The organism is Paenibacillus suaedae (genome assembly GCF_032337355.1).
Lineage (GTDB): Bacteria > Bacillota > Bacilli > Paenibacillales > Paenibacillaceae > Paenibacillus_B > Paenibacillus_B suaedae.
In genome coordinates this window covers 173,015-230,685 of record NZ_JAVYAA010000005.1, presented here as the reverse complement: position 1 = coordinate 230,685, position 57,671 = coordinate 173,015, and the positions used below count along the sequence as shown (strand labels likewise).

The 57,671-nt window shown below is 47.8% G+C and carries 51 protein-coding genes and 1 riboswitch (2 of these 52 running past the window's edge); of the genes, 36 read left to right on the top strand and 15 right to left on the bottom strand.

Annotation, left to right across the window (positions count from 1 at the left end):
• A protein-coding gene (locus tag RQP50_RS20520; protein ID WP_021257416.1) for an amino acid ABC transporter permease crosses the window boundary here: on the bottom strand, positions 1 to 139 show its 5' end (the start). The gene continues 614 nt to the left of window position 1, outside the view; only the first 139 of its 753 coding nucleotides appear in the window; the start codon lies at positions 137 to 139; its stop codon lies off the left edge, out of view.
• A gap of 43 nt (positions 140 to 182) precedes the next feature.
• Positions 183 to 1,034 carry a transporter substrate-binding domain-containing protein gene (locus tag RQP50_RS20515; RefSeq protein WP_315746557.1) on the bottom strand — a complete coding sequence of 284 codons (852 nt, stop codon included), beginning with the start codon at positions 1,032 to 1,034 and terminating at the stop codon, positions 183 to 185.
• Between the two features lie 255 nt (positions 1,035 to 1,289).
• On the opposite strand from RQP50_RS20515, the gene RQP50_RS20510 reads away from it, so the two are divergent.
• The gene (locus RQP50_RS20510) at positions 1,290 to 2,096 is read left to right on the top strand and encodes a helix-turn-helix domain-containing protein (protein WP_315746556.1); all 807 of its coding nucleotides are present in this window, start codon (positions 1,290 to 1,292) and stop codon (positions 2,094 to 2,096) included.
• Positions 2,097 to 2,243: 147 nt separating this feature from the next.
• Here the strand turns inward: RQP50_RS20510 and RQP50_RS20505 are convergent, their stop codons facing one another.
• From RQP50_RS20505 to RQP50_RS20490, 4 genes are all read right to left on the bottom strand, one after another.
• On the bottom strand, positions 2,244 to 3,251 hold the full coding sequence (locus RQP50_RS20505; RefSeq protein WP_072729229.1) for a FecCD family ABC transporter permease: 1,008 nt from the start codon (positions 3,249 to 3,251) through the stop codon (positions 2,244 to 2,246).
• On the bottom strand, positions 3,248 to 4,258 hold the full coding sequence (locus RQP50_RS20500) for a FecCD family ABC transporter permease (protein WP_315746555.1): 1,011 nt from the start codon (positions 4,256 to 4,258) through the stop codon (positions 3,248 to 3,250). Before RQP50_RS20500 ends, RQP50_RS20505 begins: the two co-directional genes overlap by 4 nt.
• A 79-nt stretch (positions 4,259 to 4,337) precedes the next feature.
• Complete coding sequence (locus tag RQP50_RS20495) at positions 4,338 to 5,267, bottom strand: iron-hydroxamate ABC transporter substrate-binding protein (RefSeq protein WP_315746554.1); 930 nt, start codon at positions 5,265 to 5,267, stop codon at positions 4,338 to 4,340.
• Positions 5,264 to 6,064 carry an ABC transporter ATP-binding protein gene (locus RQP50_RS20490; protein WP_072729227.1) on the bottom strand — a complete coding sequence of 267 codons (801 nt, stop codon included), beginning with the start codon at positions 6,062 to 6,064 and terminating at the stop codon, positions 5,264 to 5,266. The genes RQP50_RS20495 and RQP50_RS20490 overlap by 4 nt, the downstream gene beginning before the upstream one ends.
• Positions 6,065 to 6,264: 200 nt before the next feature.
• Here RQP50_RS20490 and RQP50_RS20485 point away from each other — a divergent pair, with 200 nt between their 5' ends.
• Together RQP50_RS20485 and RQP50_RS20480 are read left to right on the top strand one after the other, a co-directional pair.
• Complete coding sequence (locus RQP50_RS20485; protein ID WP_315746553.1) at positions 6,265 to 7,323, top strand: NAD(P)/FAD-dependent oxidoreductase; 1,059 nt, start codon at positions 6,265 to 6,267, stop codon at positions 7,321 to 7,323.
• Positions 7,324 to 7,569: 246 nt separating this feature from the next.
• Positions 7,570 to 8,385 carry a GNAT family N-acetyltransferase gene (locus tag RQP50_RS20480; RefSeq protein ID WP_315746552.1) on the top strand — a complete coding sequence of 272 codons (816 nt, stop codon included), beginning with the start codon at positions 7,570 to 7,572 and terminating at the stop codon, positions 8,383 to 8,385.
• A gap of 162 nt (positions 8,386 to 8,547) precedes the next feature.
• On the opposite strand, the gene RQP50_RS20475 is transcribed toward RQP50_RS20480, so the two are convergent.
• The gene (locus RQP50_RS20475; protein WP_315746551.1) at positions 8,548 to 9,066 is read right to left on the bottom strand and encodes a DJ-1/PfpI family protein; all 519 of its coding nucleotides are present in this window, start codon (positions 9,064 to 9,066) and stop codon (positions 8,548 to 8,550) included.
• A 224-nt stretch (positions 9,067 to 9,290) separates the two neighbouring features.
• On the opposite strand from RQP50_RS20475, the gene RQP50_RS20470 reads away from it, so the two are divergent.
• The 6 genes from RQP50_RS20470 (at position 9,291) to RQP50_RS20445 (ending at position 14,882) form a co-directional block, all read left to right on the top strand.
• The gene (locus tag RQP50_RS20470) at positions 9,291 to 9,710 is read left to right on the top strand and encodes a winged helix-turn-helix transcriptional regulator (RefSeq protein ID WP_072729224.1); all 420 of its coding nucleotides are present in this window, start codon (positions 9,291 to 9,293) and stop codon (positions 9,708 to 9,710) included.
• 242 nt (positions 9,711 to 9,952) lie between these two features.
• On the top strand, positions 9,953 to 10,690 hold the full coding sequence (gene pyrH / locus RQP50_RS20465; RefSeq protein WP_315746550.1) for a UMP kinase: 738 nt from the start codon (positions 9,953 to 9,955) through the stop codon (positions 10,688 to 10,690).
• A 209-nt stretch (positions 10,691 to 10,899) separates the two neighbouring features.
• Positions 10,900 to 11,427 carry a sigma-70 family RNA polymerase sigma factor gene (locus tag RQP50_RS20460; protein WP_315746549.1) on the top strand — a complete coding sequence of 176 codons (528 nt, stop codon included), beginning with the start codon at positions 10,900 to 10,902 and terminating at the stop codon, positions 11,425 to 11,427.
• Positions 11,424 to 13,820 (top strand): DUF4179 domain-containing protein, encoded by a 2,397-nt coding sequence (locus RQP50_RS20455; RefSeq protein ID WP_315746548.1) that lies wholly within the window; start codon positions 11,424 to 11,426, stop codon positions 13,818 to 13,820. Before RQP50_RS20460 ends, RQP50_RS20455 begins: the two co-directional genes overlap by 4 nt.
• A gap of 28 nt (positions 13,821 to 13,848) precedes the next feature.
• Entirely contained in the window at positions 13,849 to 14,169 is a 321-nt protein-coding gene (locus RQP50_RS20450) for a hypothetical protein (protein WP_315746547.1), read from the top strand.
• Positions 14,170 to 14,405: 236 nt separating this feature from the next.
• Positions 14,406 to 14,882 carry a hypothetical protein gene (locus RQP50_RS20445; RefSeq protein ID WP_315746546.1) on the top strand — a complete coding sequence of 159 codons (477 nt, stop codon included), beginning with the start codon at positions 14,406 to 14,408 and terminating at the stop codon, positions 14,880 to 14,882.
• 211 nt (positions 14,883 to 15,093) lie between these two features.
• On the opposite strand, the gene RQP50_RS20440 is transcribed toward RQP50_RS20445, so the two are convergent.
• Positions 15,094 to 15,354: a GyrI-like domain-containing protein gene (locus tag RQP50_RS20440; RefSeq protein WP_394358419.1), complete on the bottom strand. Its 261-nt coding sequence runs from the start codon at positions 15,352 to 15,354 to the stop codon at positions 15,094 to 15,096.
• Between the two features lie 666 nt (positions 15,355 to 16,020).
• Between RQP50_RS20440 and rlmN the strand changes: the two genes are divergently transcribed.
• The 11 genes from rlmN to RQP50_RS20385 all read left to right on the top strand — a co-directional run bounded on the left by rlmN (position 16,021) and on the right by RQP50_RS20385 (position 30,003).
• Positions 16,021 to 17,118, top strand: a complete 1,098-nt coding sequence (gene rlmN / locus RQP50_RS20435) for a 23S rRNA (adenine(2503)-C(2))-methyltransferase RlmN (protein WP_315746543.1) — start codon at positions 16,021 to 16,023, stop codon at positions 17,116 to 17,118.
• Positions 17,119 to 17,251: 133 nt separating this feature from the next.
• Positions 17,252 to 17,444: riboswitch (cobalamin riboswitch) on the top strand.
• A gap of 159 nt (positions 17,445 to 17,603) precedes the next feature.
• A complete protein-coding gene (locus tag RQP50_RS20430) occupies positions 17,604 to 21,107 on the top strand; it encodes an S-layer homology domain-containing protein (RefSeq protein ID WP_315746675.1) in 3,504 nt (1,167 codons plus the stop codon).
• 109 nt (positions 21,108 to 21,216) lie between these two features.
• On the top strand, positions 21,217 to 22,215 hold the full coding sequence (locus tag RQP50_RS20425; protein ID WP_315746542.1) for a DUF4430 domain-containing protein: 999 nt from the start codon (positions 21,217 to 21,219) through the stop codon (positions 22,213 to 22,215).
• Positions 22,216 to 23,103 (top strand): energy-coupling factor transporter transmembrane component T, encoded by an 888-nt coding sequence (locus RQP50_RS20420; protein WP_315746541.1) that lies wholly within the window; start codon positions 22,216 to 22,218, stop codon positions 23,101 to 23,103. It begins immediately after the preceding gene.
• A complete protein-coding gene (locus RQP50_RS20415) occupies positions 23,076 to 24,749 on the top strand; it encodes an ABC transporter ATP-binding protein (RefSeq protein ID WP_315746540.1) in 1,674 nt (557 codons plus the stop codon). The genes RQP50_RS20420 and RQP50_RS20415 overlap by 28 nt, the downstream gene beginning before the upstream one ends.
• 23 nt (positions 24,750 to 24,772) lie before the next feature.
• A complete protein-coding gene (locus tag RQP50_RS20410; RefSeq protein ID WP_315746674.1) occupies positions 24,773 to 25,432 on the top strand; it encodes an ECF transporter S component in 660 nt (219 codons plus the stop codon).
• 364 nt (positions 25,433 to 25,796) lie between these two features.
• On the top strand, positions 25,797 to 26,471 hold the full coding sequence (locus RQP50_RS20405) for a TerC family protein (protein ID WP_072729218.1): 675 nt from the start codon (positions 25,797 to 25,799) through the stop codon (positions 26,469 to 26,471).
• A gap of 215 nt (positions 26,472 to 26,686) precedes the next feature.
• Entirely contained in the window at positions 26,687 to 27,442 is a 756-nt protein-coding gene (locus tag RQP50_RS20400; protein WP_268624223.1) for a class I SAM-dependent methyltransferase, read from the top strand.
• A gap of 176 nt (positions 27,443 to 27,618) precedes the next feature.
• Positions 27,619 to 28,686, top strand: coding sequence for a YeeE/YedE family protein (locus RQP50_RS20395; protein ID WP_315746673.1), 1,068 nt, complete (start codon positions 27,619 to 27,621; stop codon positions 28,684 to 28,686).
• Between the two features lie 12 nt (positions 28,687 to 28,698).
• Entirely contained in the window at positions 28,699 to 28,923 is a 225-nt protein-coding gene (locus RQP50_RS20390) for a sulfurtransferase TusA family protein (protein ID WP_021257395.1), read from the top strand.
• 339 nt (positions 28,924 to 29,262) lie between these two features.
• Positions 29,263 to 30,003, top strand: coding sequence for a MerR family transcriptional regulator (locus RQP50_RS20385; protein WP_315746672.1), 741 nt, complete (start codon positions 29,263 to 29,265; stop codon positions 30,001 to 30,003).
• A 157-nt stretch (positions 30,004 to 30,160) separates the two neighbouring features.
• On the opposite strand, the gene RQP50_RS20380 is transcribed toward RQP50_RS20385, so the two are convergent.
• Entirely contained in the window at positions 30,161 to 33,091 is a 2,931-nt protein-coding gene (locus tag RQP50_RS20380) for a DEAD/DEAH box helicase (RefSeq protein WP_315746538.1), read from the bottom strand.
• Between the two features lie 462 nt (positions 33,092 to 33,553).
• Between RQP50_RS20380 and wsfD the strand changes: the two genes are divergently transcribed.
• From wsfD to RQP50_RS20355, 5 genes are all read left to right on the top strand, one after another.
• Positions 33,554 to 35,098, top strand: coding sequence for a glycan biosynthesis hexose transferase WsfD (gene wsfD / locus RQP50_RS20375; RefSeq protein WP_315746536.1), 1,545 nt, complete (start codon positions 33,554 to 33,556; stop codon positions 35,096 to 35,098).
• A gap of 1 nt (position 35,099) precedes the next feature.
• Positions 35,100 to 36,641 carry a hypothetical protein gene (locus RQP50_RS20370; RefSeq protein WP_315746535.1) on the top strand — a complete coding sequence of 514 codons (1,542 nt, stop codon included), beginning with the start codon at positions 35,100 to 35,102 and terminating at the stop codon, positions 36,639 to 36,641.
• 10 nt (positions 36,642 to 36,651) lie between these two features.
• The gene (locus RQP50_RS20365) at positions 36,652 to 37,902 is read left to right on the top strand and encodes a glycosyltransferase family 2 protein (RefSeq protein WP_072729212.1); all 1,251 of its coding nucleotides are present in this window, start codon (positions 36,652 to 36,654) and stop codon (positions 37,900 to 37,902) included.
• Positions 37,903 to 38,129: 227 nt separating this feature from the next.
• Complete coding sequence (locus RQP50_RS20360; protein WP_315746533.1) at positions 38,130 to 40,238, top strand: cellulose biosynthesis cyclic di-GMP-binding regulatory protein BcsB; 2,109 nt, start codon at positions 38,130 to 38,132, stop codon at positions 40,236 to 40,238.
• On the top strand, positions 40,219 to 41,073 hold the full coding sequence (locus RQP50_RS20355; RefSeq protein WP_072729211.1) for a diguanylate cyclase domain-containing protein: 855 nt from the start codon (positions 40,219 to 40,221) through the stop codon (positions 41,071 to 41,073). The genes RQP50_RS20360 and RQP50_RS20355 overlap by 20 nt, the downstream gene beginning before the upstream one ends.
• Positions 41,074 to 41,149: 76 nt before the next feature.
• On the opposite strand, the gene RQP50_RS20350 is transcribed toward RQP50_RS20355, so the two are convergent.
• The gene (locus RQP50_RS20350) at positions 41,150 to 42,175 is read right to left on the bottom strand and encodes a phosphotransferase (protein ID WP_315746532.1); all 1,026 of its coding nucleotides are present in this window, start codon (positions 42,173 to 42,175) and stop codon (positions 41,150 to 41,152) included.
• Positions 42,176 to 42,357: 182 nt separating this feature from the next.
• On the opposite strand from RQP50_RS20350, the gene RQP50_RS20345 reads away from it, so the two are divergent.
• Together RQP50_RS20345 and RQP50_RS20340 are read left to right on the top strand one after the other, a co-directional pair.
• Positions 42,358 to 43,080, top strand: a complete 723-nt coding sequence (locus RQP50_RS20345; protein ID WP_315746531.1) for a GGDEF domain-containing protein — start codon at positions 42,358 to 42,360, stop codon at positions 43,078 to 43,080.
• A 66-nt stretch (positions 43,081 to 43,146) separates the two neighbouring features.
• Positions 43,147 to 43,785 carry a class I SAM-dependent methyltransferase gene (locus RQP50_RS20340; RefSeq protein WP_315746529.1) on the top strand — a complete coding sequence of 213 codons (639 nt, stop codon included), beginning with the start codon at positions 43,147 to 43,149 and terminating at the stop codon, positions 43,783 to 43,785.
• Between the two features lie 115 nt (positions 43,786 to 43,900).
• Here RQP50_RS20340 and RQP50_RS20335 read toward each other — a convergent pair whose 3' ends face one another.
• The 3 genes from RQP50_RS20335 to RQP50_RS20325 are packed head-to-tail and all read right to left on the bottom strand — an operon-like array spanning position 43,901 to position 47,212.
• Positions 43,901 to 45,085, bottom strand: a complete 1,185-nt coding sequence (locus RQP50_RS20335; RefSeq protein WP_315746528.1) for an ABC transporter permease — start codon at positions 45,083 to 45,085, stop codon at positions 43,901 to 43,903.
• Complete coding sequence (locus RQP50_RS20330) at positions 45,027 to 45,812, bottom strand: ABC transporter ATP-binding protein (protein ID WP_275936812.1); 786 nt, start codon at positions 45,810 to 45,812, stop codon at positions 45,027 to 45,029. The genes RQP50_RS20335 and RQP50_RS20330 overlap by 59 nt, the downstream gene beginning before the upstream one ends.
• Positions 45,809 to 47,212, bottom strand: a complete 1,404-nt coding sequence (locus RQP50_RS20325) for an efflux RND transporter periplasmic adaptor subunit (RefSeq protein ID WP_315746527.1) — start codon at positions 47,210 to 47,212, stop codon at positions 45,809 to 45,811. Before RQP50_RS20325 ends, RQP50_RS20330 begins: the two co-directional genes overlap by 4 nt.
• A gap of 287 nt (positions 47,213 to 47,499) precedes the next feature.
• Here RQP50_RS20325 and RQP50_RS20320 point away from each other — a divergent pair, with 287 nt between their 5' ends.
• From RQP50_RS20320 to RQP50_RS20295, 6 genes are all read left to right on the top strand, one after another.
• Entirely contained in the window at positions 47,500 to 48,465 is a 966-nt protein-coding gene (locus tag RQP50_RS20320) for a substrate-binding domain-containing protein (RefSeq protein ID WP_072729206.1), read from the top strand.
• Positions 48,462 to 49,937: a sensor histidine kinase gene (locus RQP50_RS20315; protein ID WP_315746526.1), complete on the top strand. Its 1,476-nt coding sequence runs from the start codon at positions 48,462 to 48,464 to the stop codon at positions 49,935 to 49,937. Before RQP50_RS20320 ends, RQP50_RS20315 begins: the two co-directional genes overlap by 4 nt.
• Positions 49,938 to 49,982: 45 nt before the next feature.
• Positions 49,983 to 51,353, top strand: coding sequence for a response regulator transcription factor (locus tag RQP50_RS20310; RefSeq protein ID WP_315746525.1), 1,371 nt, complete (start codon positions 49,983 to 49,985; stop codon positions 51,351 to 51,353).
• Positions 51,354 to 51,564: 211 nt separating this feature from the next.
• Complete coding sequence (locus tag RQP50_RS20305; protein ID WP_072729203.1) at positions 51,565 to 52,944, top strand: sugar porter family MFS transporter; 1,380 nt, start codon at positions 51,565 to 51,567, stop codon at positions 52,942 to 52,944.
• Between the two features lie 163 nt (positions 52,945 to 53,107).
• Positions 53,108 to 53,680 carry a TetR/AcrR family transcriptional regulator gene (locus RQP50_RS20300; RefSeq protein ID WP_072729202.1) on the top strand — a complete coding sequence of 191 codons (573 nt, stop codon included), beginning with the start codon at positions 53,108 to 53,110 and terminating at the stop codon, positions 53,678 to 53,680.
• A 174-nt stretch (positions 53,681 to 53,854) separates the two neighbouring features.
• Positions 53,855 to 54,265, top strand: coding sequence for a DUF4064 domain-containing protein (locus RQP50_RS20295; RefSeq protein WP_072729201.1), 411 nt, complete (start codon positions 53,855 to 53,857; stop codon positions 54,263 to 54,265).
• Positions 54,266 to 54,363: 98 nt separating this feature from the next.
• Here the strand turns inward: RQP50_RS20295 and yedF are convergent, their stop codons facing one another.
• Positions 54,364 to 54,591 carry a sulfurtransferase-like selenium metabolism protein YedF gene (gene yedF, locus RQP50_RS20290; protein WP_021260862.1) on the bottom strand — a complete coding sequence of 76 codons (228 nt, stop codon included), beginning with the start codon at positions 54,589 to 54,591 and terminating at the stop codon, positions 54,364 to 54,366.
• Positions 54,591 to 55,790, bottom strand: a complete 1,200-nt coding sequence (yedE, locus tag RQP50_RS20285) for a selenium metabolism membrane protein YedE/FdhT (protein ID WP_174809079.1) — start codon at positions 55,788 to 55,790, stop codon at positions 54,591 to 54,593. The genes yedF and yedE overlap by 1 nt, the downstream gene beginning before the upstream one ends.
• Positions 55,791 to 56,066: 276 nt before the next feature.
• On the opposite strand from yedE, the gene RQP50_RS20280 reads away from it, so the two are divergent.
• The 3 genes from RQP50_RS20280 to RQP50_RS20270 form a co-directional block, all read left to right on the top strand.
• On the top strand, positions 56,067 to 56,513 hold the full coding sequence (locus RQP50_RS20280) for a carboxymuconolactone decarboxylase family protein (protein ID WP_315746524.1): 447 nt from the start codon (positions 56,067 to 56,069) through the stop codon (positions 56,511 to 56,513).
• Between the two features lie 89 nt (positions 56,514 to 56,602).
• Entirely contained in the window at positions 56,603 to 57,514 is a 912-nt protein-coding gene (locus tag RQP50_RS20275) for an RNA polymerase sigma-70 factor (protein WP_315746522.1), read from the top strand.
• Between the two features lie 21 nt (positions 57,515 to 57,535).
• Positions 57,536 to 57,671: the beginning of a DNA alkylation repair protein gene (locus RQP50_RS20270; protein ID WP_072729197.1), read on the top strand. Its footprint extends 572 nt past the window's final position; 136 of the gene's 708 nt are visible here — the first part of the coding sequence; the start codon lies at positions 57,536 to 57,538; the stop codon falls past the right edge of the window.

Genomic DNA, 57,671 nt, shown 5'->3' with positions numbered 1-57,671 from the left:
TCTTGATTAGTGCCGTCGCAAGGCCGATCAGCAGGCTAAGAAGCATGGATGCAAAGGCAATTCCTAGCGTGATCGGCAAGTACGCAAGCAGTTCAGGAATTTGACTGAACACGAGTTCTACATCAAATAAATTGGGCATGCACATCACTTCTTTATGGATATTTGGAATGGAGCAGGCTTGATTATCTCGTATAGTCGGCTCCTAAATATTGAATGGACAGTTCCTTCAGCTTGCCATTGTCCAGCAGTGTGCGCAGTGCACCATCGAATGCATCGCGAATGGCAGGGCCGTCGCCTGTTTTGCTGAATATGAAATAGGCTTTCGGGTTTTGAATCTTTTCGATTTCTTCCTTAGGGAGCTCTACTGTATCAAGCGCAATGCCGTATTCCTTCTCAATGTCTCTCAGCATGACTTTTTCAGCAAAGGTGAAATCGGCTGCTCCATTGGAAATGTCTTGATAGGTTTTGATCTGATCTTGTTCGGTGTAAGCAGGCTTAATCTCTTTGTCCGGATGCTCCATGTTGAATTGTTCGACAAACAGCTGCTCGAATCCACCACCAGGACTGATTGGGATCGTTTTTCCTGAAAGATCATGAATGGATGCAATGTCCGTACGGCCTTTCTTCACCACTACCACGGTGCGATTGAAGTAGTAGTATTCGTTGCCAAATAGATATTTTTCTTCGCGTTCCGGCTTCTTGGTGATGTTATTGGCGCCAATTTGATATCGTCCAGAGTCGATGCCAGCGAATATGCTTGGGAACTCGGTCTTCTCAAACTGAATGTCATATTGCGGGAGCAGCTTGTCAATTTCCTTCAAGACAGCAATGTCGTAGCCATCGAGGTTGTTGTTCGGATCCACATATACATAAGGCTTCGGTCCGCCGCTCGTGCCGACTAGCAAGGTCTTGACCTTCTGCTCGCCGGTAGATGATGCTTGATCGGCTGCCTTGCTGCATCCTGTGGCGATTACGGTGAGTGCCACTGCAGCTGTTACGGTCAATGCCCAGAGTATCCTTTTCTTCTTGTTCATATTCGGCGTTCCTCCCTCGACTTCTATATCCGAGTAATCCTATACGGTTATTTGTTTGCCATCATACGGGATAACGGGGTGTAAATATAGTAAAAATCGGAACAACGCTAAATTTGTTGATAAGGACAGCTACTTCAGCTATGAGAGATCCAGAGGAAGAGAGGGGCGAAGAGGATTGACAGCGAACAGAAGATTTGATTTTAATATAATTAATCCGATAGGATAAATGCAATTAATGTGGGGGGTGATTATGTCATGAATGCACAGCCTGACAACTTGGGATATTTCCCTCATCAGCCATCTTTTGAACGGAAGCAGATGAACTACTTCGACAATCGGCTGTCGGCTTATCCCAAGCCGATGGGGATTCAGTATTATACGTTTTCCTTAGATGAAGCATGCAGTCATCCGATGATGATACTGCCTGATGGAAGTATTGATATTATGATTTGCTGTGATCAGGATCGCCCAAGCGCTAACGTATGCGGAACGGTGACTTCAGGCAAGCAAGGCGGGTTCCGCCAAGGGAACTGTGATGTGTTTGCGATTCGCTTCTTTCCCGGCTATGGCAGTCATGTGCTTCGCTATCCCGCCCATGAGTTCACTGATCGCGAGATCCCACTAGCTGATGTGATTCGCAATTCCTCCATACTGCTGGAGCAAATTGCAGCAGCGAACAACATGCCGGCAAGAATCGCGATATTCGAATCGTTCTATCGCCAGCTTATCCAAGAAGAGGACGAGACACCGCCCTGGCTGAAGCATGTAACGGAGCAAATCATTAGCAGCAGCGGATCGCGAAGTATGTCCGATTTATCGCAGCATACAGGGTATTCGTCACGATATATTGCGAAGGTATTCCATGAATATGTAGGGATGTCCCCGAAGCTGTTCAGCCGTATCGTGCGCTTTCAACATGTATTGGATGCCCTGCTGCGTTCGGATTATGAGGGGGTAATGGAGGAGATGATGGAGCTGGGATATTACGACCAGAATCATTTCATTAAGGAGTTCAAGGAATTCAGTACGTTTACGCCTAAAAAGTACATGGAACAGCTATGAATTCATCCGCCGCATCAATCACCCGATAGTTCAAGTAGCAATAAGCCAAGACGGAAGATTAGATATTCTGTTCTTCTTGCACGGAAGATGGACATATAAAAAGCCCCTCTAACTCGTTGAAGGAGTAGGAGGGGCATAACATCTATATTACTTTTTCAATAATAAATAGACGAAGTATGGTGCACCAATCAGTGCGACGACGATGCCGACCGGAATGCCATCAGGTTCCAACACGTTGCGTCCAATCGTATCCGCCACCAGCAGCATCCAGCCGCCTAGCAGTATCGCTACCGGAAGGAAGAGCTGGTGCCTTGGGCCGACCAATGCTCTGGCAATATGCGGCGCCATCAATCCAATGAAGGCGATTCCGCCAGTCACGGAGACGGCTGCGGCAGCTAGTGCAACGGCAGCAATCAGCAATGTCAGTCGTTCCTTCTCGATGGATACGCCTACCCCGATTGCGACAGGCTCATTGAGTGCCAGTAGATTCAGACGATTCGCTTTATATAAGGTATAGGGGATCAATACAACCAGCCAAGGCAGTATCGCCCAGATAAATGGCCAATCTGTTCCCCATACATTCCCCGCAAGCCACTTCGAGATGAAATCAACCTTGGCCCTTTCCGAAGAGGAGATAAGCACGATCATCGTTCCTGATAATGCCATGGAGAAACCGACACCAGTCAGCACCAGCCGTACAGGCTGCAGCCCTGATGTCCGTTGATACGAAAATAGATAGATAAGAGCTGCTGTAAGCACAGCCCCGATAAAGGCGACAAGAGGCAGCATATATGCGAATGAGCCCATGTCTATGGGAACGAACAGGAAGAACACCGAAATAGATACACCGGCCCCAGCATTAATACCAAGTATTCCGGGATCGGCGAGATCATTGCGTGTTACGCCCTGCAGGATGGCTCCTGATAAAGCCAGAGCCATGCCGGATAGGAGTGTAATCAGGATGCGCGGCATTCGGATAGAATACAGCACGAAGTCCTCCTTGAACGTCCCCTGCCCAAGCAGGGTAGGGAGCAACCGATCATAGGATAATGATGAGTATCCGAGACCCATTCCGACGATGACAGTTAACAGAATAAGCCCGAGCAGCAATACGAGAATAAGCCGCTGCTTTCTCAACAGAGAGGGTAAGATCATGAGAATGCTTTGCCTCCTTTATGTACAATGAACAGGAAGAAGGGCAGACCCAGCATGGCAACGATGGCTGCTACAGGTGTCTCGTATGGGCTATTGATTGTTCGTCCAAGCGTATCGGCAAGCAGCATGAAAGTAGCGCCCGTAAAGATGGACATTGGCAATATAAATCGATAATCCGTGCCGACCATAGCTCGTACAATATGAGGAATCATGAGTCCGATAAAGGCCATATTGCCAACAAGTGCTACAGATGCGCCGGCAAGCAGAACGATGACGATAAATAGGATGATCTTCACCATGAGTGTTTTCTGACCTAAACCCACAGCGACCTCTTCATTCAGGCTTAGGATGGTCAGCTGCCTGGAGAAGCCAATTGCAATCAAGATACCAACGAGGACCACGGGAACGATAATTTGAAGCTGACTCCAATTGGTACCGATAAGGCCACCTGCAGTCCATAAGGAAATTTCCCGAGATAGCTTAAAATAAAGCCCTGTCCCTTCCGCTACCGCGATGAGGAAAGCGGTGACGGCAGCGCCAGCTAGAACGATACGAAGCGGGGAGAAGCCTCCCCTCTTCATTGCACCGATGCCGAATACGATAAATGCACCAACCGCTGCACCAATGAAGCAAGCAATCGTAATCGCATAATAGTTGGCGCCAGGAATCAATGCCAGTGTAATGGCCAGCGCTGCATTGGCGCCGGCAGTAAGCCCGAGCAGGCCAGGATCAGCAAGCGGGTTGCGTGTCATGCCCTGCATGATCGCACCTGCTACAGCTAGGGCGGCACCGACGACCATCGCGCCTATTTCGCGTGGAAGACGGATATCTCGTAAAACGGAAATGTTGTCACTTGTAGCATTCGACGTAAGGGAAAGCCACACATCGCGCAGCGAAGTGTCAGCGGCGCCGAATACCATTGCCACGACGAACATTCCTGCACATAAGAGGATTCCGACAATTAACTTGCCTATAAACGGAATCGTACGTTGATTCGAGTTCACCATGCATAATGTCCCTTTCTCATAATGGTGCTTAGAATACAGGAAAAGGAATTCTTAAATATAAGAATTCCTTCTCCAGACGTTACTTGCTTGCCGCGAAATCTTTAATGAATGTCTCCAATTGGAAGTCCAATGTGAGCGGGTCATTGAAATAGAATTCATTCATATTAACCTCGAACACGCGATTGTTCTTCACGGCAGGGATATTTTTATACGATTCCGTTTCTTGGAATGAATTGTCGCCAGCTTTGTTTCTACTGAGAATGACATAGTCGCCTGCGAATTGCGGAAGAACCTCAGTAGAGAGTGCGAAGTAGCCAGGTCCCAACGCTTTTTCTTTGACTTTCTCCGGCATGTTCAGCTTCATCTCTTGGTACAGAATCTCCGTTCCACGTCCCCAGTTGTTGCCGTACACATACAATTGCTTATTGAAGTTCTCGATAACCGAGACAGTTGCATTTTCACCGATTTTGGCTTTAATGTCTTTGCCAGCTTTTTCAGCACGCTTCTTGAAGTCGTCGATCCAAGCTTTCGCTTCGGCTTCCTTGTTCAAAAGCTTGCCGATCTCCAGATGCTGTGTTAGATAATCGACCTTGCCGTAAGTGAATGTAACGGTAGGGGCAATTTGGTTCAGCTTGTCAATATTTTTAATGCCCGACAAACCAATGATCAGATCCGGATTCAGTTCAATAATTTTCTCCAGGTTCTCATCAGACACTTCAGCAACATCTTTCAATTTCGATTCAAAGCGAGGGTTCTGCTTCGCCCATGTATCTACACCGACTAGATTCACGTTCAGTGCCATGACATTCCCTGCGAAGGAAGATAATACGACAACACGCTTCGGATCAGCAGGTACCTTCACGGGCCCATTTTCTGACTGATACGTAATCGTGTCAGATTTGTTTTCTTTGTTCTCTGCTGCATCTTTCTTCGGCTCGGCAGCAGGGCTTGTGCAGGCGCTAATTGCGAGCACGAATATGAGCATAAAGGGGATGAACCACTTCTTCATGATGCTGTTGCTCCTTTAATTAAGTTATATGTGATACACATCGGCTTGTTCGTTCGAGGATCCCGTCCGATTTCAGCATCGATTTGAAACACCTTTTTCAGTACATCTGAGGTCATAACCTCTTCGCAGTCACCAGCCTTGACGATCTCGCCGTTCTTCATTGCAATGATGTAGTCGGCGAATCGAGCGGCCTGGTTCAGATCATGGAGAACCATGACAATGGTGCGCTCCTGCTCCTCATTCAGGCGCTGCAGCAGCTCCAATACTTCAAGCTGATGGGCCATGTCCAAATACGTTGTCGGTTCATCGAGGAAGATGATCTCAGTCTCTTGAGCGAGGGCCATTGCGATCCAGACGCGCTGGCGCTGACCGCCAGAGAGGGCGTCTACAGGGCGATATTTGAAATCAATCGTTCCGGTCACTTCCAATGCCCAGTCGATGACTTCGATATCCTTCTTCGTTAAGCGTCCGAAGCCGCGCTGATAAGGGAATCGGCCATAGGAGACAAGCTCGCCAACCGTTAACCCGCTAGCACTTTCCGGGGTTTGAGGCAGAATGGCCATTTTCTTCGCCAGCAGTTTCGTATTTTCTCTGGCAATGTTCTCACCATCGAGGATGACATTACCGGATTGGTGGGGAATAATGCGAGTAATTGCTTTGAGCAGTGTAGATTTACCGCAGCCATTGGAGCCAATGATCGTTGTGATCTTTTTATCGGGAATAGGTACACTTAGATTTTTGACAATTAAGCGTTCACCGTAACCAATGCTTAAATCATCTGTATATAGGCGAGCCATGCTTCAACCTCCATTTATTTATGGAAAAGAACGAGCGTTATCGACATTAATTGATAATGATTATCAAGATCATTTCTTTCCATAATATAAATTCCTGCATATCGGTTGTCAATAGTAATTTTTGTTGTAAAAGGGTGATGAATCGGATATCATTGATAATGATAATCAATACCAACGAGTTTCTGAGGAGTGAAAGGGAAATGGATCAGGAACAATTATTTGATGTGACGGTCATTGGAGGAGGCCCAGCAGGGCTGTACTCTGCTTTTTATAGTGGACTACGTGAAATGAAAACAAAGCTGATCGAGTATCAGCCACAGCTTGGCGGCAAGGTGCATGTATATCCAGAGAAAATGATCTGGGATGTCGGCGGACTAACACCTCTTACAGGAGCACAGTTAATTAAGCAAATGGTGGCGCAGGGTTTGACATTCGACCCAGAGGTTGTACTTAATGAGAAGGTCGAATCGATTGCTCGCAACGAGGATGGCATCTTCGTACTGGAAGCAGCCTCCGGTCAGAAGCATTACTCCAAGACGGTCATCGTGGCAGTCGGGGGCGGGATATTGAACCCAACCAAGCTTGATATTGAGGGTGCGGAGCGCTTCGAAGTAGCGAATTTGAATTATACGGTAAAATCGCTCCGGAAGTTTAAGGATAAGGTCGTGGTCATTTCAGGCGGCGGCAATTCAGCCATTGATTGGGCGAACGAACTGGAACCGGTCGCGAAGAAAGTGTATTTGACTTACCGGAAGGATAAGGAGTCTTTGTCCGGTCACGAGGCAACGATAACGCAGCTGATGAACAGCTCTATTGAGTGCTTCTTCAATACTTCCATTACGAAGCTGATTGCAGCGGACAACCATGAGACGATTGAGCGAGTAGAACTGACGAATCAAGCGACAGGCGAAACTGAGATATTGCCGATTGACGAAGTGATTATTAATCACGGCTATGAGCGGGATTCGAGCCTCATTGGCAACAGTGCATTGAAGATAGAGCAGGTAGAGGACTTCTATGTGGCTGGCAATGCCAGCAGTGAATCTTCGATTCCAGGGCTGTACGCAGCAGGGGATATTTTGTATCATGACGGGAAGCTGCACTTAATAGCAGGCGCCTTCCAGGATGCGGCCAACGCGGTGAATAAGGCGAAGCAATTCATTCAGCCGGATGCAAATGGCTGGGGAATGGTATCTTCCCACAACGATGTGTTCAAGGAACGCAACCGTGAGCTTGTGAAGCAGATGATGAATTCATAATAATAACGAAGGGACGCACCAAGGCTTGTTGCTGCAAGCTAAGGGGCGTCTCTTTTTGTTTGCCTGAATCCATCGAAGTATCACGGGAAAAAGCCGATTGGGTGACTAAGAGCGCGGGATATCTATTGTGCTACGGACCTATTCTAAGGAGTGTGTTTGATGATGCCACCATTGAGCCTATTTGATTGGGATTGACGGATAAATGTCATAGGCGTACAATCAGTTAAAATTTCAGGGGGCGATGGCATGTTGGAATCATGGAGCACAGCGGATGACTTGGTAAATAACCCTTATTTTCAACGGGACGAGGTGCCGTTCAATCTGCTGTACCGCATTTGCGAGTTGGACGGGGCAACTTGTCTCAAGTCGAAGGATGGCACCTTGATATTTGCACAGTCTCCTGGACATAATGGGTGGCTTTGGATGTCGAAGGAGATAACGGATTCGGAACGTGATGAGCGCTTGAGAGAGCTTGCGGAAGTGCTTGAATCGCATGAATTGCCTGGCATTACGGGATTGCCGAACACAGTGGAACGATTCGCCAATCTGTATGCGAATGCAAAACAGCTGCACTATGACACCCACATGGGGATGGAATCGTATTGCTGTCCGAAAGTGCTCAAGCCACAGCATGTAGGCGGAACAATGGAAAAGGCCTTGGTAAATCGTACGGGTATCGTGGCTTCGTTTTTGGCAGGATTCTCGGAAAGTGCTTATGGAGTAACCGTCACGCCTGAGAGCCAATTGGCGGCGGCTGAAGGATTGATTGGTCAAGGGAATCTATATTTCTGGATGGTCGATGGTCGGCCGGCATCGATGGCAAATATTGCGCACCGATCGCCACGCCATGGACGGATTAATGCGGTCTATACGCCGCCTGCATCACGGAAACAGGGCTATGCGAGTGCCCTTGTAGCGGAGGTATGTGAGCTGCTGCATAGAGAGTCCCTGCTGCCGATGTTGTATGCGGACTTGACTAATCCCGACTCCAATAATGTATACCAGCAAATTGGGTTTGTGGACAGCGGCAAAGTGACAGACATTAGATTTAATAGAGGGTAAGCACAACAGGGGCAATCATTAATGCATTTATGATGCACCGAAGAACCGAAGCATTGAAGCTATCAGGCAAGCGTGCCTATAATACATAAGAAGGGAAGCCTTCGGCAGTTCAATCTGATCCGAAGGCTTCTTATTGTTTGCGTAAAGCATATAGTTAGTTGATTAGTCGAGCGCTTGTACCAAGCTTGCACCGAATTGTGCGGCGCCATCCGGGCCGTCGGCGGTAATAATGTCATCATGGACAACCACATGCTTGGCGATATACGTAACATGATTCGCTTTCAATTGATCAATTTGGATATCAAGCGGGTAGCATGTTGCTTCTCTGTCTGCAAGCAGTCCAGTACGGGCAACCGTAACAGCGCCTGCGCAAATGCCAGATACAAGCACGCGATCCTGATGCGCCTGCTTCAAGTATTGCTGGAGCTCCATGTTATCCCATAGATAATCATTTGTTCCAGAGCCACCGATTACAGCTACGACGTCATAGTCGGCAGCAGACACATCGGAGAAGATGACTTCTGCCGTGTCTTTCCCTTGGAAGTCGCCTGTGATCTCACCGGTTGTGGTGCTGGCAATGGTGACGTTCACTCCTGCCTGCTCCAAGGCAGCTTTTGGCTGGAACAGCTCGTCTTCATTAAATCGTTCAGGTGGTATAATAAATAAAGCTTTTTTATTCATAAAATATGGCCTCCTATTCGTGGTACACAGTTAAGTTGGTGCCAGGTACATGCTGCAGCATGTACTGAATCACTTCTGAGTATGAAGTGGATTTGATATTGCGATCATCGCTGTAAGATGTGTCTTATTGTACCGACACCTTTCTATGCTGTGAAGAATGCACTTTTTTGTGCGGAGGTTACCTATAGGTTAACTTATTGAAGAAATGAGGAGTTTTGAAATCGATGTCAGATACATTGCGAGAAGAAATAAAGAAGAAAATCGTGAACGGTGATTTTAACTGTGAGAAGGAGTTGACGTTGTCCATTATCAGTGGAAAGTGGAAGGTCGTCATTCTCTGGCACTTGGGTGTTGAAGGTCCGCATCGCTTCAGTGATCTCCAACGTTTGTTCCCAAAAGTATCCCATAAAATATTGACCAACCAGCTGCGCGAACTGATGGAGGATGGAATTGTGCATCGGGAGGTATATCCAGAGGTGCCGCCCAAGGTTGAGTATTCCATGACGGAGCTTGGCATGACGCTGCTGCCTCTCGTGGAAATGATGTATGAGTGGGGAAAAATGCGAATGGATCAAATCAAGCAGGAACTGGGGATCGAAGGCGAAGGCTGTGCATCTCATCCATGCAAGGAACAACGTGGCTGAGCAGGATAGCGGTCTTGTCGCCGTGAGGCAGTAAGTGTGATCTAGATCACGTTGATTTTTCTACATGGATTCTTTACAATAGGTGGAAATCAAGATGAGAAGGAGTGGGAGTATGAATTGGAAGCCGAAGACGAACCGTTCATTCGATATTTCATTTTCATATTTTTTCATTCCATAAGAACACTAAGGCATTCGCTGCTTTAGTGTTTTTTTATTTTGCCAATTTCTACGGAGGTGTGGGGATGACGAGATACAAGCGAGTCATGATTAAACTTAGCGGCGGTGCTGTTGCAGGAAGCAGTGAATTCGGCTTTGCTACTGACAGACTAGAGCATATTGCTAGTGAAGTGATGTCCGTCGTGGAGCTGGGTGTTGAGGTGTCGATCGTCATTGGGGGAGGAAATATATTTCGTGGAAATATGGCGGAAAGTTGGGGGATTGAGCGCGCAGAGGCCGATAATATCGGGACACTGGCGACCGTCATCAACAGTCTTATGCTGCGAGGCGTTCTGAAGGCGAAGACCGATAAGGAGGTGCGCGTCATGACCGCCGTGCCGGTTACTTCTGTTGCAGAGCCGTATATTCGCTTGCGAGCGATTCACCATTTGGAGAAGGGGTATATCGTCATATTTGCCGGGGGCAACGGCCAGCCTTATGTCACCACCGATTATCCCTCCGTGCAGCGGGCAATTGAGGTGAATTGCGACGCTCTGCTCGTGGCGAAGCAAGGCGTTGACGGTGTGCTTGAGGCGGATCCGAGAACGAACAAGGATGCGAGAAAGTTCGCCTCTCTCCATTACAACGATGTGATCCAGCATAATTTGAGGGTGATGGATCAATCCGCATTTATTTTGGCGAGGGACTTCCGTCTGCCTATCCATGTGTTCAACTTCGATCGGCCGGGGACGATGCGTGACATATGTGAAGGAAAAAATAATGGCACATTAATTAGCGAGGAGTCAATTCTACAGTTTGATTAATACAAAAAAAGTATCCACAAGCGTGGATCCTTTTCAGTTCAGTATTGAAAATAGAGAAATTCATTGTAAAGAGCTTCGTTATAACTGGATTCTCGTCCGTTATAGCTGCTTTAAGTCATCCTATGGGATGGCTTTTTTTATTCATTCAAAGCCAAAATTTCTCTTCCGTGCTCTAATGATATGAGAGGGAAGGGAGATAACGATGCCACATGGATATACATAAGCTCGTGAAGAAAGCGCAGAAGGGAAGCGACAAGGCGTTCCTGGAGCTATTCCAACAGCACGAGGAAGCCATCTACCGGATGGCTTACATGTACGTGAAGAATAAGGAAGATGCGCTCGACATCGTACAAGAAACTGCGTATCAAGCTTTTAAATCGATCGGCAGCCTGCGGGAACCGCAGTATTTTAAGACCTGGATTCTCAAAATCGCGATTAATCGCTCTCTTTATATATTGAAGCAGCGCAATAAAATCATTCCGTTTTCGCCCGAGTATGCCGAGCAGCAAATAGAAAGCTCCTGCGAGGAGGATATTCCCTTGGCTGTAACTTTGCAAGAATTGATCGACGAATTGGATGGCCAAGAGAAGAGCGTCATCCTGCTCAAGTTTTATCAGGGGTATACGTTCCAGGACATTTCGGACATGCTGGAGCTTCCCTTGGGTTCCGCGAAAACAATACTATACCGGGGATTGAGCAAGCTTCGGAAGAGTTTGAAGAGAGGTGAAATCTCATGAGCCAGCGCAATCGAATTATAGAGGAAATAGAGAAAATTGATATACCGGAGGAACTGCGCGAGCGAAGCATCATGGGCGTACGGCAAGCGAAGCGAGAGCTTCGGCAAACGGGCGGCGTCATGAAGATTACGAAGGTGGCGGGAATCACCGCTGCAGGACTTGTTCTGGCCGTCGCACTGGGTGCAGCTGCCTCTCCTACATTCGCTGAAGTCGTGAAATCATGGTTCTCGTTGAACAAAACGGATGAAGGCTTGAAGAAGGCGGCGGACGAGGGGTTTGCGGTGCCGATCAACAAGCAAGTAACCGATCAGGGAATTACGTTGAAGGTGAAAGAAGCAATTCACGATGTATTGCGCATTTCAATCCTGTACGGAATCGAACAGGACGGAAAATCCATGGATTCGGATCGGCTGTTCGATACGTTCATCCCGAACGGATCCGAAGATGATCCGTACGTGAACCGATACGAGATTGTGGACAGCGAGGGGAAGGTGCTTCCGCTTCGGTTGCAGCAGACCCATGCAGGGAACGATCGAATTCTAATCCTGTCGCTAGACGATCTTGTGCCCGGCCAAGAGATTTCAGATATGTCAGATCTGCCAAACCAGATTACGGTGCGCTTCGATATCAATCAGATCGGCAAGACGCGGGGGAAATGGCACTTGGACGTACCTATTGATCTGATGAAGGCGAAGTCTTCTTCAACTATCGTGCCACTTAACAAGCGATATGAATCACAGATGGGATTCAGCGTAGATGTTAACCAGCTTCGTCATGGGCCAAGTAAATCAGAGCTATTGCTGCAAGTCAATGAGACACAGGCATGGAGAAGCGCTCAGAAAACAGATCCAATGTTCCGGTATGAAATTAAAGATGGGAAAGGAGATATAGTGGCTGCATATGATGGTCTGGTGCGCAGAGAATTAGCCATCGGAAATAAGAATGTTCTTCAACAGTCCTTACATGGTCAAGGAACGTTGGGGCATATGAGGTACCGCCATGCGTTCGTTCCTTTTGAGGAGACAAAGGATTTGACCTTGGAAATGAAAGCAATCTATACACAGGAACGATTCTCTAAAGGGGATTCTATAGCACTCGATCCAGCGGCGTTGATGAAGGAGCCGTTAAGGAAGGAGGTGAAGGGGAAGAGCATTGTTTTCAAGGCACGAATGAAGACAGAAGAAGTCCCTGAGCAGTTGAAGGACGGCTACAAAGCCTTTCAAGGCAAGGGGTGGATACTGGAGGCTGATCAGCAGCTTGGTTCTGACACGCTAGATCTGGAATGGCGCATGATGGACAAGCAGGGGAAGGAAATTAGAGCGGAGTCGGCGACAGAACTGGAGCAGAATTCGCAAGGAAAGTATCGCAATCGTACGCTGTTCTTTTTCGAAGGTCAGTCCGAGATCCCCGGCAGCCTGAACGTATCCCTGGAAAGTTGGACGAAGAAGACGCCAATCAGTTGGAGCATTCCGCTCGTGCCGTCGGCTGAACCGCTCCCTCCAGGTTACGATGAACCAATATATGAGAAGACAGTGGCGGAATTAAAGCCCGAAATTGTAAGCAAGGCGGAACAGGCTATGCATGATCTCGCTCCAAACAGGCCAGCCGAACTGTATGGCGTCGCAGATTACAGCGATCGGTGGTTCCTATATGCCAAGGATAACGGCGAGAGCTTTGTCATTATGCTCAAAGAAGCGGCAGAACCCATTACTGTACAACGCGCCGTTCCATACCATGAATTGAATGACAAGCTGCGTCAGACGGTGGAAGATACCTTGCGGCAGATGAAGCCTGAACAACCGGTCGCATTCTCGGATGCTGTCCGTGTGAAATCTAAGGAACTTAATAGCTGGTCGTTCCATAATGACCAAGCTTCAATTACGATTGATGCGGTAACGGGCCAGGTGGAAATGGCAGAACTGCGGTATGAACATGGAAGCTTCAATGAAAAGGCCAAAGCTGCAGCGGAGAAGGCGTATCCACTTTTTACAGAAGGCAAGGCATTGCGATCCACAACCATGATGCAGAGAATGACTCCAACGGAACATGTATGGGAGATTGGACGTGATAGGAATCTCTTTGCCAGAGTGGGGGTACGGACGAACCGAGTCTGGTCGGTTCAGCAAAGCTATAAAGATGATTATCCTGGCGATGAGCAAGCTGTACGGAAGAAATACGCAACTTTGCTTTATACGCCAGAACAGGCTATCAGTAAGGTCGATTCGACCGTTAAGCAAGTATTCGGCATCGATATGGAAGGCTACGATGTGAGCGTCAAGCTCAATGAATATACATTCACGAAAAAAGGTTCGATGACGATGAAAGGAACCGTCAATGCAAAGGGTGAGTTCTGGAAGTTGGAGCTGATTCCGGTAGAGGGAATACAAGATTAAACGGACTTATACGAGGAGGGTATTTTTCATGAAAATGAATACATTATTGGCGCTTACACTCGCATGCAGTTTGTTCGCTGCAACTCCGGCTATGGCGGAACAGGCCGGCGGGAATAACGGAGGGACGGGAATTGTTCAGTATAGCGATGTAGATCAAAAGTTGACAGAGTCGGCTGAGAAGGCGATTGAGCAATACGGAAACGGAAAAGCATTTCAATTGGAGGAAGCGTTCAAGGATAGTTATTTTGTAGATAAAAAGAAAAAAGAGAATTGGATCATCCAATCCAAGGATCGGAGCGCCATTGTATCGGTTGATGCAGTTTCGGGCGAGGTACTTACATATCGCTAAGCTTCAAGCTGGAGGAGGTAACCGGTGAGCAGGCATCGTACCTGAAGGCAGTACAGTCAGCAGCGTTAAGCAAAAACGCAGAGCTTGTCTTTACGGAAGCTCAGTTTTTCCAAAGCAATATCGCAGACAATAAAACGGAATCAATGACTTTCAGAGCGAAAGACAATCAATTCGTTCAAATCGATACGAAGACAAATAAGCCATTAAATCTCCGCTTTACATACAAGGTAGCGGATATGGATCGTAGAATCATAGGCGTAGCAGAGCAGGCTGTAAAAAATATGGGGATCGATAAGGTTCAACCATTTACGAACATTGAATACGAAAAATATGAAGGAAAAGAAGAGTGGAAGCTAGCAAGAAAAATAGAAGTTAAAGGCGATCCCAGAAAAAATGGGGCTGTGATGATAGACGAGAATAACCGGGCGTTCGTGGTCGAGGCTGCTGCCACAATTGAAGCAAAGACGGGTAAGCTTATTTCCATAAATGTTAAGCCTGCAACGGATAATCAGAAGCGCAAATCATTGACGAAAGAGCAAGGTGTTGCGATCGCTAAGCCTGTCGCGAAGAAATTGTGGGGCGTAGACTTATCTTCCTACGAGGTGAAGGTTAATAAGGACTGGGGCGACTACACGTTTAGCAGAAAAGGTAATGCGTCTATCGTAGCCCAGTTCGATAACTTCGGCAGTCTCGTTCGCATGGAGCGTAAATGAAATAAATAATAGAGAGAGCAGAATGGTTTCTATCCATTTCAGGGTTCGAAAAGAAGAAGGGCGCCGCGACTGGCGCCCTTACTTATGCAATCAATACGATGAACGAAAGAGACAGTATGCGCTTGAGAGATAGCTTTATTTTTTTCTCCTTACCGGGATCCACACCTCACAAATCGACTCAGCTCTGTGATCATCCACCCAGTAATATTTTTCAATACACGGCCCCTCTACCTGCTCGAAATTCGTGGAAGGGAACCTCGGAATAGATCCGTCGACATACATTCTGAATTTCCTGACCGGAATCCGGTTCGTCCGTTAACGTTTCTCGACTTTCAAATACGGCGTAAGTGACAGCAGGGATATGCAATAAATCAAATTCAGAAGGAACTTCTTGTCCCTCGGGAATGTCATATCCCATCAGATAGCGCTTCGTTCCATCCTCTTCAAAATCATAAAAATAGCCGTAGAGCATATTGTGCGCGGGTTGACTCCAATATCTCGTTTAATCGATCATGAGTGCTATCATTCCGTATTCGTCGAACGAATTCAGGAATTTCTTTGTAGGGATCGTTATAGATGGTGATGCTTTTCCCAATGACCGTAGATTCGATTTCGTCCATCAAGCGATAGTTCAAAGCAGACTCCCCTTTGATTTGAATGTGAAAGGAGATTGGAGCGAAGGACTTCAGCTTCACATCCATTGAAAGTGATATCGGGATGACAATGCCGATCGGGCAATAGCATCGATATCAAGCTCGGATTGCAGATGCTCCTCCATATAATCAATTGCGTTGAGCAGCATGATGAGTGCCTCCATCTTCCCTCGTATCCTTTCCTGCATTCAGTGTATCGTTGCGGCACATGTATGTCCTGTCTTTGTGTGCGCGGAAATGTCAGGCTTCTCTTAGTAGTACATTTTAGCGCTAATTATACCTGTTGGCATTCGCCATGCTCTATGAAAACAATTGCTTATTGCCTATAACGGGAAAGACTCTTGTTATATTTCAGAAGTTCTGGGACAATAATAATCAGATTATAGAGGAAGTTCAAAAAGTCTGCTGCGACCTTTTGAACTATTTTTAAAAGCACTTATAAGTATGTAAGACAGAATTTTGACGTGTTGAAAAGAGGGCACTAGATGAATAAGCAATCCATCTATGGATTAACATTGGATCAGTTGGCCGCTTGGTTAGAGGAGCGGGGGCATAAGAAGTCACGAGCATCCCAAGTGTGGGATTATCTATATCGTAAGCGGGTCAAGGACTTCGCTGATATGACAGAAGTAAATGAAGCCAGCGTAGCACTGCTGTCCGAACACTTCGTTATTCATACGCTTAACGAGCATGTGAAGCAGCAATCGGCTGACGGCACAATCAAGTTCTTGTTCAAGCTCCAGGACGGCAACTTGATTGAGACCGTGTTGATGAGACACAAATTCGGGCTGTCGGTATGTGTGACGACTCAGGTTGGCTGCAACATCGGCTGCAGCTTCTGTGCGAGTGGACTGCTGGCGAAGAGCCGCGACTTGTCGAGCGGCGAGATTGTGGAGCAGATTATGAAGGTTCAGCACCATTTGGATGCAGTGGGTGAGGGTGATCTCGTCAGCCATATCGTCGTAATGGGTATCGGAGAGCCATTCGATAACTTCGAGAATATCGTAGACTTCTTGCGGGTTGTGACCGACCACAAAGGTCTGGCAATTGGAGCGAGACGAATTACGGTATCGACGAGCGGATTGGCGAATAAGATTAAAGACTTCGCAGATATTAATCTGCGGGTGAACTTGGCCCTATCCTTGCATGCGCCGAATGATGAGCTTCGCACGCGCATTATGAAGATTAACCGCGCCATTCCGATTGCAAAGGTGATGGAGGCGATTCGGTACTTCATCAACACGACAAACCAACGGGTGACGCTGGAATATATTTTGCTGAAGGACGTGAACGATCAGCAGGAGCACGCACTTGAGTTGGTGCAGCTGATTCAAGAGTGGAAGATGCAGGACGAGGTCAATGTGAACCTGATTCCGTACAACCCTGTTGATGAGCACAGCCAGTATCAGCGCAGCGAGCAGGAGTCGATTCGTGGCTTCTATGATGTCATGAAGAAAAATGACATTAGCTGCAGTGTACGGTTGGAGCATGGTACAGACATTGATGCAGCTTGTGGCCAGCTTCGCAGCAAGCAGATTAAGAAAGAAAGCGGTGCTGGTGCCGATCAGGCAGCTATGAGCTAAAAATATTTTGTAGTTTACAAAAAGCGTACCTACCAATGGGTAGGGCGCTTTTTTTCGTGCTGTCTATGAGAAAGTTCTTTGTCCGTCATGCTAAATTTTGCTACAATAAAACCACGTATTCTTATCGCAATTACATAGAAATAGTTTATATGGTGCTGTGCATGCGCAGCTTAATAGGGAAGTCGATGCGAGTTCGACGCGGTCCCGCCACTGTAACGCAGAGCTGACAATCAAGGCTTTTATCCACTGTTAACTGAGTTAACGGGAAGGTAGATTGTCGAGCGATGATGCGAAGCCAGGAGACCTGCCATATAAGTGCTCTATATTTCTCACGAGGATGGGAGGGGGATGTTTATTCGTGCTGCTAGTAGGAGATTACTAGTGTATTTAGCTGCACCGAAGTGGTTACCTAACATCTTTCTAACATGGAAAGGTGTTTTTTTATTGCCTTCATATCGACATATTAAGGAGATCAGACATTGAAGATGATTACGAACAAAATGTTGAAGAAGAGCTTGTCTGCATTACTAAGTATCGTGTTGTTGTTATCTCTTGTACAGCCACAAGTCATAAGAGCGGCTAGTGGGCAGGGTAATACACAACTAAATAACATGATTGAACATACAGTTCAATACTATAAAGATTATTATAATGATGCTTCTAATCAAGACGCTGTAAGTGATTCATGGTGGGAGCTTGTTGCTCTGTGGAGCGCGGGTCAAGATTTGCATGATGGGACTTGGAGATTACCTAAATGGGAAACAAAAGAGCCAAGACTTCGTCCAAATGCAGGAGGCACCGATCATATTCGATATATTTATGGCTTGCTTGCGTTAGGAAAGAATCCGGCTCACGCTTGGGAAACGAACCGGAATCTGTGGGCGGAGCTGGCAGCTCAGCAAGATCCAGCAACGGGTGCTATCGGTGGAGTCAATAAACACATTTGGGCAATGATTGCCTTAAGCGCCGGTGAAAAGCTTGGTCAGGATATGGGATCATGGAATGCCGCATCCAAGCAAAAAGCACTCGATTATCTGCTTAAAGCACAATATGCTGACGGAGGTTATGGACTGTCAGCTACTGGAAGCTCGGGTGATACTGACATTACTGGTATGGCGCTGCTTGCACTTGGTCAATACCAAGGACAGAGCGCGGTAGATGCGGCAATTGAACGAGCTAAGGAATTGTTGAAAAAACGCCAATTGGACAACGGAGGGTTTGATTCCGTTGGTACATGGGGATCCGGAGATAATTCCAATAGCTTATCTACATCCGTATCGGGATTGGTTGCTGCAGGCGACGATGTCTTGTCAGCAAAGTGGAAAGAGCCTAACGGAACAGTTATCGATGCGTATGAACGCTTCCAACAAAATGATGGATCGTTCAAATGGAAATTAACAGATTCTTCTGCAAATAGGATGGCTACCGAGCAGGCTCTTGTCGCATTACTCGATATCAAGCATGGAAAATCGGTATGGAGTCGCCTCGCGGAAGTGAAGCTTCCACCGGATCAATCGCAGACAAATGGCAGGACAGTCTTAGTTGGCGAGCATCAAACGAGCGTCACCGAAGGAACTTATCTAGATCCATTATCCTCAAGTAAAGTAACACTTGAATTTCTTAAGGATGAACTGCCACACGTAATTTCGGTAACGAGCAGTACTTACTTAGAAATAGCACCGAAAACGGTTGTAATTTCGACATGGGACAAGAGACTTGAGCTACCCCATAGTTTGGGGATAAGTAATGATAATTTGCTTACGAAGGTCAACGAGGGTTTGTCCCTTGTAAACAAGGAGACAACGGGAATTGATCTCCGCTTGAAAGTGGGCGGTGATCAGGAGATCCGATTCAATCAACACGTAACCCTCATCTTGAAGGGGCAAGGAGATAAGGAAGCCGGGTTCATTAATGAAAACGGAATATTTACGTCGATTCCAAAATACGATAATTCCTCAGAACGGAATGAAGAAGTCTACTCTTATGCACTTAACGGCGATTTGATCGTTAAGACCAATCATTTCACTGAATTTGTAACTTATATTTCGAAAATAAAGGAGACCGGTAATGGAAACGGTGGAGGCGTAGTCCCTCCGGTCACAAATACGATCACATTGTCGGTCGAAAAGCGTACCATAGGCAAAGGGGATATCATTGCACCAGTTCGCGTCGAACTGCAGGATGGAGATACAGCGTATACAGCGTTTGAACGTATTGCTGAGAAACGAGGAATTTCCATTGAATCCACCGGCTCAGGGGCTAACCTCTATATTCAGGCAATCGATGGGTTGGCAGAGTTCGATAATGGGAGCTTGAGTGGTTGGATGTACTCCGTCAACGGTAAGTTCCCGAACTATAGTGCGGGAATCTACAACTTGAAGAATGGCGATGTCCTTCGTTGGCAGTACACGACAAATTTAGGCGAAGATGTTGGCAATAAATTCGATGGAAACAAGGAGACCCCAGGAAAACCTGGATTGCCAGTTCACCCAGGGGGGGCAGGAACGGGCGGTGGCGCGCTTACACCGAAGCAGGTAGAAGAGTCTGCTAAGCTTAAGAGCCTTATTGACGGTGCTTCAGCATGGATACTAAGCAACCGCAAATTCACCGTTCAAGACAACTTTAATGATTGGGACGTCATGGCGCTGGCTCGTTCAGGTAAGCAAGTTCCTTCTACGTATTACGCGATTCTAGAAAACTATGTAAAAGAGAAAAAAGGAGAATTCCGATTAGTTACTGACTATGAACGCATGGCTTTGGCTGTTACGGCAATCGGCAAGGATCCAAGAAATATAGCAGGCTTCAACCTCTTAGAGAAAATCTATAATAATGGGCGCATGACAAATCAAGGTACGAACGGTCTTGTGTTTGCTTTATTAGCCTTGGATGCGAACAAAACAGTCGTTCCAAACGATGCACTCTGGACAAGGGATAAACTGATTCAGCAATTACTTGCTCAACAAAATTCAGACGGCGGGTTCCCGCTTAGCAAAGAGTCTAATGCTGTGAGCGACATCGATATGACTGCTATGTCACTGCAGGCATTGGCGAAATATCAAGATCGCAAAGAGATTAAAGCAGCCACAGATAAGGCATTGTCTTGGTTGTCTTCGCAACAACTCGCTAACGGCGGATTTAAAGCATGGGGTGTTGAAACGAGTGAGAGCATCTCGCAGGTGATTATTGCGCTGTCCGGTCTTGGAATTGACTTGGAAGACAAGCGATTCGTGAAGAAGGATGGGGATTTGCTGAAAGCACTGCGCACGTATTTCAATACAGACGGCGGATTTGCGCATGCACGAGGCGAAGCGAGCAATTATATGGCAACACAGCAAGCATTGCTTGCGCTGACAGCCTATGATCGCGTGTTGACGAATCGAACAAGCCTGTATGTGATGACGGACGCCGCATCGACGGGCACACAGAAGCCAAAGGATGAGAAAATAACGTACACAGACGATGCCTCCATTTCTGCTTGGGCAAAAGAAGCAGTCCATAAAGCAACGGAGCTCGGGTTTATGCAGGGTACGGGTAAAGATAAGGACGCATCCCAATTTGAACCGAAGCGGGAATTAAGTCGGGCTGAGTTCGCGGCATTGATCGTGAAATATGCTGGTTTACAGCCACAAGGCACAGATTCAGGATTTACCGATGTAAGTGCTTCGTCTTGGTATGCAGGATATGTTGCCACTGCGAAAGAAAAAGGTCTGATTTCGGGTGTTTCGGCAAATAAATTTGCACCGAACCAGGCGATTTCGAGACAAGAGATGGCAGCTATGCTCGTACGAATGAAGGGTCTTCCGAAGGATGCAGATTCATCGGCAGGACCGAAAGATCAACAGCAAGTAGCTGAGTGGGCATTGCCCTACGTCAAATATGCCTATCAAGCAGGTCTGATGTCGGGTGAGGACGGTTACTTTAAACCACAGCTTCATGTGACACGGGAAATGGCTGCTGTTGTCATGGTAAGACTGTACGGCATTCAATAATTTGCACGATCAGAAAGAAGGAGAGCAATCTCCTTCTTTCCGTATGAGCGGAACTACATGATAGCAAGCTTGCATCATCAACGAGTATGCATGGCATAGAGGTGAGGACATGTCCGAATGGTTTGTGTGGATAAAGCGCAACAAACAGAAATGGATAGCTGGACTGGCAGTACTGGCCATTGTAATTGCCACGGTATGGATATATGGCGGAAATGGCAGTCAGCCGAAGGATGAGAGACTGGCTGGTCATACAACGGCACAAGAGCAAGAGCACCCGAGCCAAGCCTCTAAGGATCTGGCAAGTGAGACTGCTAATCTATCCGAACAGAAGCAGGATCAAGGGAATCCAGAATCGTTGCCTCAAGCAACAGCTGATCCCAAGTCTGATACAGTGCAGGGCATAGGAAGCAAAACAGGAGACACGGATAACCCAGATCACAAGGACACACGCTCTGATCCGTCTACTACAAGTAAAGAATCGGCGAAGGAGGAAGGCCAACAGAAAAATCAGGTTACTGAAACAACGCAGGGAAAAAGCATCGTAAGTAAAGCAACGGAGTCTTCTGTGAAATCGGATGTAACTCCAAAGGATAAAAAACCTTCTGGCACGTCTCCTTCTGCAAAAGAGAGCAAGGGGAATGCAGGCGAAAAGGAGAGCAAGGGCAGCAATAAGCAAGATGGACAGTCTACACCGAACAAAGGAGTTGCTTCTCAGCCAGATGCAAAGCCTCCACAGACTACTACTGTGCAGCTTACGATTGTGGGATCCTCGGATGTCGGTACGATCATGGGCACAGAGGAAATCGAAATTGGCGATTCGGAAACCGTAATGGATGTTTTGAAAAAAGCGACGCGTGCTAAGAAGATTCAAATGGACTTCAGCGGTTCCGGTGCAACTGCTTATGTAAAAGGTATTGATAATTTATATGAGTTCGACAAGGGATCAGGGAGCGGCTGGATGTACAGCATTAATAGTAAATTTCCCAACCGCAGCGCAGGCGTATGGCCGATTCATCCTGGAGACCATATTCAATGGCTGTATACGGAGGATCTAGGCAAGGATTTAGGAGCGGGTACTGACGACGGACTATGGGATGGGGAAAGTTAAATGATACACGGCTTCTCCACATTACATCCGCGATTATGTTTCGCCTATTTTGCCGTACTGCTGCTCTCATGCATGATGTTCACGCATCCTGTATACTCAGTTCTCACTTTACTTAGTATCATTTTATTGAATCTATCCTTGGATGGAGGGAGATCGCTCAAGAAGGGAATTAAGGGATACTTGATTATAGCTATTATTATTTTCCTGCTCAATCCCTTCTTCTCTAGTCGTGGAGCTACCATTCTTGGGTATGTGTTCGACCGTCCGATTACATTGGAATCGATTATATATGGTGCTCTATTCGCATTATCACTACTGAATATACTGCTGGCATTTGTTGCTTATAATCTCGTCATCACGCCGGAGAAATTATTGTATCTGTTAACGCCAATCGCCCCGCGAACGGCTTTTATTATTACGGTAACCCTCCGTTTTGTGCCTTTGCTGACGAGACGACTGAAGCAGATTATGACGGTTCAACGTGTTCTTGGTTATTTTCATCCGAAAGCCAGCAAGAAGCACCTTATGCGCGAAGGCATGGAAACCCTGCATACGTTAATTAGCTGGTCACTGGAAGAGGCTCTTCAGACAGCTAGCTCTATGCGTGCAAGAGGATATGGCGTTGGGAAGAGAACGAGTGCAATATCCTACAAGATGGATAAAAGGGATGTCCTTGTATTATGGATCATGGTCGTGACGGGAGCCAATATTGTGATTGGCGGATTGTTCGGCGTTAATCGCTTCCAAGTGTATCCACGGCTGCAGTCGTTGGAGTGGTCGCCACAGCTTTGGCTGCATGCAGCATGTTACTTGGTATTTATCTTCATCCCGATCGTAATGAACGGAAAGGAAGAACTGTTATGGCGCACTATCAGATCGAAGATCTAAGTTTTCAGTATCCCAATTGTTCAGAGAAGACGCTTAATCATATTACCATCACCATTGAAGAGGGAGAGTTCGTGCTGTTGTGTGGCTCATCAGGATCAGGCAAAACTACACTGCTTCGTCAGCTTAAGCGGGAAGTACGGCCGGAAGGCAATCGGGGTGGCAGTATTTATTATAGAGGAGCTGCTCTAGATCAGCTTGATGAGCGACGATCCATTGAAGAAATCGGGATGGTATTTCAAGATCCAGACAATCAGATTGTCATGAATACGGTGTGGCAGGAATTGACCTTTGGCATGGAGAATCTCGGCTATTCCACCGTGCAAATGCAGCGAAGAGTGGGGGAACTCGTACAGTTCTTTGGCATGGAGGAATGGCTCCATCTCCCGATACATGAGTTATCTGGTGGGCAAAAGCAGCTCGTCAATTTGGCGTCCGTAATGACATTAAGACCGAGGGTACTGCTGCTGGATGAGCCTACTGCTCAGCTTGATCCGATCGCAGCCAAAGAGTTCATCCAATTGCTCTCCCGAATAAATGAAGAATTCTCCCTTACGATTATAATTAGCGAGCACCGAATTGAAGAAGTTGTTCCCCATGCGACGCAGCTTGTCATGCTGAATCGGGGGGGGATCGCATATCTTGGCACTCCTGATCAGGTAATGAAGCAAATATGGAAGGATGAAGATGCATTATTTTTGCCGTATCTTCCATCTATCAGTCAGCTTTATTTGGGAATAGAGAAAGTAAGCAATGCCCGAGCTGTACCTATGAGTGTGAAAGAGGGAAGAAGATGGCTTGCTGGCAAGCAAGAACAACGGCAGGCTGTTGGGAAGAGCCTGTCTGAAGCAGTGAAGGTTGATGGACAGCAAGTAGAGCCGCTGTTAACATGCAAAGAGCTTTATTTTACCTATGACAAAAATGCTCCCCTCGTCCTGAAGCGATTATCCCTATCGATTCATGAAGGTGAATTCTTCGCCCTGCTTGGCGCCAACGGATCTGGGAAGTCCACCTTGCTGCAGCAAATTGCGGGCGCACATAAGCCTCAGCGAGGAGACATCTTGTATGCGGGCAAGTCCTTGCTGCGGAAGTCTACAGTAGAGCGGAGTCGGATGATCGGGTATGTCGCGCAGAATCCGATGCTCTATTTCACTAGAGACACGGTGAGGGAGCAATTGCTGGATCGGCTAAGGCGGTTAGGCGAGCATAACAGCATCGAGAAGCTGAATGAGCTCGCTGCACGCTTTGAAGTCGAGTCGATTATGGATAAGCATCCCTTCGATATAAGCGGGGGGCAGCAGCAGAAAATAGCGCTTATGCTTGTCTTGTTGGCCGAACCGAAGCTGCTGCTGCTGGATGAGCCGACGAAGGGACTCGATCCTATTTCCAAGCACCGGTTGGCTGAATTGCTTGAAATGATACGCGCAGCGGGTACCACAATTGTCATGGTCAGTCATGACATCGAGTTCGCGGCCAGCTATGCATCAAGATGCGGCTTGTTATTCAATGGCGCCATGGTCGCAGTAGAAGATACACGCTCCTTCTTGCAGAGCAACTACTTCTATACAACAACGATTCATCGCACAGTGGGGGATGTCCTGCCCGAAGCGATCACGGTGAAGGATGTATGGGAACAATGGGGAAATTAAAACGCACGATCTACGTGGGAAGTATGGCAGCTGCCGTAGTCGTAATGGCAGTTGTGTTATGGATGGACAAGTACTATTTGCCCCTGAGCTTTATGATGATCGGGCTAGCGATGCTGCCCTTCTTCATTCGCTTCGAGCGAAAGACAATGAAGGCGGAAGAGATTCTGCTGATTGCGATGCTTGGTGCGATTGCGGCTGTGAGCCGCGTGCCGTTCGCGCCACTGCCTAGCGTGCAGCCGACATCCTTCGTCATTATGATGTCTGCGCTCGTATTTGGGCCGGAGATAGGGTTCCTCGTAGGCAGTATCGCCGCAGTGGTATCGAACATGTTCCTTGGACAAGGGCCGTGGACGCCTTGGCAGATGTTCTGTTGGGGGATGATTGGATTTACGGCAGGCCTGCTGCGAAATACAAGATTCATGAAGAGCTTGTGGGGCAAGAACATATTCGGGTTCTCATGGGGATTCCTGTTTGGTTGGATTATGAATCTATGGTTTTTGATCGGCATGTATGATCATTTGAACTGGAAGGTATTCGTATCCGCTTATGTCGCTAGCTTTTATTTTGATTTAGCACATGCGCTGTCGAATGTATTTTTCATTACGATTTTCTCAGCGATATGGATCAAGATACTGCTGCGGGTGAAAACGAAATACGGATTATTGCCCTCGAACGACAAGTAAATGGGGAGCGATCAGAGATATCCACATCTTATAGCCTAAATCAATGTTTTGAGAGTCAGTTCGATACATAAATTTAGTAATTTTACACCTTGACCCCTTGCACCTTCTTCGATTAACATATGATCTATAAAGGGGAGTAGCTGTTACAATAAAGTCGTCATTACGAGGATAATCCTCCGGCTTTGTTGGCAACTTCGATTGTTAGCGAGACCTTTACCGACAGGGTAAAGGTCTTTATTTATGGCCTTTACCGTGATCGGTAAAGGCCATTTTTGTTTTTTAGGGGGGTTGTCCAGGGAAATTTCTCATAATTGTGTGCAATTGAAGAAAAGATATACATGACATGATAAGAGGAGAGGGTACTATGGATTTCTTTACACCAGAGTTCTGGTCCGCGTTGATGGCGATTGTGGTTATTGATTTAGTACTGGCCGGGGATAATGCAATTGTTATTGGGTTAACCGCTCGGAACTTGCCGAAGGAACAGCAGAAGAAGGTCATATTCTGGGGTACTTTTGGAGCGATTGCGCTTCGTTCCTTGTTGACGCTTGCTGTAGTATGGCTGTTGAAAATACCAGGTCTGCTCTTAGCCGGCGGCGTGTTGCTCGTCTGGATTGCGTATAAGCTGCTTGTGGAAGAGAAGAGCCATGATGTCGGGTCTGCTGGAAGCTTGTGGGCAGCCATTAAGACGATCATTATTGCAGACACGGTTATGGGACTGGATAACGTGCTCGCAGTAGCGGGTGCTGCGCATGGTGATTTTATTCTCGTGGTACTCGGTTTGCTCATCAGTGTTCCTATTGTGGTATGGGGGAGCACGCTTATTATTAAATGGGTGGAGCGGTTCCCGATCATTATCTATATTGGTGCAGGTGTCTTGGCCTGGACAGCGGCGAAGATGATTGTAGATGAGCCAATGGTAAAGGGATTCTTTACAGAGAACCCCTTTCTGAAATGGGGTCTCATCGTTGTCATCATTGGCGGTGTATTGGCTGCAGGAAGAATGAAGAAGCAGAAGCAAGTGAAGCAGGCCGCTTAATAAGAGCGAACAACTGCTTAGCTGAAAACGACGATCTGAGCACCCTAGCAGGGGTGCTCTTTTTATTACTGGAATCAGATGTAAATGGGTGATGCAGACTGCTACCTTTTACGGTATAATAAAACCACACAATAAAATGGAACTTAATTCCACTAGATGGAACGTAATGGACTTTGCTTATGTTCTTATTTCATATCTACAGGAGTGTGAACGAAATGGATAATAAGGAACGATTTTCAACTCGAGTCGATGCGTATGTGAAGTACCGACCAAGTTATCCGGCGGAGGCTGTGTCGTATTTGTATGATACAGTGGGATTCCAAGCGGGTGACGAGATTGCGGATATTGGGGCAGGAACAGGGAAGTTTTCGAAGCTGCTGCTTGCCCAAGGAAGTCGCGTTGTAGCAGTTGAGCCGAATGAGCCGATGCGGGAGGCAGCTGTGCAGGAGCTTGGCGGCATCGCGAACTATCGTGCAGCCGATGGGGCAGCAGAGGAGACCGGACTGCCCGATCACTCCGTCGATCATATCGTATGTGCGCAGGCATTTCACTGGTTCGATCGCGCCGCAGCCAGGGCTGAATTTCATCGCATCCTGAAGCCTGGCGGTAAGGTTGTCCTGATTTGGAATTCACGATTGCAACAAGGGACTCCATTTCTGGAGGAATACGAGCAGCTGCTGCAGCGGTATGGCACGGATTATGAGAAGGTGCAGCACAAGAACATTTCAGAAGAAGCGCTGTCAGCCTTCTTCGCTCCGAATCAAATGACGGTGGCAAGGTACACGATGAGTCAATTGCTCAACGAAGAGGAGCTCGCCGGTAGACTGCTGTCCTCCTCGTATGCACCAGAGCCTGGCCACCCGAACTATGAACCCATGAGGGCGGAACTGCACCGAATATTTGAACGCAACGAGCAAGATGGCGTGGTATCCTTCGATTATGAGACGGAAATCTTCTGGGGCGAAATGTAGGGAAATAACCAAGAATAGCATATTGCTTCAGATAAGAGAGGAGAAATACCTCTCTTTTTTTGCGTCTGTGTCATATTTGGTATTGACTCTGCCATACATTATGATAGAATCATTATCACTTATAAATCCTATTGTATTACTAGGTATAAATAAGGGGGATATACGATTTGGCACAGATGATCATTACTGGTTTGTTATGCGGGATACTGCTCGGGTTTGTCATGCAGCGCGGCCGATTCTGCCTGACAGGTGGATTTCGTGATATGTATTTAGCGAAGGATAATCGGATGTTCTATGCGCTGCTCATTGCCATCACGGTTCAGAGCATCGGCGTATTTGCGCTCATCCAGTTTGGCTTGGTGGAGTTCAAGGCAGGCTCGTTTCAATGGCTGAGCACGATCGTAGGCTCATTCATATTCGGTATCGGCATTATTTTGGCGGGAGGCTGTGCGACAGGAACATGGTATCGTGCCGGGGAAGGCTTGATCGGGAGTTGGATTGCCTTATTCGGATATATGGCGATGAGCGCCATTATGAAGTCAGGTGCGCTGCTGCCTGTCAACAATGGCCTAAAGGCGTATGCCGCCCCGAATAATTCCATCCCGGATACATTTGGATTGTCCGTATGGCCGTTCATTGTCGTGCTCGCTCTCGTGACATTATGGCTTGTTAGCAAGCAGTTGCGTAAACCTGCTGTTGCGATTCCAACCTTGCCAGCGAAACGGAAAGGAATCAATCATCTATTGTTCGAAAAGCGCTGGCATCCATTTGCTACAGCTGCTCTTGTAGGAATCATTGCGCTGCTCGCATGGCCGCTGAGCGAAGCGACAGGACGGATGTCAGGTCTTGGCATAACGACTCCATCAGCCAATCTGTTGCAATACCTGGTGACGGGCGATAGTTCCAAGTATGTAAACTGGGGTGTTTTCTTGGTGCTTGGCATCTTTGCAGGCTCTTTCCTGGCAGCGAAGGGAAGCCGCGAGTTTCGCTTCCGGGCACCGGATGCAAAGACAGCTATATCCAGCTTCGGTGGGGGACTTCTCATGGGCTTCGGAGCGAGTTGGGCAGGAGGATGTTCAATTGGCAATGGGCTCGTTATGACGGCCATGATGACTTGGCAAGGATGGGTATCGCTCATTTTCATGATTTTGGGTACATGGACGGCTTCGTATTTCGTATATGTGAGGCCGCGTACTAAGGCAAGTCGTAACCTAAGCACTTCTTATCATGCAAAGACCGTATAGGAGGAGAATGACATGAAAACGAAATTAGCCGTACTGGGCATGGTATGTCCATTTCCGTTAATCGAGGCGAAGGAGGCGATCCAATCACTGAACAGTGGCGATGAGCTGGTCATTGATTTCGACTGCACGCAAGCTACGGAGAGCATTCCTCGTTGGGCCGCCGAAGCCGGGCATACGATAACGAACTACGAACAAATTGACGATGCATCATGGACGATTACGGTACGTAAAAAATAACCGGGAACATCGACGAACCGTAGCGGAGAGCTTTACGATGCCGCTTCATGCAGCGAACTAAAGAGAGTTGACATAAAGCAAAAAGGTCGAGTTGGGGACAAAGAGAGTCCTGACTCGACCTTTTTTTGAATCACGTTTTTTGATGGATCTAGGAAAGCTTGTACATATCTTAATCTGGGCATTTTGGGTATGTATCCACTTCAAGCACTCCAAACTTCCAGATCCATGGTTGGAACGAAAAATAGGAGGAAATTAAGCTTGAAAAACAATAAATATAAATTGACTCTCACGTTACGTGATACTTTATAGTAGTTGTTGAAGGGAGGTTACATGGCAATCATGAGAATAAAAGAAGTGGCGGACATCGTCGGCATTAGCGTGCGTACCTTGCACCATTATGACGAAATCGGACTTCTGTCCCCAGCTCAAGTTACGGATGCGGGTTACAGACAGTATTCAGATGAGGAGCTGGCTATGCTTCAGCAAATCTTGTTCTTTCGAGAGCTGGGCTTCCCATTGAAAAAGATTAAAGACATTATTCACAGCCCAACATTCGATCAGACCGAAGCGCTCGAACTGCACCGCAGCATGCTGCTGGAGAAGCGCAAGCAGTTTGATGTCATGCTGGAGACGCTGAATAAGACGATACTACATCGAAAAGGAGAAATTCACATGACGAACAAAGAGAAGTTTCAAGGCTTTGACTTCAGTCATAATCCATATGAGCAAGAAGCGCGCAAGCGGTGGGGAGATAAGGCTGTTGATGCATCCAATGCTAAGGTTGGAAACATGACGAAAGAGGAGCAGACCTCCATGGGAGAGAAGATGAATGCGATATACTTCCATCTGGCAGAACTGCGTGGTACTTCACCAGATTCAGAAGAAGCGCAGGCAGGGATCAAACAATGGTATGACTTCTTGAATACAATGGGCAACTACTCTCCTGAAGCATTCAAGGGGCTTGGGGAAATGTATGTAGATGATGTTCGATTCACCAAAAATATCGACAAGTTCGGTGAAGGCCTTGCTGTGTTCATGCGTGACGCTATGGCAGTCTTCGCAGATCGAATAAACGAATAGGCATTGCAGCTTTGCTTGAAATTCGAGGAAAAGAGCGAGAATGAACGCAAGAGAGCCCCTAGTTGCTTTACGCAGCTAGGGGCTCGTTCGTTTTATATCAGGAGTGGGTGGTTCTATAGAATCGAACTGATGGCTCTGTATAATCAATCAGCTGTCTCTATAGATTCAAGATATCACGGATATCCTGCTCAGTTAGGGCGGATATTGCCTCTTCACCAGGCTGGATGACCTCTTCGATCAAGTTCTTCTTTCGCTGTTGAATCTCATACATCTTGTCCTCAACCGTTCCTTGCGCCACAAGACGAATGACCTGTACAACCTGCTTCTGCCCAATCCGGTGGGCGCGATCGGCTGCTTGCTGCTCCACGGCAGGATTCCACCAGAGATCATACAGAATAACGGTATCTGCCCCGGTCAAATTCAATCCTGTTCCTCCTGCTTTCAAGGAAGCCAAGAATAAGTCGCGCTCACCTGCATTGAATCGGCTGCACAGCTCCACTCGCTCAGCGCTCGGCGTCTGTCCGTCCAAGTAGAAGTAGGATACTCCTTGTTCCGCCAGCTCTCGCTTGATCAGTGCGAGCATCTCTGTGAACTGGGAGAAGATAAGCGGTCTTCTGCCAGCCTCTCTTGCTTCTGCGATAATCTCCAGCAGCTGTTCGAACTTTGCAGAGCTTCCTGTATAGTCTTCCATGAACAAGCCAGGGTGGCAGCATAGCTGGCGAAGCCTTGTAATCCCAGCCAAGATTTTGATGCGACTCTTCTGGAACCCGTCTTCATCCAAATGCTTCAAGGCATCCTTCTGCAGCTTGGCTAAGTAAGCGACATACAACTTCTTCTGCTCGGGCAGCAGCTCTGATGCCTGAAGGGATTCGATCTTCTCCGGCAGTTCCTGCAATACATCTGTTTTCAATCTTCGCAGCAGGAACGGGCGGGAGCGCTTCGCTACGACGTCACGCGGAAGATCGCTGAACTCCTTTCTCCCTGGGAACAATCCAGGAAACACAGCATCGTAAATGGACCATAGCTCCTCTAGCGAATTCTCCACTGGCGTTCCGGTAAGCGCGAAGCAGTACTCGGCTTGGAGAGCCTTCACAGACTGGGCCGTCTGAGTCGTGTAATTTTTGAACGCTTGCGCTTCATCCAGAATGAGCGTGTGGAAAGAGTGCTTGGCGTACCATTCAATATCTCTGCGCAGCAGCGGGTAGGACGTAATGATAACATCGACGCGCTCAAGATGATTCAGCTTGCGGGTGCGTTCCGCCTTGTTCCCGTCAGCAATGATGGTGCGGACCGATGGCGCGAAGCGCATGAATTCGTTGCGCCAATTATACATAAGCGACGCTGGACAGACGACGAGCGCAGGAAGCTGCCGCTTTTGAATGTCCGGTAGAACAGACACCATGAAGGCGATGCTTTGCAAGGTCTTGCCAAGGCCCATATCATCCGCCAGAATACCGCCGAAGTGGTAGTGGGCAAGTGTCTTTAGCCACTGGAACCCATATGCCTGATATTCCCGAAGCACATGAACCAGACTGTCCGGGACGGGGAATTCCAAATGGTCCGGGTTGCGCAAATTCTCCAGCAGCTTGCGGAAGGATCTGCCGAATCGTACGGCTTGCCGCTCTCCTTGGGAGTCGATAAGATGCAGCCCGCGCATAACCGGGATACGGAACTCTGCTCCTGAAGCTTCTCCCTGACGAAGGCCCACCTCATTCATGAAGCGAATAATCTCTTGGAACTGTTCACTTTCAAGCGGCATGAGCGCGCCGTTTGCCATTCGATAGTAGCGCCTTTTTTCCTCGATTGCTTTGAGCAGCTTTCGAATTTCTGATTCTGATATTCCATCCATCTCAAACTTGAATTCAAGCCAATCGATACGTTCGTCCACATTGATTGAGATTTTGGGAGGAGCGTTCGGGATGAACAACCTTTCCTTCACAGCTGAAGTCGCATAGATGTGCAGGATTCGTTGCAGTTGGGGAACGATGTGATACATGAAATTATATTCGGCATCCTCGTCATCCAAGAAGTATCCGCCTTCCGTTTTCACAAAGGGCGACTGCTCCATGATTTCTAGTATTCGCTGCTCTTTGTCCGTATTCCGCATCAGAATCCGATTCTCTGTATGCTTGTGTCGATTCGGATCCAGTGGGTTAATGGAGATATCCCCGTAGTGAAATTCCAACCCCGCAAGCAGTCTATCTCGAATACGATCAAGATACAGCTTCGCCTGTAATTCCGGCTGCACGACGCGATCTGCTATCGCTTGCGCTACGCGTACGTTGCCGAGCTTCTGTAAGCCCGGAACCACCTTGTCCATGATTGGACCAATCTGATTAGGTGATATAAGAATTCGTTGCTGGCGGCGACCGTTGTCCAATGTCTTCTTTAGATCAGAGAGCCGCTTGCATTGCTCAATCGGGGTCGGTATAAAGGCCCCGTTAGCGATGACAGCCCCGTAGCTCTCCAGCACTGTCACTTGTTCTAATCCTTGTACATCAATGCAGTAGGCATCTTTATCCGCCTCATCTAGCCTGAACTGTATTGGGAGAGGCTCATCTACAACAGACAGTCCCTCAAATGTTGATCCGTCATGCGCAAGGAGCACAGAAGGAGCTTGTTGAAGGGCAGGAAGCAGGGCATCCCACGAGTAAGGAGGGATGAGCAGCATCCGTTCGTCGTTGCCCTGCTTGGCAAGAATGGCGGAATGCGGCATGTGACGGTATACATTTTCGTTGCGGTAAATCGCGATCAACTGTTGGATAACGGCAAAATGCTCGGGATGAAAGCAATGCAGTGACGGATCATAGGAGAAATGCCTTGAAAATACATAGCATTCCCCGCGATCGATGCATCGCAGCAATTCGCGAATATGCTTTACGATATATAGTCGCTGCGGCCCGACCCTCATTTCAACGGCCAAAAAGGCCTGCTCGTTGCCTGATGAAACCGGGAAGCAGGTGATTTCTACGTCAAGCGGCTGTCTGGTATCGAATAAGGGGCGGATACGGCTGGATTTGAGTGGAGTATCGTCAAATAATCCGAGTATTCGCTGGGCTAGCTGATCATTCCCCGATTCCATATTCATAGTCGCGGCTCTCCTTTCTATATGTGAGATGAGTATATATAAAGTGAACGCATGTTCGTGTATGTCGATAGCTATATGATATCAGAAAGCAATAAAAAAGAAACAACAGGACTTTGGAACTATGCGATTAAGTCGAAATTAAGAATATATTCAGTGCCGATTGGTAAGATGGGAGCTAGGGTATATATTATTGGTCAGTAAATGCGTGTAAAGGTGTAATAGAGCCATTTATGGAAAGTTGACACCACTGACAGGATGTCTGCAGGCATGTATAATAGGTGCTGCGGCGAAAATATTGTTTTCAGAAAATACAAAATATCCCTCGAATCACCTAGGGAAAAGGATGCCACCTGTCGAATGTAATAGCGATTATACTTTCTTGAGACTCATCGCGCGCAATTTATTTATAAGACTATAGACTCATTTTTTTTGAGTTGATTATAGGAAAAGGAGGCCAACCCGATGGCGGGCACATGGTTGAAGCTGAAAATCGGGCAGAGGCTCGAGTCCCTGCGCCGATATGTCTCGCCGGCACTGCTTGCTGCCGCGGGAGTATTCATCATTACTTGTCTTGCATTATTTGTTCCCCCTTATATCGGAATGGCAGATAACGGCGACTATTTCCGAATTCTCTACAGCAATGGCCTGTACTTCAATGCACCCGATTACTACGATCAGTATTTTGGATATTTTATTAAGGAATATGGAATATTCCAATACTACAATGAGAATGCGGCAACCTTATTTTCTTCCCAGTCCATTTTCATCAAAGCAGCTATTTGGCTCAATCAATTATTTAATCCAGATGTATTCGATATCCGCTTCCAGGCTGCCATATTCGTGGTGCTGTATATCGTTGCCGTATATTTGCTCGTGGAGAGCTTAACGTGGAAGGTTGCTTCCAAGTACGCATACCCGATTTCGATCATCGCGATATTTCTATTCGGTGATACCGCATATACCGCTTACTTTAACTCCTTCTTTGGGGAGAGCATCGTGTTTATTATGCTGATCTTTGTGTTCGCCTCGGGGCTGCTCATCTATCGCAATCGATACAATGACTATGTCATGATGGGTGTGCTGTTGGCCAGCGGACTGCTATTGACTACCAGTAAACAACAGAATGCGCCTCTTGGCATCATTCTCGGCATATTTGGCATCTTCCTCATCTTTATTCGGAAAGGAAGAACATTCCGGGCATTGATGTCTTCAACGCTCGTGCTCTTGCTACTGGCTGGTATTGGCACTTACACGCTTATACCGAAGGAGTTCGTGAACATCAACCAATATCATGCGATGTCGCGGGGGATATTGATGGGATCCGATGATCCAGAATCTACATTGGAACAATTCGATATGGACAAGCAGTACGCCATACTGAACAAAAGTATTTATTACGAGCTGTACACCACAGTAGATGTAGATTCTGAAATTCTGGAGAATCAGTTCTATAACAAATACGGATTTGTATCGATTCTTGGCTATTATGTAACTCATCCTTCTAAAGCTATCGACATGCTGGATTTGGCGGCTAAGAGCGCATTCAAAATACGTCCTCCTGCAATGGGGAATTACGAAATATCGGTTGGAAAACCATTCCGTGCGCAGACGACGTTTTTCTCCGGTTACAGCATCTTGAAGGCAAAAATGGCGCCGAAAACGTTCGGCTTCGTGATTTTGTGGATTGTGCTTGTTGCCGGATTGTACATGCCTTCCTTTGTTGCGGCTGCAAGAGCCAAGCAAATACGGCGCATGATCCGATTCTCCTTTATCTTTATCATGATTTTGATGGGATTGTCGGGAATCGCGGTGTCCATTATTGGTGCGGGGGATGCCGATTTGGCGAAACATGAATTCGTGTTTACGGCGGTGTTCGACCTTGTCACGTTTGTAACGGTGTCTGACGCCATACGCAGACGCTTATGGAGCAGGCAGGATGAAGATTCTGCATTGCTTACTTCTGATACCAGCACTCATGTTCATGAAGGGGCCAAGGTGGTGATGTAACGTGATCCAAAGAAAATTAATTGTATGCATGCTTGCATTGCTGCTGTTTGGCTGTGGGATGCCTATGACCATTCACGCGGCAGAGCAAGCGGCCTCTAAGGTGCTGCTCATCTACGACAGCTTGGACAAAGGGACAACGAGAGAGGGAAATGTCGAGGCAATGCAGCGCCTGCTGGCATCCTATGGCGTCCAGGTTACGCTCGTTCGTTCTGACCATTATCAGCGGGGGCAGATGGATGCTTATACGAAGGTGATAGGGATTCATAATCTGACTGATTTGAAGGAATCGAATCAGGATTTTCTTCAAGATGTCGAACAGTATCGTGGTGACTACTTGCACATCGGTGCGAGAGTCCCTGCAGCGGTGACCGCAAGCTTAGAGCTTCGCGTTCACAGTGGAGTGCCTGGTCCCATTCGAATCGCTATTGATCGCCTGGCTCAAGATGCAATTCGTACCGAGCAAGTGACCATCATCGAACATGCTGCAGGCACCCGTTATGGGAGCCTGAGTTCAGCAGGCGCTCCGTCCGAGTTCCCTTATGGAGTGCGAAACGGCCGCTACGGTTATGCAGCTTATTTCGAGCGGGGCAATATCAGTGAGCTGGCAATGTCGCATTTGCTGAGAGACTGGTTGGGCAATGCAGGAGAGGCGCGCAGCTACGTAATTTTCAAGGAAGTATATCCGTTCTCCGACCTGCAGCTGCTGGAGCGGCTTGCCGACCGGATGTACGAGGCGGGAATTCCGTTCATCGCAAGTGTGCAGCCGGTGTTCATGAATACCGATTATCCGGCCATGAAGCGATATATGGAAACACTGAAGTATGTTCAATCCCGCAACGGAAGCATTATTGCAAATGCTCCAGTTGTAGCCTCAACGGTCAATCTAAGCGATACGACATTAAAGGGAAAGATGGAAGGATTCATTGACGTGCTTGCAGACTATGGGGTTGCACCATTGGGACTTGGAGCGGACTTCTACTGGACCTATGACCAAAGATATGCAGAAGAGGGCATGAGCTTTACGGACTCGGTCGTGTTGTTTCCAAATAAGACGTTGAAGTACAGAGTTCAGACGAATGAGTCCAAGGCATTCCCGTTCTCCGCATTCAGCATGCAGCCTGGATTTTTAGAGCAATTCGGTCATTCCGGGACTTTCATGCCTGCAATGCCTATGAATACCGCATTAACCTTTGACTTCCCTGATACAGAGGAGAAGCTGGACGACATCGTAGAGCAATTGCAGAGCAGCTGGATATCATTTTCTGATTATAAACACGTCTCCCATACTGTTCGTACCCCCAACAGCATCATTATGTCTCGGAGCGGCAGTGTGACCATTAACGGACAGGGTGTAAACTTGGATGTCGTGATCAAGAAGGTAAGCTCAGATTATGTATATAAGGAAAAAGAAGTGAAGAGCTTCGAGACGTTGTTCAATGTACAGAACAAAATTTTTATTGTCATTATCGTACTGACGCTTATTGCATTCACAGGGTTTCTCATCGTGGGTAAACGACTGTACAAGCGCAAATATTACAAATAAGGAGATAGCCATGACGACTGCAGATATTTTAATGCTCATAGCGGTTATCTGTATTTGGTCGCTCTTGCTCGTCAACGTCGTCCTGATCATTGCAGGATACTTGTACTACATCAAGATCGAGAACGAGGAAGTACCGGCAATTAAGGGCGAGGCGCCATTCGTCTCCATCATGGTGCCTGCCCATAATGAAGGGAAGGTTATCACGAAGACGGTGGAGTCGCTATTGGCGCTGGATTATCCCCATGATCGATACGAGATTATCGTTATCAATGATAATTCATCGGATAACAGCAGCGAGCTGCTGGGCAATTTGCAGCGCAAGCATGACGGCCGCAACCTGATTATCATCAACACGGATGCGGTGACAGGTGGGAAAGGCAAATCTAACGCGCTCAATATCGGATTCAAGCAGAGCCGAGGTGAATTGATTGCCATCTACGACGCAGACAATACGCCAGAGAAGACGGCTCTACGCTATCTGGTAGCAGAGATTACGAACGACGATACACTAGGTGCGGTAATCGGCAAGTTCCGTACCCGCAACCGCAACACGAACCTGCTTACGCGATTTATTAACATCGAGACGCTGTCGTTCCAATGGATGGCTCAGGCAGGGCGATGGAAGCTGTTCAAGCTGTGCACGATTCCAGGGACGAACTTCATTATGCGGCGGAGCATCGTGGAAAGCATCGGAGGCTGGGACGTGAAGGCGATTGCAGAGGATACGGAAATTAGCTTTCGCATTTACATGATGGGTTATCGAATTAAGTTCCAGCCGAAATCTGTAACATGGGAGCAAGAGCCGCAGACGGTAAAGGTATGGTTCAAGCAGCGAACACGCTGGGCGAAGGGTAATATTTACGTCATCATCAAAAACATTCCGCTGCTCTTTGACCGCAAGGCACGAAATATCCGTTTTGATATCCTTTATTTTTTATCGATTTACTTTTTGCTGCTTACCTCATTGGTCATGTCCGACATCTTGCTCATTTTACATGCCTTAGGCTACGTACATACGACGATAGCTGGCTTCAGTTCCTTCTTATGGCTGCTGGCCATCACGCTGTTCATCTTAGGTACCTATATTACGTTGATCACGGAAAAAGGGGAGATGGTGCTCTCCAATCTGTGGATCATTATGCTGATGTATGTATCATATTGCCAGATGTGGATGGTCGTAGCCGCTTATGGGCTCTATAACTATGTGAAGGATTTATTATTCAAGCGTGAAGTCAAATGGTACAAAACAGAACGCTTTTAGAAGGTCGATTTTGATCACGCAGTATCTCAGGAAGTAACTCGGCATCGAATCTTGCATTCACTCTCGAAGTCCGCTGCTCATGTAGTTCGCCCTACATTCCGCTGCTCCTTCTTCGAGTTCAAGCAACCTTCTCGGTGCTGAAAATCGACCATTTTGATCACGCATTTATATAGGAACTCGTTTGAACATTGATACTCATTTATGAAGAAAAGACAGGAGAGAAGCTTGTGAATAAACGGTGGATCGTAGTCGGCATGACTTGCTTGTCCTTGTTATTCGGACAGCTTGGACAGGCCTCGGCAGCTGTGGCTCCGGCAATGGGCTCTGCTCAGCTGAGTACGTATGAAGAGACATTTTCAAGTGCGGACACATCCTTGTCCGGGATTATGTCCTCCAGACAGTTCAACTTCCAGACTGAGGAGTATTGGAAGGTTGATGAAGTTAAGATTCATGTAGATTATAAAGCGTCGCCCTTAACGAAAAGAGAACGGTCAAGCGTGACGCTGTCATTGAACGGGAAAAAGTTTCATTCCTTCCGTCCTGACGTCAGTGATGATCCAAAGCGTCGACTTACGGTATCCGTCCCTAAGGAATTGCTGGTGAAAGGGAATAACACACTGACGATCGAAGGCTATATTGTCACTACGGATGCGAATCAAATTTGTATGCCGTCGGAGAAGCGTGACAACTGGCTGCAGCTGTTCGCGACGTCAGGCGCCTCTATTCGATATACGAGTGAGGCGATTAAGCCAAGCATTCGCGATTTTAACCGTCATTTTACAGGCATGGATACGGTTAGCGATGAACGTAACGCGATTGCGATCCCGAAGAGCAGTAAGCCTGCCGAACTGGAGGCTGCCGTATATGCATTATCAGGTTTCGCGAAGCAAAATAGACTGAAGCAAAAACAAATTCCGATGTATGCATTCGATGCTGATGCCTTGAAGGGGAAAACAGCAGTTGTGGCTGTGGCATTGTACGATCAACTGCCAGCGGCTTGGAAGAGTGAGCTGGGCAATGTAGATGTCGCGCAAGCTGCGGTGATCCGCGTGATTCGTACGGGTACACAGCCTACTCTTGTCGTTACTTCTCAGGATCCTGCCATGCTGGTGAAGGCAGGACGATTGCTGGCGAATCAAGAGCTGGTCAAGCAGTTGGACGGGGATACGAAAATGGTATCGGGCGATACGGATGTTGCAACGCCTGAAGTCACCATTAGCAGGGACATGAAGCTTACGGACAATGGCGACAAGCTGAAAGGCTGGATGCATCAAGAGAAATCATACTTCATATCGCTTCCAGCCAACCGCACGATTGCCGAGGCGAGCAAAATCCACCTGGACATGCGGTATGCGACCAATCTTGATTTTGATCGCTCCATGGTTACGGTGCTCATTAACAACACGCCAATCGGCAGCAAGAAGCTGAATATGGATTTAGCCAACAAAGATACATTAACCCTGCCGATTCCGAAAAATTTAGATGTAACGGGTAACTTTACAGTCACGGTTGCATTTGATTTGGAGCTTCGGAATGTTGTGTGCATGGAGCCACAGGATGAGATGCCCTGGGCGTTCATTACGAAGGATTCGGTACTACAGCTGAAAACGAAGGATAAGACAGAGCTGCTGTTCGACAGCTATCCGAACCCATTCCTTCGTGACGGCAGCTTCAATCAAGTTGCGGTTGTGATGCCGAAAAATCCAGATATGTATACGTACCAGTCGCTGGCGAATGTGTTCAATCTTCTTGGCCAATATGCGGAGGGCAATGCAGGCGAAGTCCGGTTCTTTGAGGATAGCGCAGCTGCTTCTGACTTGAAGGCCCATAACGTGATTGCAATTGGCAGCTATAACAATAATAAAGTCATTCGGGATAATAATGATAAATTGTATTTTAAATATGGAGCAAATGGAGAAGGGTTTACCTCCAATGAAAAGATGAGCGTGGACGCGGATTACGGCAAGCGTTTAGGTACGCTTCAGATCATCGAATCTCCGTTTGAAGCAGGCCGAGGCTTGCTTGCTATTAGTGGACCGAGCACCGAATATGATTATTTGGCCTCTAAACTGCTCGCCAGTGATAATGCGAAGTGGAGAATATATGGAGATGGCGTAGCCACGAACAAGGACGGCGACATCCACGCCTTCCGCTTCAAGAAGCAGGCGGAACAGCAATCTTCCTCGATTGTGGAGCAGGTTCTGCAGCGTGGGGACGTTCTGGGCTTCATGGTGGCCGCAATGCTTATCGGCTTGCTCGTGCTCGTATCCCTCATTTTCATGATTCGCAAATACCGCAAGAAACGGGGGGCTGGCGATGAAACGGAATCAAAGTAGTCTCCTGTCGGACGGCGCCTTCTTGCTATGGTTTTTGCTTAGCTTCGTATGCATTGCATTTACGGTGGGTGAGCCGAACCGCTACATCCTGAACATGATTTTGTTGAATGTGGCCTTTCTTATCGCGATCGTTACGTACTTTACGAGTGTGACAACGGGGTTAGTTCTGAATATTGTGTTCCTGTTCGGATACGGGACGTTTACGTTGTATCAGACTGTCGTGGAAGGTGGGGTCGTTGGGGCTCATAATTATTTTTGGCTTATCATGACGCCAGCCTTTACCGTAGTTAGTGCCATGCTTACACTCGGCAATCGAAGATTGCAGACGGAGAACGAACAGCTGAAACGGATAAATGCATCTCTGGCGACGATGGACGAAAGCACGGACTTGAAAAATAGCCGCTCGTTCCAAAAAGATGCCAAGGTATTTATGGCTCTCTCTACGCGTTATCATATTCCGCTGACGCTGCTTGTCGTGCAAGTGAGATATTGGGACGAGCTGAAGCGGATGGTTAGCGAGGAGCAAATGTCGGAAATGATCTATGGTGTGTCCAAGCTTAGTGAGACAAGCATACGTATGAATGACTCGCTATACATGCTGAATACGGATAATCCGACATGGGGCCTGCTGTTGTTTACCGACCGTGACGGCGCCAATGTGGTTATAGAGCGGTTGAAGGAGAAAGTTGCCTCCTTCAATGACGTAGAATTGGCTGGCAAGTACAAGATCGAGCTGAATCTTACCGTGGGAGCCTTGGAATATTCCCCTGAGACGGTATCCACGCCGCTGGAATTCATAACGCAAGCAAGAAAGCAGATGGAGTACGATGTTTAAAGGGATCAGAAAGCCTTAGGGACATTCAGCCTTGGATCAAATCCATCCACCGTAATCAGGTGGATGGATTTTTTTATTATTCTCCATTCTGTTCTCCGTTGTCATTGCTTCTAGCCCATTCATCTATCCATTGAATGGCAGCCATCCGATCGTTCCAGGTGCGCGTTAATATGCGCTGCAGAAGGATTGAACGGCTTGCCGATAATGTCCTTGCTGCGATCCATGCTTCAAGCGGGCAACGGTATAGAGCGCTCAGTAACAATCGTTCAGGTGGTGTCCAGGGCTTCACTTGCCCATATCCCTGCAATAGGGCCTCAATGTGGGCAAGGTTGAAATGAGTAGTGTTGAACAATGTTTTCGTAATCTCATAATAAGCAGAATCGATTCTTACTTGATCCCAGTCGATGAAATAAAGTCCGTTCGGGCTCATAATAACATTCGGCGAAGTGATATCACCATGAATTAATGTGGGATGATAGGTTTCCTCATTTAGGAGCTGTTGTACTTCCATTTTGTTGATGATGCCTTGCGCTTCAGCAGCAAGCTCTGTACATTGCGTGCCGTATGTCCTGAACCATGATGCTCTGCTTCTGCTCCTGCGCAGTGCCGGAAGCTGGCGGCGAAATGCAGCGTCTTGCTGGAATAGATGCTGTACTACCTTATGCGTAACTAGAGGTGTTGGAGGGAGAATTCCTTGGCAGCAAGTATGAAGTACAGCCAAGGCCTTGCCCAACTGCTCGAAGTCCTGAGCATGCTGTGGTCGATTCCCCTCTACCCATTCCATCATGTAGTACGGCCTGCCACGGCGGCTCACCCACATTCTCCCGGACGATGTGGACAGCCAACGGGGGAGATGAGGATAGCTCTGTTCCTTAAGCATCTTCACATAAGCCGAAATTCGGATAATTTGCTGCTTCGTCGTCAGCTTGGTTAAAACCTTAGACTTATAAAAAGGTTTAATGACGAAGATCCCTTCCTCTGTAGTCGCCCGGTATGCTGCCGTAGATTTATACAGGGAACGATATGGTTTAACTCTCCTTAGATGCAACCCATATTGCCTCGTAATCGTATGAAATTGAAACTTAGATAACCGACGAGCCACTTCTTCGATGTCCCCCTGTCCTTATACATCTCACGCAAGGAATGTCTATCGTCAGTGTATTCGAGGAACTAGAAGTGGACACAGGCGAGTGTGCCATTCGATTGGCGCTCTCTTGAAGATTGTTCAGTAAATGTTCAGCAAGCTGGAATATAATGTTGTCTAATGAGATTCCGAGGTGGAGTATGGAGACACGAAAAGGCAGAATATTGTTGACTGCGGTGACTTTGCTAGCGGCTTTGTCGCTGCATATGTATTTGTCGTTAAATGGTCTAAATCATTATTTGGTCGTGGTCATGTCAGCTTTGGCCCTGTTATTCTCGTGGCAAGTTGGCAAGTACATCGATCGATTACGATACGAACGTGATACGGATCCGTTAACGAGGACGCACACCCGCCCGGCAGCATTGCGCCTGTTCCGTGCAATGTCCAAGAAATCAATCAAAGCCAATCACAAAGTGGCTGTCTATTTCATCGACATCGATAACTTTAAGACGATTAACGATAGTTATGGTCATCATGTCGGTGACACGATGCTGAAGAAGGTAAGCAGTCAGCTGCTGCAAACGAAAATTCCCGGCAAGCGGGTTGCGCGCTGGGGCGGAGATGAGTTCGTTATTATGGTTCCTTGTGCGGATGATAAGGAAGTGCATATTGTTCAGCATACCTTGCTATCCCACATTCAGCTTCCGACGAGTTACCAGCAGACACCGTTGTCTATCTCCATAGGCTGCTCAACATTCCCTAGTCAAGGCATGAGTCTGAATGAACTGGTGGACATTGCGGATAAGCAGATGCTATGGAACAAGCGTCAGAGCAAGTCGGATGCCCATCGGAAGCGAACTGCGACTCTATCAAATGGACATTGCGAAGAGGCGTCATCACGCCGATGCATAATGGAAAAATAGTGAAACAACTGACGGCTTTCCTCGTATTGTCTTCTACACGACATCGACCTCGCTTGGTGGACAAGCATGTTTGCAAGCGATACGGAGCATCGGAGGGGCAATCAGTTGGAGAAGACAAAACTAGTTCGTATCTTTGATAAGCAAGCTGCTCAATACGATAAGCGCCGCGAAGATCCGAAGCAGCGAAAATGGAGAGAGAAACTAATCGGCAGCGCAGCAGGGGACGTGCTTGAAATTGCAGTTGGAGCGGGGGCTAACTTCCCTTACTACCCATCAGGTGTGAACATTACAGCTACCGATTTCAGCGAGGGAATGCTGGATAAGGCGAGGAAGGCGGCGAAACATTACCGGTTGAATGTCAATTTCATATGCTCGGATACGGAAGAATTGAGCTTTCCTGAGCAATCCTTCGATACCGTAATTTCCACGCTATCCATGTGCAGCTATCAGAATCCGATGCTGGTGCTGCGCAACATGCGTCGCTGGTGCAAGCCTGATGGCAAGCTGCTGCTGATGGAGCACGGGATCAGCTCGAAGGCGGCTGTATCAGCGGTGCAGAAGACGCTCAATCCATTGCTATATCGCTTTACGGGCTGTCATCATACACGTAGCATCATGGATATGATTCGCGGCGCGGACATCAAGATCGAACGGGAAGAGAGCTACTGGCTTGATATGGTGCACGTTGTGTGGGCGAGACCGTAGCAGCATCGAGGAATGATTGTGGTAAATAGAGACAGCCTGTATTCCACAAGGGAATTAGGCTGTCTTTCTTGTTGATCGGGCTGCAAGCTATGCTGTCCATCATTTCAGTATTAATTCAATCATGCCGCAAAGCTTCTACAGGCTTCAAGGAAGCTGCTTTGTTGGCAGGGAATATGCCGAACACGATGCCGATGATCGCGGAGAAAGCAAATGCGTAGATGACGATATCGACTTGGATGGCGGTAGCAACGGACAAGAAATGGGTCATGGCAAAACAGGCGCCATAGGCGAGCCCAATCCCAGTCAAGCCGCCCAGTCCACTAAGAACAACCGATTCAATGAGAAATTGCAGTAAAATATCGCGTTTCTTGGCACCGAGCGATTTGCGAATGCCGATTTCCCGCGTACGCTCCGTGACAGATACCAGCATGATATTCATTATCCCAATTCCCCCGATAATGAGGGAGATGCCAGCAACACCTGCCATCATTGTTGACAGCGTCTTCGTGATCGAGCTCATCGTCTCCTTGACATCCTGCTGGTTGAAAATATTGAAGCTGTTCGTATTGCCGCGGAACAGCTTCGTCAGCTTCTCATTCAGCTGGTCGACGACCACGCTCATGCGTTCTTCCTGGGAAACCTTAATGTTGACGGAGCGAACGCCGGCCGATTGGGACATTCGCTGCGCAGTCGTGATGGGGATGAGAACCTTCTCGTCATTCGATCCGCCGAGCGAGCTTCCCTTAGACTCCAGCACGCCCACGACTTTGAATCGAGCGCCATCGAGCAGTATCGTTTGCCCGATGGGATCTGCTCCCTTGAATAATTCAGCTGCCGTATCTACGCCAAGCAGGGCCACTCGGGAATAGCCTGTGACGTCAAGCGGCACGATATAGCGTCCGCTTTGATTTCTGAAGTCCTTCACCTGCTCATATTCTGGCGTAATGCCTTCTACAGTCACGGATGCAGATTCGGTCGTCCCGTTCTTGACGGTCGCACTCCCAGATACGATAGGAGCCAAGCCTTCGATATCCGGTATATCATCTGCGAGATGGATGGCATCCTCCAAAGTTAATGTCGTTTGGCTGCCTCGACCCATAATGTTCACGGACAACTGATTCGTTCCCAGGCTTTGCAGGGATTGCTCGACTGCATTGGAAGAGCCTTGGCCCATGGCCATTAAGGAAATAACGGTAGCTACACCAATTAATATCCCCAGCATAGATAGGAAGGTGCGCAGCTTATTGGAACGGATACTGTGCCATGACATTTTGAATCCTTGCGACAGCTTCACGCCCATTCCCCCTTTCTTCGGTCAGGCTGCCGTCATTCATGAAGACAACCCTCTTCGCACGAGCAGCAACCTCCATGTCATGAGTGATGAGTATGATCGTATGTCCTTCTTGATTCAGCTTCTCGATCAGTTCGAGTACCTCGTGTCCCGTCTTCGTATCCAATGCTCCAGTTGGTTCATCTGCAAGCAGGATGGGCGGGTGTGCGGCCAATGCGCGAGCGATGGCTACCCGCTGCTGCTGCCCGCCGGATAGCTCGCTTGGCCGATGCCCAATCCTATCCTCCAAGCCCACCTGCTGCAGTGCCTGCAGTGCTGCTTCCCGTCTCTCTTTATTGCTTAATCCACGGTAGATGAGAGGCAGCTCAACATTTTCAATGGCGGTCAGCTTAGGAAGCAGGTGAAAGCTTTGAAAGATAAATCCGATTTTGTGATTGCGAATGTCTGCAAGCTTGTTGTCGCTCAGGCGACTTACTTCTACTCCATCCAGCGTATAACTTCCTTCACTTGGCGTATCCAGACAGCCAATGACGTTCATCAACGTCGACTTCCCTGATCCAGAAGGGCCAATAATGGCTACAAAATCGCCATACTGAATATCGAGATTGACGCCTTGGAGAATATTGACCTCTTCCGATCCCATTCGATATGACTTCTTAACGTTACAAATGGAGATGATGCTTTGATTATTAGACATGTTTGCCATGACATTGGCAGTATTGGCAAGCTGCTTCATTGGCGACCGCCTCTGCTTCCCATCGAGCCACCCTGGAAGCTCGCTCCCCCAGGGAACCCACCTCCGCCAAAGCCCATTCCATTCTGGCGCTGTCTTTGCTCGGTGGTACTGCTACCGCTGCCTGCCTTGCCCTGTGGGGTGGCAATTAAGACAGCATCACCAGCTTGAAGCCCGGATGTGATCTCGGCATAAGTGTCGTTGCTAATCCCAACGACGACTTCCTTAAGTGTGCCGCCCATTGCTTGTCTCATATCCATACGTCCATTGTTTCTTGTATTTTCTTGACCAGTTTCCCCGTTTCGGCTTGTCAGTTCTCCAGATGGAGTGCCTGAATCGCTGCGGTTGGCTCTAGACCAGCCACCAGCAGCATTTCCATTGCCTGTATTTTGCGGGTTGTCCGCCTTTCTATCCTGCTTATTCGCGTCGTCGGCATTGCCTTGTCCGCTAATTGGTTCCTTGCCATCGTTTGCTGCAGAAGAGGCGCTTCCAGCTTCGCCTGGAACACGTACATAATGCTTATTGCCCATCGCGATAACAGCCTCGACGGGAACGAGCACGACATCATTCTTAGTCTGGGTAACGATCTCCGCTTGACCGGACATGCCGGCAAGGACGCCATCCGGCTTGGTTAGGCTGATGCCGACCTCATAGGTAGCGACACCATTGTTGCTGTTGCCCTCTTTTCCAATTGAAGTGATTTTTCCAGTAAATTGTTGGTTGGGGAAGGCATTGAGTGTAACTTGCGCTGACTGTCCGGATTGAATCGATGGAATATCAAGCTCGTCAGCTGACATGATAAATTCAAGTTTGGTATAGTCGGCGATGACCGCAACTACGGTATTTTCATTCACATCATTGCTTGTTTCAATCTGGCTTTCCTTAATTGTCCCTGCAGCTGGAGCAACTACATCGTGATTCTCTGCTTCTTCGGCCTGTAGGCTGGCGAGTGTAGATTCATTTTGCTCGATTTCTAAGTCGAGGGATTCCATGTTCACCTGAATGGACTCCCGGTTCTCCTCAGGTGCCTCCTTGTACTGCTTCTGAAACTGCTGCATTTGCAATTGTTGCTTTTTAAGCGACAACTCCGTTTGCTTGATTCGCTCTGAGTTGTCTGTCTTCTTGAATACAACAAGCGTCTGGCCTTTTTTTACTTGATCACCTACTTTGAAGTTGATTTTGCTGATCGTACCTTTATAGCCAGCCTTGACGTTGTTCACCTCCGACACGCTAACGGATCCAGATCCGGATACCTTTGTTTCCATGTTCCCCTTACTTGCTTGTACGGTTCTTGTTGGCAAATTAGCAGCTGATGGCTGTTCTGCCGGCCGCTGGGTCAAATACACAGCGGTGGCTGCACCTGCTACAAGCAGAATCCCTGCCACATACACCCATTTTTTCATCGTCTCTATCCACCTTTACCGGTTCTGTTGGGCATTCAATCGTTGTGCCCGCTGAACTTAGGGTACTTACTATAGATGAATGATCCATTAAAGCACACTGAGTAAAAACTGAGCATTAGCTGAATAAACGCTGAAAGTGAAATAACAGACTACATTGCGGAGGAAGTGGAGCGGCTAGAAGCTGCCAATAAAGCAGGGGGTAATGTAGTGATGAGCCTCATTTTCATTTTCACAGTGAGATCAGTATAATAGAGCCTATATTTCAATGCAGACATCGAGGGGGCATCATGGCAAAACGAAAGTGGATCATAGGCCTGATCGTCCTTGCAGCTATATTCGGTTATGTGATTGTTCGATTCTTGTCTTCCACACTTGCAATCGAGCGTCTAGTTGGGCAGTTGGAGACGGGTACAGACGCAGGGCAGCAGCAATCGCTTAAGCATGTGGTGCTCATTGCCCAAGAGCTGGATAATCCCTTCTGGCGCACGGTGGAGCAGGGGGCGAAGGAAGCGGCTGCACAGCGGGACATGGAAATCGAATATACCGGACCCATACGCATTAACCCGTCGGAGCAGATGAGACTGCTGGCCAAGGCCATTGCCTCCAAGCCGGATGCCATTTTGACACAGGGAATCAATGAGCCGCGGTACGATGAACTCGTAGGCAGAGCAATGGATCAAGGCATTCCGGTTATAACGGTGGATTCCGATGCACCGGACAGCAGACGGTTCGCTTATGTCGGAACAGATAATCGGGCGGCTGGTGTACAAATGGGTGAATTGGTCGTTCATGGCTCAGCATACAAAGGGAAAATAGGCATCATCTTAGGCAGCGAACTGGCTGACAATCAACGGAAGCGGCTGGAGGGATTCAGATCCATCATCGATAAGGCTTCAGGCTATGAGATCGTAGACGTGCGTTCATCGAATATATCTCGCATCGAGGCAGCGAAGCAGACGAAGCTTATGCTGAGCGAGCATCCGGATATACGAACGATTATCGGGTTTAGTGCGTGGGATGCCGCAGGGATCGTGGAGGGATTGCAAGCTGCGAATAAGGGGAAGATTAACGTATTTGGCTTCGATGATGTAGAGGCAACTAGGCGTGCGATTGCTCACGGAGACATCGTGGCAACGCTCGTGCAGCAGCCAAGGGAGATTGGCGCCGAAGCAGTATCCATTCTGCAGCAAATATTTGCGGGCGAGCCGTACGCAGCAACTCAATATACAAGTACTAAGGTTTTGGAACAATGATGAATATACGGAAAAAGCTATTGATTTTCATTCCGGCGCTGCTCGTCTTGAGCAATGGCGTCTCCTTTTTCGTCTTCCAGAGTGGAAGAACCGTACAGCAAAGCTATAACGTCATGCTGGAGCGGGTATTGATGTACAGGCAAATTGCAACCCAAACCGACAGCAATCTGCGTGCCTTGAACATCTATTTGTTAGATCAAAGCGATCGATCGCGCGAAGAGTATCTTCGTGAGGCTCATAGTCTGAAGTTGATGAGAGATCAATTGACGGAGCAAAAAACGAATGCTCCATCCGCCGGAGCGGACGTGCGTAATTATCGCAATCTGCTGAACACGTATATCGAAGAGGAAGCAGGTGTGCTAAAGGCGTGGGGGGAACCGAGCTCTCTGCGTTATGTGCCGCTGTATGAGGAACTGGAAGCGACGGCAGGGTTCATCCGAGAAGAAGGGCATCAATTGATTGATGCGGAGCTTCGTTATTATCAGCCCTTCTACCGGCAGATCTTCACGCACACAGAAGCGATGAATCTATGGGGAATCGGACTTTTTATTATCAATACGCTGCTAAGTATCATGCTTGCCTATTGGCTATCGCTCGGCATTACCGAGCCAATTAAGAAGCTGGTTCATGCAGCGAGAGCAATTTCCCGCGGCAACTTGCAGACGAAGCCTCCACAAGTGGAGGGCAGCAGTGAAATTCGTATGCTGTCTGAGGCGTTCGGGCGCATGCAGGATGATCTTCTGCAGTTGATTGAAAAGGATAAGGCGAACTTGGAGAAGGATCGGCTCGTGAAGGAATTGGAGCTCAAGGCGCTGCAAAATCAAATGAACCCGCACTTTCTGTTCAACTCTCTTAATGTGCTTGCCAAGCTTGCCTTGTTAGAAGGTGCGGAACGAACTAGCGATTTAACTGTGTCGATGTCTAACTTGCTCCGCTATAATCTGCGCAAGCTGGACCAGCCTGTACCGCTCCGAGATGAAGTGGAGCAAGCGAAGGAGTATTTCACGATTCAGCAGGCTAGATTCCGTGATCGAATCCAGTTTGTTACCCATATTGATGAAGCAGCCTTGGACGTGCTCGTTCCTGTGCTTACCCTGCAGCCGATTTTGGAAAATGTATTTGTTCATGGCATTGAAGGCATGGAAGCAGGAGCGGTTGTAACCTTGTCCATTGAACGTGTACCGAGCGAGGTGCGAATCTCGATTGCAGACAATGGCAGTGGCATGACGGAAGAGACGCGCAGCGCCCTGCTTCGCATGGGTGCAGAACCAGCAGATTCCCGATCAGGGGGACAATCTACAGGACTTGGAACGTACAATGTATTTAGACGATTAGAACTGTACTATGGCAGAACCGATCTGGTGGATATTCAGAGCGAGCCCGGAGAGGGCACAACCGTCTTGATTCGAATACCGGACAAGGAGGAACACAAGGGGCAACAGGATATTGGCAGGATAATGACTCCTCGATAATTGGAGGTATCCTTACTAACATGTGAATCAGAAAGGAGGGAGAACATGTATCGATTGCTAATCGCTGATGATGAGGCATTAGAGCGGGAGGGCTTGGAGTGGATTATTACGAAAATGATGCCGGATACCTTCGAAGTTATTCATGCAGACAATGGCCGTACAGCAATTCAGAGGGCCGACGAGCATCGCCCTCATATCGTCATGATGGATGTCCGAATGCCAGGCATACAGGGATTGGATGCCCTGAAGGAGATTAAGGAGCGCCATCCACTCGTCAAAATGGTGCTCGTTACTGCGTATGAATATTTCGACTACGCGCAGCAGGCACTATCTCTTGGAGTGAAGGAATACTTGGTGAAGCCTGCAAAGCGGGATCAAATTGTAGCTGTGCTGCAGCGTCTGGTTGATGAGATTCGGGATGAGTGCGGGAAGCGTGACGAGCAACTTGCCATTCGGGATAAATTTTATCAACTGCTTCCCATGGCTGAGACGGAGCTTGCCCTTGCCTTAATGGCGGATCAAGTTCATAAGGCAGACGCCTTGCAGCTTGCTGATATTTTGGAGCTGTCGCTCGATCGAGGGTATGCGCTAGTGGTTGCGATGAATGGAATGAAGTCTGCTGCGGGCCAATCATACGAAGACGAGAAGCAGTTCGCGATCGACGTATCGAAGAGTATATTGAAGGAGCAGGTAAAGGAGAGACACAGCTGGATCGTCAGTCCGATTGTGCATGAACATATGGCTGTTTTTATTTTGGGCAAGGGAACGGCAGAGGCTGGTTCTATGCAAGAGGAAGTGCAGGGCATCGGATCAGAGCTTATCGCAGCTTTGCGCAGACAATGCGGTCTTGAAGTTACGGTCGGAGTTGGGACGCTTCAGCGGCACGTTGAAGGAATACGGCGTTCCTATTATGAAGCAGTGTTTGCCTCGACGTATCCAAGTTCGTGGGGGAGTCTATGCCGATTCGAGGAACTGCAACTGCCTGCAAGTAATGCTTCTTGGCTGCCTGATGATCGGGTTGAACGAGGAACATCTGCTGAGGGAGCGTATGTAGAGCAAGCAATTAAGCGCATCCGTGAGGAACGTGAACAGCAGACATGGAATGTGGTCGATCGTGCTGCTGCATACATCGTAGAGCGATATCAGGAAGAGTTGTCTCTAGAGGAAGTAGCGGACCATGTCCACTTGAATCCGCATTATTTCAGCAAAGTATTCAAGCAGCAGACAGGAGAAACGTTCATTGATTATGTCACGCGGCTGCGGATTGATAAAGCGAAGGCACTCATCTTGGATGGGCAATTCAGCCTGAAGGAAGTGTGCTATATGGTCGGCTACAAAGATCCGAACTACTTCAGCCGTGTGTTCAAGAAGGTAACGGGCGTAACGCCAACCGAATATCGAAGTACGGAGAACTAAGTCCATGCCCATATGTCGGCATGGACTTTTTTGTCCTCCAAGACAAGAATGTGCTAGTTTGTGGCCAATGTTTGGAATCCGTGCGAGCAGGGAACGATATTATGCTGATGATCCGCAAAGAAGTGAAGGGTTTCATCGACATGATCGGACAAGCTGAATGTTATAATGAAGCTCCAGTCTTCATTGATTTTACTCAAAGGGGTATAAAATTATGAGTACGCAACAAGGCGAACACAATCAAATAAATATGAAGTATGTTACGCTCGTATCGATTGTAGCCGCACTCGGAGGCTTGCTGTTTGGATTTGACACTGCTGTTGTCTCTGGTGCAATCGGTTTCATGAAAGAGAAGTTCGGTCTGTCCGAATTTCAAGTCGGCTGGGCAGTATCCAGCTTAATTGTAGGATGTATCGTCGGGGCGGCAAGCACAGGCATACTGGCTGACAAGTTCGGCCGAAAAAAGGTGCTTATCGCAGCTGCGCTGCTGTTCATTGTTGGTACAGCAGGTTCTGCAATTCCAGCAACATTCTCGGGTTATATCAGTGCCCGTATTGTTGGTGGTCTCGGAATTGGTATTACATCTACACTCTGCCCGCTCTATAATGCGGAGATCGCGCCTGCGAAGTATCGAGGCCGACTCGTTGCATTGAATCAGCTAGCGGTTGTAACAGGTATTTTCCTCGTCTATTTTGTTAACTTGGGCATCGCTGGCGCTGGCGATCACGCTTGGGGCGTGGAGAATGCATGGCGCTGGATGTTCGGTGTAGGTGTTATTCCGGGCGTACTGTTCTTGGTTCTCCTGTTCTTCGTACCAGAGAGTCCAAGATGGTTGATTACACAGGGGCGGGCAGCCGAGTCTCTGCCAATCCTATGCAAAATCCACGGCGATGAGCTGGCACGCAAAGAAGTATTGGACATTAAGGAATCGTTCAAGCATGAAAAGGGTTCGCTCTCGGATCTATTCAAGCCAGGTCTTCGTTTGGCACTCATTGTTGGTGTCGTGCTTGCTGTGCTTCAGCAGGTAACAGGTATTAACGCGGTTATGTATTACGCGCCAGAAATCTTCAAGCAAGCAGGTGCTGGAACGAATGGCGCATTGATTCAAACGATTCTCGTCGGTTTCATCAACTTCGTGTTCACGATTCTGGCATTGTGGTTGATCGATAAGGTCGGCCGTAAAGCATTATTGATCGTCGGATCATCCTTGATGGCGGTATGCTTGCTTGTGATCGGGTTTGCGTTCCATACAGGTCATACCTCTGGAATGCTGGTGCTTATCTGTATTCTGGTGTACGTTGCTGCCTTCGCGATATCGCTTGGTCCAGTAGTTTGGGTCGTGATGTCTGAAATCTTCCCGAACCATATTCGTGGCAAGGCTACGGCGATTGCATCCATGATGCTGTGGGTAGCAGATTATATCGTGTCCCAGTCGTTCCCGCCGCTGCTTAGTTCCGCAGGGCCAGCCATTACGTTCTGGATATTCGGCATACTGGCGGTGTTCACCGTCCTCTTTAGTTGGCGCGTCGTCCCCGAGACAAAGGGGAAATCGCTGGAGGAGATCGAGAATATGTGGACGCAGTCCAAGGCTTAATCATAGAGATTGTTGCATCTTATATAACCACTCTGTTTTCCGTTAAGGCGGTTAACAGGGTGGTTTATTTGTTATCATGGCGAATGTGGATTGACAAGAAAAGGAAACCGTGTTTCAATATGAGTGAATTTAAAATTATTCATTCATGCGAGGTCATTCATACATGGATAAGAAGCAGAACATCTTTCAATGTGCATCGGAATTATTCCACGCCAAAGGATTTAAAGACACCAATATTTCAGACATTGCAAAAATGGCGGGAATAGCGGTAGGAACCTTTTATAACTATTATTCCTCGAAAGAGAAATTGTTCTTTGAAATTTATATGAAAGAAAATGAAATAATGAAAAAAAGGATGGTCGAGTCCCTTGATATGAATCAAGATCCCGTAATCCTTGTAAGAACATTAGTGGAGCAGAATATCAGTGCTATGAACTCTAATAAAGTGCTTAAGGAATGGTATAATCGGGATCTTTTCCGGGAATTAGAGCAGTACTATGAAGAAGTCAAAGGAAATGATGATACGATTCGCAGCTTAACCATTGAGTTATTTAAAAAGTGGAAAGCGGAAGGACGAATCAGATCGGATATTGATGATGAGCTTTTGCCTGTCTTCTTTGACTCACTAGTCTATATCGATTCACACAAGGAAGAAATCGGGGTTCACCACTTTCCGCAACTGGTACAGTATTTGTCGGAGTTCATTATGAAAGGCTTAACGAACTTCGAAAAATAGAGGGAATCCGGCAGCGATCTTTTTATGCCCTATAATGAATGAATAAAAAAATATTCATTCATTATACATTGAGATCATTGTACAGTCGGTGTGATTAAGCAAGGGGGTGATTCCGCTTGTAATGCAATTCGAGTCATGGGAAAGATGTGAAAATATTTCAATGGAGGTTCAAACATGAGACGAACAGGGGAAATCGTGTTTAGCATCATTGGAGCAGCATTAAATCTCATCATGATCGTAATCGGAGTCGCTTTCTTATACCTCAAAGATAATGCAGCATATATGGACTATTTGCATGCCAATTGGAATGACAGCCAGATAGCTACTTCGATCGATCAGATGAATCAATCAGGTACGCTGTGGATTCTCCCTGGATTTGTAGGCATTGTGCTAAGTGTTATGGCTATTCTTTTATTGAGGCGCAATGGCAGCCCAAGGCTCGCGGGATGGCTGCTTATTTTGGCAGCGGTGGTGCCTTGTGTGATTTCGGTGTTCGGGTACATCCCGGCCATATTCTTTGTTATCGCTGGGGTGATGACACTCGTTCGAAAGACAGGCGGAAGAAAGGTACAGCTTCGAAGATAAGGGGAGAAGCTGAATTTCAACAAGATAAGAAATCAAAAGGAGCTGCTTAGACGAAGTAGATCAAACACTTGCCGAGCAGCTCCTTTTGTCAGGCCTTTTTATTTTTGAATATAGAAGATGAGTTCCTGTCCATTCTTAACAGGGTCTTGCGCGAGTGTGTAGCCGTGCTTCACCACTTCTTCCGGTACGTTCTTGAAGGCGGCTGGACAGTCCGCAATCACTTGCAACACTTGTCCTTTCTCCATGTCCTGCAATGTCTCTAACGTGTAGATAACGGGATATGGGCAAGGTTCTCCTCTAAGATCCAATGTGAAATCGATCGTCATTATTTTGCATCTCCTTTTTTGAATCCGACGCCGAAGCGGTAATTTTTTTGCCAGTAGCTAGCTACAGCATAACCGATTGCAAGCAAAACTAGTGTGACAATTAGCGCCCAAGCCGGGCCCATCACAGAAATGAGATTGATCTTCGCCCCACTCTTCACGAGCAGGTCGAATACGCCAAGATGATCCCAAGCGTAGGCAAGGGCAGTAGCGCCAATAATGTTGCCGATGAATACAGGCAGGAAGATCACTTGTCCTTCCATGAGGCGGTACATCATCCCTGTCTCACAGCCGCCCGCAAGGACAATGCCAATGCCGAACAGGATGCCGCCGACGAATGTGCTTGGTGCTGCCATTTTCGTAATCGGATCGACGCCGTTCACGAGAATAACGATGAGCGTTAGGACAGAACTGATTGCCATCCCGCCGATAATAGCCTTGGTCATCGTTGCGCGCCCGCTAATCCACAGATCGCGGAAAGCGGAGGTGAAGCAGATCTGTCCTCTTTCGATCAAGATGCCGAAGGCAGCCCCGAAGATGGCGGCAACGCCGAGCATTGTCTTGCCTGCTAGGAAGAAGTACACGATAAGTCCTGTATAAGCCAGTGCAACAAGCCCGCCGATATAAGGCTGAACTTTTCTTGTTTGTTGAATAGTAGGCGCGGCATTCCCTTTTTGCAGGATCGGCTTGCCTTTCCACCATTTGGTACTAACAATTTTCACCCCTGCATAGGTACCGATGGCGGTTGCCACCATGAAGATCCAAGCATGGAACGAGAATTGCGGCACGCCTGTGAAGAAGGCAGCCAAGTTGCAGCCAAGCGCGAGCCGTGCGCCTGCACCTGCGATAATGCCGCCGATCAGGCCCTGTACTAAGCGGCGCTTCTGCTTCGGCATGCGGATCTTGAAGTTGTTGCTGAACAGAATCATGATGAGCGCGCCGATGAACATGCCCCAGACGATCCAGCCGTCCGTGCGCTCGAATGTCGAACCCTTCATTTGTATCAATTTGAAGTAAGCCCAATCGGAGATATCGACGCCGAACAGCTGGAGGATGTGTCCTCCAAAGCGCGTAAACTCGCCGGTGACGGCCCATACCGTGTTGGTAATGCCGAAGTACAGCGCGCTGAGTACGCCTGCGATGCCGATGGCAACGTAAGGGCTCCAGTAGTTGGTGAACAGCTTGCGTAATGAATCTTTCATTTTCCCCTTACCCCTTCAATCCCTCATAGTTAAAAGTGAGAACCCGATCTAACTATATGGATTTGTTTGTGTGCGGCAATTCACATCCGATCATGAGATGAGATGCAAATAAAACCATTCTCCATTTTACTACAAACTGCTTACTAGCGGGGGGAATTCGGGATGATACTTTTTTACCACATAAGGAAATTGAAAAAAAATGATCATCACGTGTCACAAAATGAGCACCTTATCTGTCTTAGCTTATGTAACGAACTCTAAGATGAGGTGAATGGGATGAAATTGCGATTTAATTATCGAACGGCAAATGCCCCTGCTTATCAAGCCATGCAGACTCTAGACAAATTTGTCAGCAGTACACTTGATCCGGTGATGCTTGAACTCATTAAGATACGAGCTTCTCAAATCAATGGCTGCGCCTTCTGCATCGATATGCACACAGCTGATCTGATGAAGATGGGTGATCATACGAACCGCATCATGCTGCTCAGTGTGTGGAAGGAAGCACCGGTATTTACTGACAAAGAAAAGGCTGTTCTGGAATTAACGGAATATGTGACAGAAATAGCTGATGCGGGTGTGCCTCAGTCGGTTTATGAGAAGGTACGAGAGCATTTTAATGAGAAGGAATATGCAGATTTGATTCTTGCGATTGCGACGATTAACTGCTGGAACCGCATTGCCATTTCGACAGGAATGCATCCAGGATGTTTCGATAAGTAGGGAGGAGCCTTGCGCTCCTCTTTTTCTTCTTTACTCGATGGATCAGAATAGCTTTGGAATGATAGAATGGGGGGCAAAGGAGTGGGAACATGGATGTAACAGAGCTCCATTCGCTTCATGTACAGGAAGCTGAGCCTGTTGAACAATTGTATCGCAGCTATCGAACTTTAGCGTTTTCCATTGCATATCGGATGCTGGGCACGGTGTCTGATGCGGAGGATGCCGTGCAGGATCTGTTTGCAGATATGGTTGGCAGGAACTTGGACGATGTCAGGCATATCAAGGCATATATCGCCAAGTGGATGACGAACCGATGTCTGAATGTACTGCAATCTTCCCGTCGAACGAGAGAGACGTATTTCGGCGAGTGGCTTCCAGAGCCTATCGTTGAACAAGGAGAGCAGCCCGATCAAGTGGCGGAGCGTGTAGACTCGTTGTCCTATGCGTATATGGTTATGCTTGAGCGGATGACCCCGATGGAGAGAGCCGTATTTCTGCTGAGGGAAGTATTCGAATATGAGTATGAGGAAATCGCAGATATTGTCGGTAAGTCGACTTCCAACTGTCGCAAAATATTGAGCCGCGCCAAGGAACACGCGCGAGAATATTCCCCCACTGCTAGTCAAGATACGGATGCTAGACGGACGCTCGTCTCCAAATTCGTTACTGCCTTTCAGCAATATGATTTGGAGGCATTGTTGTCCTTGCTGTCAGAGGATGTGCGACTGACTACCGATGGAGGAGGCAAAGTCCATGCTGCCATGCGGCCTATTATAGGCAGAAGCCGAGTACTGAGATTGCTTACTTCTCCTAAAGCGTTCGTGGCGCTGCGAAGCTGGGATCTCTCCTTCACTATGGTAAATACGAGCATGAATATGGTGTATCGGGAGCAAGGAGTTGTGAAGGCGGTATGCTGCTGTGAGCTAACGGCTGAGCAAGATCGCATAAGCAACGTTTATGTTATATTTAACCCGGATAAGTTGGATCATATATCGTTGTAGATAGGAGCAGGAGGAATGACGGTGACACTGGACGAAGTCATGGCTAAGCTGGAAGCGATGGGCACAGAGCAAACAAGGAAAACGTTCCTCCGACATGGGGCGCAGGAGCCGCTGTTCGGCGTAAAGATCGGCGATCTGAAGAGGCTGGTTAAGGAAG

Coding starts and splice junctions, on each gene's coding strand:
- RQP50_RS20395 (WP_315746673.1), top strand. CDS start 27,619: ATGATCATTACTGGTTTGTTATGCGGGATACTGCTCGGGTTTGTCATG.
- RQP50_RS20400 (WP_268624223.1), top strand. CDS start 26,687: ATGGATAATAAGGAACGATTTTCAACTCGAGTCGATGCGTATGTGAAG.
- RQP50_RS20320 (WP_072729206.1), top strand. CDS start 47,500: ATGGCAAAACGAAAGTGGATCATAGGCCTGATCGTCCTTGCAGCTATA.
- RQP50_RS20415 (WP_315746540.1), top strand. CDS start 23,076: ATGGCGCACTATCAGATCGAAGATCTAAGTTTTCAGTATCCCAATTGT.
- wsfD (WP_315746536.1), top strand. CDS start 33,554: ATGGCGGGCACATGGTTGAAGCTGAAAATCGGGCAGAGGCTCGAGTCC.
- RQP50_RS20305 (WP_072729203.1), top strand. CDS start 51,565: ATGAGTACGCAACAAGGCGAACACAATCAAATAAATATGAAGTATGTT.
- RQP50_RS20275 (WP_315746522.1), top strand. CDS start 56,603: ATGGATGTAACAGAGCTCCATTCGCTTCATGTACAGGAAGCTGAGCCT.
- RQP50_RS20490 (WP_072729227.1), bottom strand. CDS start 6,064: ATGGCTCGCCTATATACAGATGATTTAAGCATTGGTTACGGTGAACGC.
- RQP50_RS20345 (WP_315746531.1), top strand. CDS start 42,358: ATGGAGACACGAAAAGGCAGAATATTGTTGACTGCGGTGACTTTGCTA.
- RQP50_RS20485 (WP_315746553.1), top strand. CDS start 6,265: ATGGATCAGGAACAATTATTTGATGTGACGGTCATTGGAGGAGGCCCA.
- rlmN (WP_315746543.1), top strand. CDS start 16,021: ATGAATAAGCAATCCATCTATGGATTAACATTGGATCAGTTGGCCGCT.
- yedE (WP_174809079.1), bottom strand. CDS start 55,790: ATGAAAGATTCATTACGCAAGCTGTTCACCAACTACTGGAGCCCTTAC.
- RQP50_RS20335 (WP_315746528.1), bottom strand. CDS start 45,085: ATGGGCGTGAAGCTGTCGCAAGGATTCAAAATGTCATGGCACAGTATC.
- RQP50_RS20450 (WP_315746547.1), top strand. CDS start 13,849: ATGAAAATGAATACATTATTGGCGCTTACACTCGCATGCAGTTTGTTC.
- RQP50_RS20280 (WP_315746524.1), top strand. CDS start 56,067: ATGAAATTGCGATTTAATTATCGAACGGCAAATGCCCCTGCTTATCAA.
- RQP50_RS20480 (WP_315746552.1), top strand. CDS start 7,570: ATGTTGGAATCATGGAGCACAGCGGATGACTTGGTAAATAACCCTTAT.
- RQP50_RS20405 (WP_072729218.1), top strand. CDS start 25,797: ATGGATTTCTTTACACCAGAGTTCTGGTCCGCGTTGATGGCGATTGTG.
- RQP50_RS20505 (WP_072729229.1), bottom strand. CDS start 3,251: ATGATCTTACCCTCTCTGTTGAGAAAGCAGCGGCTTATTCTCGTATTG.
- yedF (WP_021260862.1), bottom strand. CDS start 54,591: ATGACGATCGATTTCACATTGGATCTTAGAGGAGAACCTTGCCCATAT.
- RQP50_RS20425 (WP_315746542.1), top strand. CDS start 21,217: ATGTCCGAATGGTTTGTGTGGATAAAGCGCAACAAACAGAAATGGATA.
- RQP50_RS20510 (WP_315746556.1), top strand. CDS start 1,290: ATGAATGCACAGCCTGACAACTTGGGATATTTCCCTCATCAGCCATCT.
- RQP50_RS20315 (WP_315746526.1), top strand. CDS start 48,462: ATGATGAATATACGGAAAAAGCTATTGATTTTCATTCCGGCGCTGCTC.
- RQP50_RS20445 (WP_315746546.1), top strand. CDS start 14,406: ATGGATCGTAGAATCATAGGCGTAGCAGAGCAGGCTGTAAAAAATATG.
- RQP50_RS20460 (WP_315746549.1), top strand. CDS start 10,900: ATGGATATACATAAGCTCGTGAAGAAAGCGCAGAAGGGAAGCGACAAG.
- RQP50_RS20515 (WP_315746557.1), bottom strand. CDS start 1,034: ATGAACAAGAAGAAAAGGATACTCTGGGCATTGACCGTAACAGCTGCA.
- pyrH (WP_315746550.1), top strand. CDS start 9,953: ATGACGAGATACAAGCGAGTCATGATTAAACTTAGCGGCGGTGCTGTT.
- RQP50_RS20420 (WP_315746541.1), top strand. CDS start 22,216: ATGATACACGGCTTCTCCACATTACATCCGCGATTATGTTTCGCCTAT.
- RQP50_RS20500 (WP_315746555.1), bottom strand. CDS start 4,258: ATGGTGAACTCGAATCAACGTACGATTCCGTTTATAGGCAAGTTAATT.
- RQP50_RS20410 (WP_315746674.1), top strand. CDS start 24,773: ATGGCAGCTGCCGTAGTCGTAATGGCAGTTGTGTTATGGATGGACAAG.
- RQP50_RS20430 (WP_315746675.1), top strand. CDS start 17,604: ATGATTACGAACAAAATGTTGAAGAAGAGCTTGTCTGCATTACTAAGT.
- RQP50_RS20390 (WP_021257395.1), top strand. CDS start 28,699: ATGAAAACGAAATTAGCCGTACTGGGCATGGTATGTCCATTTCCGTTA.
- RQP50_RS20495 (WP_315746554.1), bottom strand. CDS start 5,267: ATGAAGAAGTGGTTCATCCCCTTTATGCTCATATTCGTGCTCGCAATT.
- RQP50_RS20470 (WP_072729224.1), top strand. CDS start 9,291: ATGTCAGATACATTGCGAGAAGAAATAAAGAAGAAAATCGTGAACGGT.
- RQP50_RS20475 (WP_315746551.1), bottom strand. CDS start 9,066: ATGAATAAAAAAGCTTTATTTATTATACCACCTGAACGATTTAATGAA.
- RQP50_RS20330 (WP_275936812.1), bottom strand. CDS start 45,812: ATGAAGCAGCTTGCCAATACTGCCAATGTCATGGCAAACATGTCTAAT.
- RQP50_RS20310 (WP_315746525.1), top strand. CDS start 49,983: ATGTATCGATTGCTAATCGCTGATGATGAGGCATTAGAGCGGGAGGGC.
- RQP50_RS20300 (WP_072729202.1), top strand. CDS start 53,108: ATGGATAAGAAGCAGAACATCTTTCAATGTGCATCGGAATTATTCCAC.
- RQP50_RS20365 (WP_072729212.1), top strand. CDS start 36,652: ATGACGACTGCAGATATTTTAATGCTCATAGCGGTTATCTGTATTTGG.
- RQP50_RS20340 (WP_315746529.1), top strand. CDS start 43,147: ATGTTTGCAAGCGATACGGAGCATCGGAGGGGCAATCAGTTGGAGAAG.
- RQP50_RS20325 (WP_315746527.1), bottom strand. CDS start 47,212: ATGAAAAAATGGGTGTATGTGGCAGGGATTCTGCTTGTAGCAGGTGCA.
- RQP50_RS20440 (WP_394358419.1), bottom strand. CDS start 15,354: ATGCTCTACGGCTATTTTTATGATTTTGAAGAGGATGGAACGAAGCGC.
- RQP50_RS20385 (WP_315746672.1), top strand. CDS start 29,263: ATGAGAATAAAAGAAGTGGCGGACATCGTCGGCATTAGCGTGCGTACC.
- RQP50_RS20355 (WP_072729211.1), top strand. CDS start 40,219: ATGAAACGGAATCAAAGTAGTCTCCTGTCGGACGGCGCCTTCTTGCTA.
- RQP50_RS20455 (WP_315746548.1), top strand. CDS start 11,424: ATGAGCCAGCGCAATCGAATTATAGAGGAAATAGAGAAAATTGATATA.
- RQP50_RS20295 (WP_072729201.1), top strand. CDS start 53,855: ATGAGACGAACAGGGGAAATCGTGTTTAGCATCATTGGAGCAGCATTA.
- RQP50_RS20380 (WP_315746538.1), bottom strand. CDS start 33,091: ATGAATATGGAATCGGGGAATGATCAGCTAGCCCAGCGAATACTCGGA.